At 52.1% G+C, this 57,383-nt stretch carries 58 protein-coding genes, 1 tRNA gene and 1 pseudogene (1 of these 60 running past the window's edge); 15 read left to right on the top strand and 45 right to left on the bottom strand.

The features are described from left to right. On the top strand, positions 1 to 282 hold the 3' portion of the coding sequence (locus tag KNP78_RS11080; RefSeq protein WP_034776562.1) for a hypothetical protein. 75 nt of this gene lie to the left of the window's left edge; 282 of the gene's 357 nt are visible here — the last part of the coding sequence; the start codon falls outside the window, past its left edge; its stop codon occupies positions 280 to 282. Positions 283 to 306: 24 nt separating this feature from the next. Here KNP78_RS11080 and KNP78_RS11075 read toward each other — a convergent pair whose 3' ends face one another. The 16 genes from KNP78_RS11075 to KNP78_RS11000 form a co-directional block, all read right to left on the bottom strand. After that, the gene (locus KNP78_RS11075; protein ID WP_034776560.1) at positions 307 to 723 is read right to left on the bottom strand and encodes a hypothetical protein; all 417 of its coding nucleotides are present in this window, start codon (positions 721 to 723) and stop codon (positions 307 to 309) included. Positions 724 to 858: 135 nt separating this feature from the next. After that, positions 859 to 3,927: an efflux RND transporter permease subunit gene (locus tag KNP78_RS11070; RefSeq protein ID WP_214824255.1), complete on the bottom strand. Its 3,069-nt coding sequence runs from the start codon at positions 3,925 to 3,927 to the stop codon at positions 859 to 861. A gap of 108 nt (positions 3,928 to 4,035) precedes the next feature. Next, on the bottom strand, positions 4,036 to 4,485 hold the full coding sequence (locus tag KNP78_RS11065) for a competence protein ComK (RefSeq protein ID WP_034776556.1): 450 nt from the start codon (positions 4,483 to 4,485) through the stop codon (positions 4,036 to 4,038). Positions 4,486 to 4,613: 128 nt separating this feature from the next. Then, on the bottom strand, positions 4,614 to 5,987 hold the full coding sequence (locus tag KNP78_RS11060; RefSeq protein WP_214752389.1) for a sensor histidine kinase: 1,374 nt from the start codon (positions 5,985 to 5,987) through the stop codon (positions 4,614 to 4,616). After that, positions 5,984 to 6,646: a response regulator transcription factor gene (locus KNP78_RS11055; RefSeq protein WP_034776554.1), complete on the bottom strand. Its 663-nt coding sequence runs from the start codon at positions 6,644 to 6,646 to the stop codon at positions 5,984 to 5,986. The genes KNP78_RS11060 and KNP78_RS11055 overlap by 4 nt, the downstream gene beginning before the upstream one ends. Positions 6,647 to 6,991: 345 nt before the next feature. Continuing rightward, a complete protein-coding gene (copZ, locus tag KNP78_RS11050) occupies positions 6,992 to 7,198 on the bottom strand; it encodes a copper chaperone CopZ (RefSeq protein ID WP_029595964.1) in 207 nt (68 codons plus the stop codon). Next, the gene (locus tag KNP78_RS11045; RefSeq protein ID WP_034776553.1) at positions 7,195 to 9,306 is read right to left on the bottom strand and encodes a heavy metal translocating P-type ATPase; all 2,112 of its coding nucleotides are present in this window, start codon (positions 9,304 to 9,306) and stop codon (positions 7,195 to 7,197) included. The genes copZ and KNP78_RS11045 overlap by 4 nt, the downstream gene beginning before the upstream one ends. Before the next feature lie 12 nt (positions 9,307 to 9,318). Continuing rightward, on the bottom strand, positions 9,319 to 9,621 hold the full coding sequence (locus KNP78_RS11040; protein WP_034776552.1) for a metal-sensitive transcriptional regulator: 303 nt from the start codon (positions 9,619 to 9,621) through the stop codon (positions 9,319 to 9,321). A 94-nt stretch (positions 9,622 to 9,715) separates the two neighbouring features. Further along, on the bottom strand, positions 9,716 to 11,263 hold the full coding sequence (locus KNP78_RS11035) for a fatty acid--CoA ligase family protein (RefSeq protein WP_034776550.1): 1,548 nt from the start codon (positions 11,261 to 11,263) through the stop codon (positions 9,716 to 9,718). A 103-nt stretch (positions 11,264 to 11,366) separates the two neighbouring features. Beyond that, the gene (locus KNP78_RS11030; protein WP_034776548.1) at positions 11,367 to 11,840 is read right to left on the bottom strand and encodes a PTS sugar transporter subunit IIA; all 474 of its coding nucleotides are present in this window, start codon (positions 11,838 to 11,840) and stop codon (positions 11,367 to 11,369) included. Positions 11,841 to 11,997: 157 nt separating this feature from the next. After that, positions 11,998 to 12,987: a lipoate--protein ligase gene (gene lplA, locus KNP78_RS11025; protein WP_034776545.1), complete on the bottom strand. Its 990-nt coding sequence runs from the start codon at positions 12,985 to 12,987 to the stop codon at positions 11,998 to 12,000. Between the two features lie 68 nt (positions 12,988 to 13,055). After that, the gene (locus KNP78_RS11020) at positions 13,056 to 13,943 is read right to left on the bottom strand and encodes a Cof-type HAD-IIB family hydrolase (RefSeq protein ID WP_232939005.1); all 888 of its coding nucleotides are present in this window, start codon (positions 13,941 to 13,943) and stop codon (positions 13,056 to 13,058) included. An 89-nt stretch (positions 13,944 to 14,032) separates the two neighbouring features. After that, complete coding sequence (gene hemG, locus KNP78_RS11015) at positions 14,033 to 15,418, bottom strand: protoporphyrinogen oxidase (protein ID WP_034776541.1); 1,386 nt, start codon at positions 15,416 to 15,418, stop codon at positions 14,033 to 14,035. Continuing rightward, positions 15,411 to 16,340 (bottom strand): ferrochelatase, encoded by a 930-nt coding sequence (gene hemH, locus KNP78_RS11010; RefSeq protein ID WP_034776539.1) that lies wholly within the window; start codon positions 16,338 to 16,340, stop codon positions 15,411 to 15,413. Before hemH ends, hemG begins: the two co-directional genes overlap by 8 nt. Next, entirely contained in the window at positions 16,337 to 17,386 is a 1,050-nt protein-coding gene (gene hemE / locus KNP78_RS11005) for a uroporphyrinogen decarboxylase (RefSeq protein WP_034776536.1), read from the bottom strand. Before hemE ends, hemH begins: the two co-directional genes overlap by 4 nt. 116 nt (positions 17,387 to 17,502) lie before the next feature. After that, positions 17,503 to 17,808, bottom strand: coding sequence for a MerR family transcriptional regulator (locus KNP78_RS11000; protein WP_034776533.1), 306 nt, complete (start codon positions 17,806 to 17,808; stop codon positions 17,503 to 17,505). A 128-nt stretch (positions 17,809 to 17,936) separates the two neighbouring features. Between KNP78_RS11000 and KNP78_RS10995 the strand changes: the two genes are divergently transcribed. After that, positions 17,937 to 19,235: an ammonium transporter gene (locus KNP78_RS10995; protein ID WP_214752379.1), complete on the top strand. Its 1,299-nt coding sequence runs from the start codon at positions 17,937 to 17,939 to the stop codon at positions 19,233 to 19,235. Positions 19,236 to 19,274: 39 nt separating this feature from the next. Here the strand turns inward: KNP78_RS10995 and KNP78_RS10990 are convergent, their stop codons facing one another. Continuing rightward, the gene (locus KNP78_RS10990; RefSeq protein ID WP_214752377.1) at positions 19,275 to 20,405 is read right to left on the bottom strand and encodes an ABC transporter permease; all 1,131 of its coding nucleotides are present in this window, start codon (positions 20,403 to 20,405) and stop codon (positions 19,275 to 19,277) included. Further along, a complete protein-coding gene (locus KNP78_RS10985; RefSeq protein WP_034776525.1) occupies positions 20,402 to 21,139 on the bottom strand; it encodes an ABC transporter ATP-binding protein in 738 nt (245 codons plus the stop codon). Before KNP78_RS10985 ends, KNP78_RS10990 begins: the two co-directional genes overlap by 4 nt. Before the next feature lie 167 nt (positions 21,140 to 21,306). Between KNP78_RS10985 and KNP78_RS10980 the strand changes: the two genes are divergently transcribed. Then, the gene (locus KNP78_RS10980) at positions 21,307 to 21,561 is read left to right on the top strand and encodes a GlsB/YeaQ/YmgE family stress response membrane protein (RefSeq protein WP_034776523.1); all 255 of its coding nucleotides are present in this window, start codon (positions 21,307 to 21,309) and stop codon (positions 21,559 to 21,561) included. 46 nt (positions 21,562 to 21,607) lie between these two features. Here the strand turns inward: KNP78_RS10980 and KNP78_RS10975 are convergent, their stop codons facing one another. Next, positions 21,608 to 22,657: a hypothetical protein gene (locus KNP78_RS10975; RefSeq protein ID WP_034776522.1), complete on the bottom strand. Its 1,050-nt coding sequence runs from the start codon at positions 22,655 to 22,657 to the stop codon at positions 21,608 to 21,610. A gap of 131 nt (positions 22,658 to 22,788) precedes the next feature. On the opposite strand from KNP78_RS10975, the gene KNP78_RS10970 reads away from it, so the two are divergent. Continuing rightward, positions 22,789 to 23,217: an HIT family protein gene (locus tag KNP78_RS10970; protein ID WP_034776521.1), complete on the top strand. Its 429-nt coding sequence runs from the start codon at positions 22,789 to 22,791 to the stop codon at positions 23,215 to 23,217. A gap of 50 nt (positions 23,218 to 23,267) precedes the next feature. Here the strand turns inward: KNP78_RS10970 and KNP78_RS10965 are convergent, their stop codons facing one another. After that, positions 23,268 to 23,597, bottom strand: coding sequence for a hypothetical protein (locus KNP78_RS10965; protein ID WP_232938993.1), 330 nt, complete (start codon positions 23,595 to 23,597; stop codon positions 23,268 to 23,270). 174 nt (positions 23,598 to 23,771) lie between these two features. Here KNP78_RS10965 and KNP78_RS10960 point away from each other — a divergent pair, with 174 nt between their 5' ends. After that, the gene (locus tag KNP78_RS10960; protein WP_235420126.1) at positions 23,772 to 24,128 is read left to right on the top strand and encodes a hypothetical protein; all 357 of its coding nucleotides are present in this window, start codon (positions 23,772 to 23,774) and stop codon (positions 24,126 to 24,128) included. A 60-nt stretch (positions 24,129 to 24,188) separates the two neighbouring features. Further along, positions 24,189 to 24,752 carry an HTH-type transcriptional regulator Hpr gene (locus KNP78_RS10955; protein ID WP_021066715.1) on the top strand — a complete coding sequence of 188 codons (564 nt, stop codon included), beginning with the start codon at positions 24,189 to 24,191 and terminating at the stop codon, positions 24,750 to 24,752. Here KNP78_RS10955 and KNP78_RS10950 read toward each other — a convergent pair. Further along, a complete protein-coding gene (locus KNP78_RS10950; RefSeq protein ID WP_235420124.1) occupies positions 24,736 to 25,074 on the bottom strand; it encodes a DUF1878 family protein in 339 nt (112 codons plus the stop codon). The genes KNP78_RS10955 and KNP78_RS10950 overlap by 17 nt on opposite strands. A gap of 151 nt (positions 25,075 to 25,225) precedes the next feature. On the opposite strand from KNP78_RS10950, the gene KNP78_RS10945 reads away from it, so the two are divergent. Then, positions 25,226 to 26,224: a peptidylprolyl isomerase gene (locus tag KNP78_RS10945; protein WP_034776518.1), complete on the top strand. Its 999-nt coding sequence runs from the start codon at positions 25,226 to 25,228 to the stop codon at positions 26,222 to 26,224. A gap of 38 nt (positions 26,225 to 26,262) precedes the next feature. On the opposite strand, the gene KNP78_RS10940 is transcribed toward KNP78_RS10945, so the two are convergent. Beyond that, positions 26,263 to 27,135 carry an HD domain-containing protein gene (locus KNP78_RS10940; RefSeq protein ID WP_233004917.1) on the bottom strand — a complete coding sequence of 291 codons (873 nt, stop codon included), beginning with the start codon at positions 27,133 to 27,135 and terminating at the stop codon, positions 26,263 to 26,265. 172 nt (positions 27,136 to 27,307) lie between these two features. Here KNP78_RS10940 and KNP78_RS10935 point away from each other — a divergent pair, with 172 nt between their 5' ends. From KNP78_RS10935 to KNP78_RS10925, 3 genes are all read left to right on the top strand, one after another. After that, entirely contained in the window at positions 27,308 to 28,225 is a 918-nt protein-coding gene (locus tag KNP78_RS10935) for a magnesium transporter CorA family protein (RefSeq protein ID WP_052090080.1), read from the top strand. 61 nt (positions 28,226 to 28,286) lie between these two features. Continuing rightward, entirely contained in the window at positions 28,287 to 29,378 is a 1,092-nt protein-coding gene (gene dinB / locus KNP78_RS10930) for a DNA polymerase IV (protein WP_235420122.1), read from the top strand. 39 nt (positions 29,379 to 29,417) lie between these two features. Continuing rightward, entirely contained in the window at positions 29,418 to 29,636 is a 219-nt protein-coding gene (locus tag KNP78_RS10925) for a YhzD family protein (RefSeq protein ID WP_034776515.1), read from the top strand. A gap of 32 nt (positions 29,637 to 29,668) precedes the next feature. Here KNP78_RS10925 and KNP78_RS10920 read toward each other — a convergent pair whose 3' ends face one another. The 4 genes from KNP78_RS10920 to KNP78_RS10905 form a co-directional block, all read right to left on the bottom strand. Then, the gene (locus KNP78_RS10920; RefSeq protein WP_214824252.1) at positions 29,669 to 30,163 is read right to left on the bottom strand and encodes a hypothetical protein; all 495 of its coding nucleotides are present in this window, start codon (positions 30,161 to 30,163) and stop codon (positions 29,669 to 29,671) included. A gap of 58 nt (positions 30,164 to 30,221) precedes the next feature. Then, positions 30,222 to 31,994 carry an SLC13 family permease gene (locus KNP78_RS10915; protein WP_034776514.1) on the bottom strand — a complete coding sequence of 591 codons (1,773 nt, stop codon included), beginning with the start codon at positions 31,992 to 31,994 and terminating at the stop codon, positions 30,222 to 30,224. A gap of 129 nt (positions 31,995 to 32,123) precedes the next feature. Beyond that, entirely contained in the window at positions 32,124 to 32,495 is a 372-nt protein-coding gene (locus KNP78_RS10910) for a YlbF/YmcA family competence regulator (RefSeq protein WP_034776512.1), read from the bottom strand. 35 nt (positions 32,496 to 32,530) lie between these two features. Then, on the bottom strand, positions 32,531 to 33,622 hold the full coding sequence (locus KNP78_RS10905; RefSeq protein WP_214797209.1) for a DUF445 domain-containing protein: 1,092 nt from the start codon (positions 33,620 to 33,622) through the stop codon (positions 32,531 to 32,533). A gap of 70 nt (positions 33,623 to 33,692) precedes the next feature. On the opposite strand from KNP78_RS10905, the gene KNP78_RS10900 reads away from it, so the two are divergent. Next, entirely contained in the window at positions 33,693 to 34,550 is an 858-nt protein-coding gene (locus tag KNP78_RS10900; RefSeq protein ID WP_353048135.1) for a PucR family transcriptional regulator, read from the top strand. Positions 34,551 to 34,653: 103 nt separating this feature from the next. Continuing rightward, complete coding sequence (locus tag KNP78_RS10895) at positions 34,654 to 35,754, top strand: ABC transporter ATP-binding protein (protein WP_034776508.1); 1,101 nt, start codon at positions 34,654 to 34,656, stop codon at positions 35,752 to 35,754. Between the two features lie 345 nt (positions 35,755 to 36,099). Here KNP78_RS10895 and KNP78_RS10890 read toward each other — a convergent pair whose 3' ends face one another. The 3 genes from KNP78_RS10890 to KNP78_RS10880 all read right to left on the bottom strand — a co-directional run bounded on the left by KNP78_RS10890 (position 36,100) and on the right by KNP78_RS10880 (position 39,358). Then, positions 36,100 to 36,750, bottom strand: coding sequence for an amino acid ABC transporter permease (locus tag KNP78_RS10890; protein WP_214797191.1), 651 nt, complete (start codon positions 36,748 to 36,750; stop codon positions 36,100 to 36,102). Next, a complete protein-coding gene (locus KNP78_RS10885) occupies positions 36,747 to 37,505 on the bottom strand; it encodes a transporter substrate-binding domain-containing protein (RefSeq protein WP_214824249.1) in 759 nt (252 codons plus the stop codon). Before KNP78_RS10885 ends, KNP78_RS10890 begins: the two co-directional genes overlap by 4 nt. 125 nt (positions 37,506 to 37,630) lie before the next feature. Further along, complete coding sequence (locus KNP78_RS10880) at positions 37,631 to 39,358, bottom strand: phospho-sugar mutase (protein WP_214797192.1); 1,728 nt, start codon at positions 39,356 to 39,358, stop codon at positions 37,631 to 37,633. Between the two features lie 99 nt (positions 39,359 to 39,457). Here KNP78_RS10880 and KNP78_RS10875 point away from each other — a divergent pair, with 99 nt between their 5' ends. Continuing rightward, positions 39,458 to 40,276 carry a sulfurtransferase gene (locus tag KNP78_RS10875; RefSeq protein ID WP_251128239.1) on the top strand — a complete coding sequence of 273 codons (819 nt, stop codon included), beginning with the start codon at positions 39,458 to 39,460 and terminating at the stop codon, positions 40,274 to 40,276. Positions 40,277 to 40,293: 17 nt separating this feature from the next. On the opposite strand, the gene KNP78_RS10870 is transcribed toward KNP78_RS10875, so the two are convergent. From KNP78_RS10870 to KNP78_RS10855, 4 genes are read right to left on the bottom strand one after another with little or no spacing between them, the layout of a single operon-like run. Then, entirely contained in the window at positions 40,294 to 42,726 is a 2,433-nt protein-coding gene (locus KNP78_RS10870) for a glycogen/starch/alpha-glucan phosphorylase (protein ID WP_034776498.1), read from the bottom strand. Positions 42,727 to 42,748: 22 nt separating this feature from the next. Further along, positions 42,749 to 44,188, bottom strand: coding sequence for a glycogen synthase GlgA (glgA, locus tag KNP78_RS10865; protein ID WP_214752365.1), 1,440 nt, complete (start codon positions 44,186 to 44,188; stop codon positions 42,749 to 42,751). A gap of 11 nt (positions 44,189 to 44,199) precedes the next feature. Next, a complete protein-coding gene (gene glgD / locus KNP78_RS10860; protein ID WP_214752363.1) occupies positions 44,200 to 45,300 on the bottom strand; it encodes a glucose-1-phosphate adenylyltransferase subunit GlgD in 1,101 nt (366 codons plus the stop codon). A 34-nt stretch (positions 45,301 to 45,334) separates the two neighbouring features. After that, the gene (locus KNP78_RS10855; protein WP_131438225.1) at positions 45,335 to 46,489 is read right to left on the bottom strand and encodes a glucose-1-phosphate adenylyltransferase; all 1,155 of its coding nucleotides are present in this window, start codon (positions 46,487 to 46,489) and stop codon (positions 45,335 to 45,337) included. A gap of 152 nt (positions 46,490 to 46,641) precedes the next feature. Between KNP78_RS10855 and KNP78_RS10850 the strand changes: the two genes are divergently transcribed. Continuing rightward, positions 46,642 to 48,429: a transglycosylase domain-containing protein gene (locus KNP78_RS10850; protein WP_251128534.1), complete on the top strand. Its 1,788-nt coding sequence runs from the start codon at positions 46,642 to 46,644 to the stop codon at positions 48,427 to 48,429. Positions 48,430 to 48,458: 29 nt separating this feature from the next. On the opposite strand, the gene KNP78_RS10845 is transcribed toward KNP78_RS10850, so the two are convergent. From KNP78_RS10845 to desA, 10 genes are all read right to left on the bottom strand, one after another. Next, a complete protein-coding gene (locus KNP78_RS10845; protein WP_214797194.1) occupies positions 48,459 to 48,674 on the bottom strand; it encodes a hypothetical protein in 216 nt (71 codons plus the stop codon). 150 nt (positions 48,675 to 48,824) lie between these two features. After that, positions 48,825 to 49,901, bottom strand: coding sequence for an RNA-guided endonuclease InsQ/TnpB family protein (locus KNP78_RS10840; RefSeq protein WP_214797195.1), 1,077 nt, complete (start codon positions 49,899 to 49,901; stop codon positions 48,825 to 48,827). A gap of 4 nt (positions 49,902 to 49,905) precedes the next feature. Then, the gene (tnpA, locus tag KNP78_RS10835; protein WP_138858715.1) at positions 49,906 to 50,304 is read right to left on the bottom strand and encodes an IS200/IS605 family transposase; all 399 of its coding nucleotides are present in this window, start codon (positions 50,302 to 50,304) and stop codon (positions 49,906 to 49,908) included. A 110-nt stretch (positions 50,305 to 50,414) separates the two neighbouring features. After that, positions 50,415 to 50,873, bottom strand: coding sequence for a hypothetical protein (locus KNP78_RS10830; protein ID WP_214797196.1), 459 nt, complete (start codon positions 50,871 to 50,873; stop codon positions 50,415 to 50,417). Then, positions 50,870 to 51,427, bottom strand: a complete 558-nt coding sequence (locus tag KNP78_RS10825) for a DUF5366 family protein (RefSeq protein ID WP_021066738.1) — start codon at positions 51,425 to 51,427, stop codon at positions 50,870 to 50,872. The genes KNP78_RS10830 and KNP78_RS10825 overlap by 4 nt, the downstream gene beginning before the upstream one ends. Positions 51,428 to 51,653: 226 nt before the next feature. Further along, positions 51,654 to 52,127 (bottom strand): tRNA (uridine(34)/cytosine(34)/5-carboxymethylaminomethyluridine(34)-2'-O)-methyltransferase TrmL, encoded by a 474-nt coding sequence (trmL, locus tag KNP78_RS10820; RefSeq protein ID WP_034776487.1) that lies wholly within the window; start codon positions 52,125 to 52,127, stop codon positions 51,654 to 51,656. A gap of 10 nt (positions 52,128 to 52,137) precedes the next feature. After that, positions 52,138 to 52,572, bottom strand: coding sequence for a methylated-DNA--[protein]-cysteine S-methyltransferase (locus tag KNP78_RS10815; RefSeq protein ID WP_214797212.1), 435 nt, complete (start codon positions 52,570 to 52,572; stop codon positions 52,138 to 52,140). After that, positions 52,562 to 53,710, bottom strand: coding sequence for a tRNA epoxyqueuosine(34) reductase QueG (queG, locus tag KNP78_RS10810; RefSeq protein WP_138860337.1), 1,149 nt, complete (start codon positions 53,708 to 53,710; stop codon positions 52,562 to 52,564). The genes KNP78_RS10815 and queG overlap by 11 nt, the downstream gene beginning before the upstream one ends. Positions 53,711 to 53,788: 78 nt before the next feature. Then, positions 53,789 to 53,859, bottom strand: a tRNA-Gly gene (locus KNP78_RS10805). Positions 53,860 to 54,085: 226 nt separating this feature from the next. Next, complete coding sequence (desA, locus tag KNP78_RS10800) at positions 54,086 to 55,105, bottom strand: Delta(5) desaturase DesA (protein WP_214824235.1); 1,020 nt, start codon at positions 55,103 to 55,105, stop codon at positions 54,086 to 54,088. 294 nt (positions 55,106 to 55,399) lie between these two features. Here desA and KNP78_RS10795 point away from each other — a divergent pair, with 294 nt between their 5' ends. Beyond that, positions 55,400 to 56,059: a DUF6241 domain-containing protein gene (locus tag KNP78_RS10795; protein WP_214824232.1), complete on the top strand. Its 660-nt coding sequence runs from the start codon at positions 55,400 to 55,402 to the stop codon at positions 56,057 to 56,059. A 392-nt stretch (positions 56,060 to 56,451) separates the two neighbouring features. On the opposite strand, the gene KNP78_RS10790 is transcribed toward KNP78_RS10795, so the two are convergent. Both KNP78_RS10790 and KNP78_RS10785 read right to left on the bottom strand, forming a co-directional pair. Next, complete coding sequence (locus tag KNP78_RS10790; RefSeq protein WP_214824229.1) at positions 56,452 to 57,009, bottom strand: hypothetical protein; 558 nt, start codon at positions 57,007 to 57,009, stop codon at positions 56,452 to 56,454. Positions 57,010 to 57,122: 113 nt separating this feature from the next. Continuing rightward, positions 57,123 to 57,383, bottom strand: a pseudogene (locus KNP78_RS10785) (hypothetical protein); the annotation flags it as partial.

Raw genomic sequence — 57,383 nt, 5'->3', positions numbered from 1 at the left:
GCCGACGCCCTCGCAGAGGATGAAGAGGAAGAAGACCAACCCGAAGAAAAGAACATGGACCATATTAAAGGCGTGTTCAACTATCCACATGAGAATGGACGAGAGTACCGCGTCGTCTTCTATAACGATCGCAAAAACCTCGTGTTCCGTGAACTCGGGAACGGGAAAGTCGAATTCGTCGGCCGTTTCACAGACGAGTCGTATGACCAAGAGAACGAAGCAGAGATGCGTGAACTCGGCGAGCAACAGCTCGAACGGATTCTCGCGGATCGCCTCAAATAAAAAAATCGCCCGCGGGCGATTTTTTTATTTGTGCTTGTTTTTGTTTTGTTTTTTCTTACGAAGCGCGTAAATCGCACCCGCAAGTCCTCCGGCGACAGCAATCCCGGCCATGACCGGCACGAGCACTTTTTTCGTCGGAATCATCTCTTTCACCCGTTCATACGGTGTCGGCACCGACAGCTCGAGTTGAACCGCCGACTCGCCGTGACCGTGCGCACGCGCCTGACGAGCCGCATCGGTAATGACGACACGTCCCGTCGTATAACGACGAACACCGTGTTCATCGGTGTACGGGCGACGGACACGTTTGACGCCACGCACGGTGCGCCCACGAGCCGCATCGGGTCGGACTATCCGTTCACTCGTCCACGAGCGACCCCCTGTCGCGCTATAAGCAGGACGCATCTTGCGCCGATTGATCCATGTGTACGAATCATTCATGTCTATTCCCTCCAATATACTGAAGTACCTTTTCTTATTATACCCATACAACATCTAGGGAAAACATGAGTTGTCGTGAACGTTCGTTCACAAAACAGAGGATGGCCCGGTTCGGACCACCCTCTGTTTGCCACATTACTCCGTGAACGGCTTATCTCGATGGCGACGTTTCGCCAAAATCAAGTAGTAAGCTGGAACGAGCACGAGCGTCAATACGGTCGAGAAGAGAATTCCTGACACGATTCCGATAGCAAGCGGTCGGAACAGTGGGTCTTCTCCAAGTGCGACCGGCAAGAGTGCCACGACAGCGGTCAACGCCGTCAACAGAATCGGACGAATCCGGGCGCGTCCCGCCTCATAGACGGCGGTCGTGACGGCCATGCCGTCGCGAATTCCTTGCTCGATGAACTCGAACAAGACGACTGCGTTCCGAACGACGATCCCGGCTAGTGAGACGATCCCCATCGAGGCCATGAAACTAAATGGTGTCTGGGTGACGAACAGTCCGACCACAGCACCGGCAATCGCCAAGTAAATCGTGAACAAGACGAGGAGCGGAAGTGACAGTGAATTGAACTGGAACGCGATAATCAAGAAGATCAAGAACAAGACGACGACAAACAACGTAGCAAGTTCAAGGAAGAACTCGTTTTGTGTGTCGCTCGCGCCGGATTGGTCGAACGCGATTCCTTCATCGGTCAATGACGCCTCGGCGTCAGCAAGCACGCGGTCGACGTCTTGTTTGAACGCCTCTTCGTCCATGCCTTCGCTCGCATAAATTTGGAGCGTCACGATCCGTTCCCCGTTCTCACGCGGAATCTGTTGAATCTGTTCTGTCGTCGTCTCAGTGACGAACGTACTGAGCGGTGCGACCGGAGGACCTGCCTCCGTCTGAACTGGGACGAGGATATCGTCTAAGGCGAGCGCCTCACGGTTCGCTTCCGCATCGACGACGATTTTCACATCGCGTTGTTCGACTCCGTCATCAAACGTGCCGATCGGGATGCCGTCCGTGACGAGGCGAATCTGGTCACTGATTGATTTCGCGGTCACACCAGCGGCCGCCATCGCGTCACGATCAAGTTCATACGTGAGCGTCTGGAACGGCTCTTTAATGTTGTCGAGCACGAGTGCACCGTCGATGGCTTCAAGGTCCGCTTTCACGGTATCCCGGGCCGTGACGAGTTGCTCGATCGTTTCACCGCGCATCGTAAACTCGACTGGTGCCGAAGTCGGCGGCCCTTGTTGCTGCGTATCCAAGAAGATTTCAGCATCCGGGTTGTTTTCCCGGATTTGTGTCGTATATTCGTCGATCAATTGAATCGCATCAATCGTCTCGTTGTCGACACGAACGACGATTTGACCCGTGTTTTCACCGGTCTGATCGAGCCCTCCCGTGAAGAGGCTCGGTAGGCCGCCACCCGCAAAGACAGATGTCTCGACGACACCATCAATACTTTGGAACTCTTCCTCAATCGCTCGAAGTCTCTGTTCCGTCTCCTCAAGGTCGGTTTGGACCGGCAAGGTGACACTCGTCACGACTTCTGGCCGGTTCGCAGCCGGGAAGAATTCGAACGGCGTCAACAAGATCAAGCCGTACAATGCGGTCGTGATGACGAAACCGACGAGACCGAACGTCCATGGACGCTTCGCGACTTTGGGTAATAACGTATCTGCATAGAAATTACTGAGCCGGTTCAGTGGCCCACCTAACCAACCCGGCTCGCGTTTCGATACTTTTACTTGCTTCCGATTCAACCAGTACTGGGCGATCGGCACGAGCGTCAAACTGATGAGCATCGAAGCGAGCACCGACAAGGCCAAGACGGTCGGCAAGGCACGGATAAAGTTCCCGTTCGCTCCCGAGAGGAGTGTCAATGGCAAGAAGGCGAAGACGACGGCGAGCGTCGATGTGACGATCGAGCCCCACACTTCTTTCGTCCCGCGTACGGCACCGCCCATCGCCGTGTCTCCTTTTCGGTAACGGCGCAGGATGTTGTCATTGACGACGATGGCGTCATCGACGAGAATCCCGAGCGCAATGATAGCCCCGATGATTGAGATTTGGTTCAAGTCGACTCCGGTGAAACGAAGTGGAATCAACGCGAGCAAGAACGACAATGGAATCGCTAAGCTGACAATCAGCGAGCCTGAGAACGTGAGCCCGATCGTCGTGACGACGATGACCGCAATCATGGCAATGATGAATTCACGAGTGAGGGATGAGAAAATATCATCGACCGCTTTGGCCTGCTCGTAATATGGAACAAGTTCAACACCATTCACGTTCCCGACTTCATCCGCAACGACTTCGTCGACGCGTTCTTGAAGAGTCGGAATATCTTGACCCGATTCAATCGTGACCGTCAAGGAAACGGCAGGTTGTCCGTCGAGTGAAACGAGGTCCGTGACCGCTTTCTCCGTCTCTTCGACCGTGCCGACGTCTTCAAGGAGGACAGGCGTTCCATCCACTGAGCCGACGACGACTTGGCCCATGTCATTGACGTTCGTCAAACTATCAATCGCCAATTGGTAAATCCCATCTTCAGTCGACTGGCGACCGAGCGGGGTCGTCTTATATTCTTCATTGATTGCCGTCAAGACGTCCGGAAAAGCAAGTTGACGCTCCCCGAGTTCCGCCGAGTCGAGCGAGACGACGAATTCCGTTTCCGGTAGTCCTTTGATCGTCACACCGGTAACTCCGTCTGTCCGCAACAGACGTTCCTCCAACCGCTCGATATCTTCACGCACTGTCTGGAGTGTCTGGCGATCATCTGCCGTCAACAAGTAAGAAGCGACCGGCAACTGCCCGATCGAGTCATTGACGGTCGGAGCCAGCGCATTTTCTGGCAAGCGAGGCGCAGCGTCTGAGATCGCTTGGCGTACATTCGACTGTAGCTCACTTCGATCGAAGCCGTCTTCATACTCGACGGTGATATTCGAGAACTCGGATGCGGATAATGATGACACATTCTCGATACCATCGAGTCCTCTCAATTCAGTCTCCAAAATATTCGTAACGTTCCGCTCGACCGTCTCTGCGGTCGCGCCCGGATATGGCGTTTGAATCAAGATGATATTGACACTCGTCTCTGGAATTTCACGCTTCGGAAGTTGGAAGAACGTGAGCACTCCGACGACGACTGCGACGAGCAAAAACACGATGACCAGTTTTCCTCGTTCAATCATTTTTTGAAAAAACATGTTGACCCCTCACTTTCAGATAATGTGCAAATACACATATGAACTATTCTTCTTTATCATAGAGGGGTTCACCATTCATTTCAATCTTTAAACACAGTTGAATGTGCTTCAGTGAAAGCGTTTTTGAAACGAATACGATAACTCGATGGACCGTTGTTTTTGCTTATAGACGGTATGATTCGAGACCGGGACCTCGACCGATTCACCCGAATGAAAGATAATCCGACTTCCTTTACCACTCTTCTTAGCATCGAGGACTTGAGAAAAATTGATCCAGGCACAGTCCGGACTTTCTTTTGCAATCGTCGGGAAAAAGATCGCATCTGCATGCCAATCCATGATGACAGGTGTCTTCCGGTGCGGGCCGAGTACGTTACGAGCCGCCTCGATCCGTCCTTGAATGCTTGAACCGTAATACAGACAGGCCGATTCGAGTAAATACAGGGGCGATCCCTTCATTCGCGATACACCGTCGGATTGATAGACGAGCGTCTCCGCCTCCCCATACTCATTGAAAACTGGAATCAAAGCTCTTGTTTCATTCGTCAACTGAGTCATCTGATTTGCCTCCATCATGGATATAGTGACTTACATGTCATTCATACCAAGAAATGAAGACTTAAACAAATCGCGTTCATATATTTCCCACTAAAAAAACCAACCGATTATCGGCTGGTTTTTTAATTTCAGTGATCTAATTTCTTATTCTGTAACGATTTCGATTGAGGAAAGTGAAAATGTACACGTACTCCGTCTTTTGTATTTCCCAAGGCGACCGTCCCCTCATGGAGTGTCACGATTCGTTGAACGATGAACAGGCCAAGACCGAACTTCCCTTGCTTCCCTCGCGAAAACTGATGGAACAAGTCGAGGTTCGCGTCGACCGGGGGACCGTCATTCTCAATGGTGATGTCGACACCCGCCCCGGAGCGTGTCAGTTCGATTCGAATCGTCGACTCGGCATAGCGCAAGGCATTATCGAGCACGTTCTCGAAGGCGACACGGATTTGTTCTCCGTCCCCGAGCATCTCGCCGGCATGTCCTGTCACCGACCAGTCCAAGTTGCCGCGCAGTTTGAATCGGCTAACGAGCAGTTCCATCAACTTATCGAGATTGATCGGTTCAAGCCGCATCTCCTGGCCTTTAAAGTATTCGAGCTTCGTGACATATAACAAATCGACGACTTTCTTCTCGAGCCGGGACGCCTCTTCATCGATGACTTCGGCCGACCCTTTCAAATCCCCGGTCGGATAAATCCCGTCCCCGATGGATTGGGCGTAACCGCGAATTACCATGATCGGCGTCTTCAAGTCGTGCGAGATGTTTTGGAGCAGCGCCTGTTGGGCCACGTCTTGCTCTTGCAACTCTTGCCGCATCGCGTCAATCGAGCGGGCCAACTGCCCGAGCTCATCTTGACGAGCGAGCGGGAGCACCGTCTCCCATTGTCGGTTCGAGATTTTCTCGACCGCCCGCTCCATCTCGACGATCGGCTTCGTCAACTCTCGCGACATCCATAAAGCCGGGATTAACGACAACAGGCTGATGACGCCGATTAAAATCGAGATGCGCCAGTAGAGCGTCGAGACAAGTTCACGCCGGTAAGCGTCCCAGGCGTAGGAAGCTTGGTAAATCAGAGCCCCATCGTACTCGTTCTGGCGGATGATATAGTAGACGTCCTCTCCATCAATCGTCGTCTGGTATTTGGCGACCTCGCTCGTCTGTGTGAGCGCCTCTTGATACATTCGGTTCGTCAATTCGAGCGGGGCCGAACCATAAATGATGCGTCCGTTCGGCAAAAAGATGAGCTGGTTGACCGATCGGGATTCTTGTTGGCGACGGTCATACTCAATCGGATTTTGCGGAATGTTTTCTAGCTCATTCGTATTCCCCAGGTAATAATCCACATCTTGCAACGTCTCGTACACTTGTTCATCGATAAACTGCGTGATCGAGGAACGAATCGTCAACAAAATCATCAAGGCGAGCGTCACGATGATCAGAAGGATCAATACCCAAATCTTCCACATGAGCCGTTTCGGCTGGAGACGATCGAGCTTCATGGCTTAACGAGTCGGTAACCGACGCCATAGAGCGTTTCGAGCTCAAGGCGATGCAGTTTCTTCCGGAGACGGCGTACCAAGTCATCGACGACGCGGTCCGAGCCGAAATAGTCATGGCCCCATACCCCTTCTAAAATCTGTTCGCGTGATAAGGCAGAGCCCGGATGTTCGAGGAAGAGCAGCAGCAAGTCGAATTCTTTTGATGTCAAATCGATCTCATCTTGTTCATGCTTGATGAGACGTTTCTCAGGATAAATCGTATATTCCCCATATTCGATATGCTCATTCGATTTCGAACCGTAGACACGGTCGATCAATTTTTTGACGCGGATGACCAGTTCCCGTGGCAAGAACGGTTTCGCGATGTAATCGTCCGATCCCATCTCGAGTCCGATAATTTTATCGATATCCTCATCTCGCGCCGAAATGAAAATCGTCGGCGTGAACGCGTTTTTCGCTTTGATTTGTTTCAGTAATTGGAACCCATCGAGGTCCGGGAGCATGATATCGAGCACCCATAAGTCTGGTTCGTCTTTGATTGCGGCCTGGGCCGAGGTCCCGTCGGTGAACGAACGGACCTGATACCCTTCTTGCTCTAAATACGTGACGAGCATCTTATTTAAATTGATTTCATCATCGACTAAATAGATTGTGTACATTCCAGTCACCTCTGCAACGTTTTTTATTTATCATATCAAACAATTGTGGATGAATGATGGGAATGCAGCCGTTTCCTCCGCGCTCAATGTGTTCACGACACGCAAACAAGCCCACAAAAAAAGAAGGGTTCCCCCTTCCTTACCGCGTCGGCCGAGTGCGCATCTGTTGTGCGAGGAATACCGTGCCACCACTAAGGAGGGCCAGTACACCGCTGATCATCATGAGTTCCATCATGTTCCACCTTCCTACTGATAGCGATTCTCATTATCACCTATAATATAGCATACTTTTCTTAGCATGAACATGACAAAAAAACTCCCGCCATGCTAGGCGGGAGCTCTCGATTATGCGTTGACGTCGTAACCCTGTTCTTCGATGGCTTCGATCATCGTTTTCACTGAAATTTTATCGTTGTGGATGACATCGACCCGATGGTCCTGTAACGAGACGATCGCTGACTCGACGCCTTCAAGTTCTGTCAAGGCGCCTTCGACCGCCGCCTTGCAGTGATTACATGTCATACCTTCTACTTTTAATGTCGTTTCATTCATTTGGATGTTCCTCCTTGTGTTTTCAATCGTAACGCGTTCAAGACGACCGAGACCGAACTGAACGCCATGGCCGCCCCGGCAATCCATGGGGCAAGCAAACCGGCCGCTGCGACCGGGATACCGAGACTGTTATAGGCAAGCGCCCAGAACAAATTTTGACGAATGTTACGCATCGTCAACGCACTCATCTCGATGGCACGGTTCACCCCATCGATATCTTGCCCCATCACGGTGACATCGGCCGCCTCAAGAGCGATATCCGTCCCGCTTCCGAAGGCGATGCCGACGTCAGCGACAGCAAGTGCCGGCGCGTCATTCATCCCGTCCCCGACCATGGCCACACGGCCCTGGCGTTTCAGCGCCTCGACATGATCCGCCTTCTCGACGGGCAATACCTCGGCGATGACGTTCGTTTCCGGAATCCCGAGTTGACGGGCGACGTCGAATGCGACTTCTTTCCGATCACCGGTCAAGACGTAGACTTGTCTCGTCTTGGCAAGTTGTTGGACGACGGCACGGCTTTGGTCTTTCAACCGATCTTGCAGACCGAACGCCGCAACGACCCCAGACTCGTCGGCCACATAGACCGGCGTCATCGCCTGCATGTCCCACTCCGGTAATGCAAATCCGGCTTCTTGCATCATACGGACCGAGCCGATAAGAAGAGGTTTCCCATCTACGACCGCTTTCAATCCTCGACCGGCCAACTCTTCAACGCGTTCGACCTGACCGTCCCCTTCGCCCCGACCGATTGCCTCGGCGAGCGGGTGCGTCGACTGACGTTCGGCCATGACGGCTTGTTTCAAGAACGACGTCTCTCCGAACGTCGCCACGACTTCCGGCGTACCTTTCGTGAGCGTCCCCGTCTTATCGAAGACGACGATATCGACCCCATTCAATGATTCGAGCTGACCGCCACCTTTGAACAAGACACCACGTTCGGCGGCACGGCCCGTCCCGACCATGATCGATGTCGGTGTCGCGAGACCGAGCGCACACGGACAAGCGATAACGAGAACGGCGATCGAGGCCCGGATCGCCATGTCCAAATCATTGAAGCCAAGCGTCCAGACGGCGAACGTCAAGGCGCTGATGGCGACGACGATTGGAACGAACACACCGGAAATCCGGTCCGCTTGCCGTTGAATCGGGGCTTTGTCCGTCTGCGCCTGTTCAACAACACGAACAATTTGAGCGAGCATCGTCTCGCTGCCAACACGTTCGGCGACCATCAAGACCCGGTGCGAGCGGTTAATCGTTCCGCCGACAACATCGGCGCCGACACTTTTCTCAGATGGGATTGATTCCCCGGTCAACATCGACTCATCGATGACCGTCTCACCTTCGACGATTTTTCCATCGACCGGCACTTTTTCGCCAGGGCGGACGACGATGACGTCACCGGCTTTGACCAAGTCGATCGCGACTGGCCGTTCCACACCGTCAACAAGTAAAATCGCTTCTTTCGCCTGTAACGATAAAAGTGACTTGAGCGCGTCCGTCGTTTTTTCTTTCGCTCGGGCCTCTAACCATTTCCCGAGCAATACGAGCGTAATCAAAACGGCACTCGTCTCAAAATAGAGCGACGGATGCATCGGATGCACGAGCATCTCGAAGACGGAATAAAAGTAAGCCGCCGATGTCCCTGTCGCCACGAGCACGTCCATGTTGGCCGCGCCGCTCTTCAAGCTCTTATACGCCCCTTTATAAAACTGGGCCCCGATCCAGAACTGGACCGGTGTGGCGAGCGCGAATTGCCACCACGGATTCATGAGCCAATCGGCATGGAACGTCACACCCGGGATGTGCGTAATCATGACGAGCAGAAGCGGTGCTGACAATAGCGCCGAGATGAGCACTTTTCGTTCGAGCGGGCGGAGGTCGTGTTTCGGGGTCAATTCCGCTTTCCGTTCTGCGCCGTAGCCGATCTTCTCGATTCGGGCGATCAACTCTTCTTCAGTGATACCTTCCTCGACGCGAATCGTCGCCGTTTCAAGCGGCAAATTAACGGTCGCTTCGACGCCGTCCATTTTATTCAACACTTTTTCGATTCGGGCCGAACATGCGGCGCATGTCATCCCTTGAATCGACAGTTCGACGGTTTTCATCGGTCCACCTCCTTACTTTTTGATGCGGCTGACGATTGTCATCAATTCGTCAATGTATGGGTCCATGTCTTCCGTTTCGCTGGCATGGACTAGACATTTGCGCATGTGACGTTCGAGCAGTTGCATCTCAACTTGTTTGAGCGCAGCTTGAATGGCTGACGTCTGAGTCAAAATATCGACACAATAACGGTCGCTCTCGACCATCTTTTGAATCCCTCGTACTTGTCCTTCAATCCGGCGTAGCCGTTTGCTGAGCGCTTCACGCTCCGCGTCTTCGCGCGGAACGATCGGTTCGTCATGCATGAATTCTTCCATGGTTATCACCTCACCTTCAATATACCCCTACCCCGTAATGGTGTCAAATCATTTAATCAAAAAAAGAGCGACTGATTTGTCGCTCTTGCCCTAATCAATTGCGTTGGAACGCCTCGCTCTTCAAGACGGTCCGTAAAATTTTTCCGGTCGTGTTCCGAGGCAGTTCATCAATGATTTCAATCTGTGTCGGCTGTTTATACTTCGCCAGTTTCGTCGCCGCGAACGACCGAATCTCGTCGAGCGTCACATGCTCGTCACGAGTGACGATGAACGCTTTGACCGCTTCCCCTTGTTCTGCGTCTGGCACCCCGATGACGGCCGCCTCGACGATGCCCGGATGCTGATACAACACTTCTTCGACTTCACGCGGATAGACGTTATATCCCCCGACGATGACCATATCTTTCTTCCGATCGACGATATAGAAGTATCCGTCCTTGTCCCGCTTCGCCAAGTCGCCGGTGTAGAGCCATCCGTCCCGAAGTGTCATCGATGTCTCTTCTGGGAGCTTGTAATACCCTTTCATCACGTTCGGCCCACGGACGATCAGTTCACCGACCTCGTCGATCCCGACTTCTTCCCCGAGCTCGTCGACGACTTTGTTCTCGACGTGGACGATCGACGGACCAATCGAACCTGCCTTCCGCTCCCCATGGAGCGGGTTGAAGCAGGTGACCGGTGACGCTTCCGAGAGGCCATACCCTTCAAGGATCTTACATTCGAACTTCTGCTCGAACGATTCGAGCAGTTGCACCGGCAGGCTCGCCCCACCGGAGACGAAGACGCGGACATGCTTGAGTGCCGAGGCGTAGGCCGGGACTTTCATCGCCGTCTGCAACAAGAAGTTGTACATCGTCGGCACCCCGGCGAAAATGCTGACGCGGTGTCTCGGGATGAGGTCGAACACGTCCTGCGGCGAGAATTTCGGCAAGATGACAATCGTCGCCCCGCGAAGGAGTGGGGCATTGACGATGACGGTCAGACAGAAGACGTGGAACATCGGCAGCGCCGCGAGCGCTTTATCTTCCGGCGTGATCTCCAAATATTCGCCGATCGAATGGGCGTTCGAGAACAAGTTGAGATGCGTCAACAACGCTCCCTTCGGTTTCCCGGTCGTCCCACTCGTATAGAGGATGACGGCGACGTCTTCCTCATCGACCGTGACGAGTTCCCCTTTCGTCGTCGCGAACGCCTCCTCGAACGGCAAGAACTCGATGTCCCCGTCCCGTTTCAACGCCGGTACGTCCGCGTACGGGACCGAGATGACGAGGCGGAGTTGCGGTAACTTCGTGAGCGCGGCTTCTGCTTGCGCGACGAGCGGTGACAAGGCGACGATTGCCTTCACATCCCCATCGACTAAAATATAGGCCATCTCATCTGGCGTGTATGTAGGGTTGATCGGAATGACGACCCCACCTCGTGCGAGCACCGCAAAATAGGAAATCAAGAATGCCGGGCTATTCCCGAGGACGATTGCGACGTGGTCGCCTTGTCCGATCCCTTTTTGCTCAAGTGTCGCCGCCATCGCCTCGATTTGACCGAAAAACTGTCCGTAGCTGACCGTGTCTTCCCCAAACACGTAGGCCGCCTTATTCGGATGCGCGGCCACAACGCCCTGTAGTGCCGTGACTAAGTTTGCCATGGTAATCCCCCTTTGAAAATGAATGACTATTCACTTTTGAGCCGTAAAAAAGAGCACGGCATCCGCGCTCTTTTTCAGTTATCTTCATTGTACATGAAACGGCTCAATAAGAAAACGCTTTCAAGTCCATCGTCTTCAAATGATACAAACCGGTCCGGCTCTGTACGTGGACGAGCGCCTGCAGTGTCTCGTCATCCATGAGCAAATCGTCCATCAATTTGTGGAGCGCCGACTTCTTCGCTTCGGTCGTTGCCGTGATGAAGAAAATCGCCTCGGCCCGAATGGTTTCAGCAGCAATCGTCTGCATCGCAAACGGGTGATTAAGATGTAACAACGTGATTCCATCTTGTTTCGAAACGTGGAGCGGTACATCGACGACAGCGACCGGTACGGCGACATCTGTCACGCCAGACGGGATCGTCCGCTCTTGTTCGATGACGACGCGCGCGAATGACTCATCGACAATCCCTCTTCCTTCTAACTCAAGACCGATCGCGCGGACAGCGAGGTCAAACGTCGGTTGCTCCGTCACCCACATCCAATTCGCGTCCATCCACTCTGTGATAAATCGGTACATATTGTTTCCTCCTATTGGTTGAACCCAATTTACGAAAGCGCTTGCATTGATTATGATACGCCTCGTCGAAACGACGCGCAACGGTCCACACAAGATGTCACGAAAACGCCAAAAAGAAGGGACCCTGTTCAGAGCCCCTTCTTCCCTCAAACCCGCTTCAGCTAATGAGATCGACGAGTTCTTCGAGCTCGACGTTGCCAAAGTAATGTTTGACGTCAAGCTGTGACAATTGTTCCCGAATCGCGCCGCGTTCGAATCGCGTCCCGACGAGTACTTGTTCGACATCATGGATATCCCCGACGCCGAAGAAGTCGCCGTAGATTTTTGCTTCCGTGATCGTCCCTTTGTTGACGTTCAAGCGGACATCAATCGTGCCGATCGGGAAACGACGTTTCGACTCGACATCAAACTTCGGCGATTTCCCAAAGTTCCAATCCCAGTTCGCGTAGCGTTCTTTCGAGATGTCCTGAACGATCTCCCAGTCCTCATCGCGAAGCACGTAACGCTCGGGTTCTTGTCCGTCATAGATTGAGTGAAGGAGTGCCTCGACGAAGTGCTCCATCGCCATCTCTTCTTCTAAAAACTCGGTGATGTTGGCGACACGGCTCCGGACCGACTTGATTCCTTTCGAGCGCATCTTCTCTTCTGAGACGTTGAGCGAGTTGACGACTTCCTCGATGTTCGAGTTGAACATGAGCGTCCCGTGGCTGAACATGCGGCCGCGCGTCGTGAACTGGGCGTTACCGCTGATTTTGCGTTCGCCGACTTGGATATCGTTACGTCCCGTCAACTCCGCCTCGACGCCGAGCTGTTTCAAGGCATCCACGATCGGTTGCGTGAACTTCTTATAGTTATTGAACGAGTTGCCGTCATCTTTTGTGATGAAGCTGAAGTTCAAGTTCCCTTCGTCGTGATAGACGGCCCCGCCGCCCGAGAGGCGACGGACGACGTCGATTCCGTTCTCTTCGATATACTTCAAGTTGACTTCTTCTGACGTGTTTTGGTTCTTACCGATGATGATCGACGGGCCGTTAATATAGAACAAGAAATAGTCCTCATGCTCGACGTTCAAATGTTTGAGGATGTACTCCTCGACCGCCAAGTTGAGTTTTGGGTCCCGGATGTCCGGGTTGAAAATAAATTTCACAGTAAGTTCCTCCTAAGGATGTTCGTTAGTTGTATTATACGAGACGTCGGCCCGGCGCTACAACTCGTTTACTTCCATTCCCCTGTCATGACGCGTTTCAATGCGTTCGCGACACCATATTCGTCGTGACGCTCGGTGACGTGATGGCTGATGGCGATCAAGTCTTCATGACTATTGCCCATCGCGATTGCTTTGCCGGCGACCTCAAACATCGGAATGTCGTTCAAGTTGTCGCCGATGACGACGACTTCTGACAAATCGACACCGAAATGCTCGGCCAGTTTTTTGATGCCGTGCCCTTTGTCGGCCCCGTTCGCCATGACCTCGATGTTATCGTTGCCTGAAGACGTAACGTAAACGCCTTCGACGCGCTCATCGATTTCCGTCCACAGCGATGACATTTTCTCAAAGTGGCTCGAGAAAGCGATGAATTTATAGACGCGTCCGGCCTCGTTCTTAATGAAGTCTTCGATATCCTCGACGAGACGGACATCTTCGTTGACATAATAACGTTTGCGGAAGAACTCATACATCTCGAGCGACCGCTCGTCCCCGTTCTGTTTCAAGTTTTCCATCGTCGCATCGATCAAGTCGAGTCGGCTCGCGACGAGTCCCGCCTCCGAATACATTTCATAGAAGACGTCCGAATATTTATGGTCTTGATGCAACACCGATACGACCTCGAGCGCTTCTTCCGTCGTCAAATCGATTTCATGTAGCACGTCGCCGGTTTCTGTCAACACTCGTCCGCCGTTTGATGAGACGATCGGGCACGTGAGGCCGACCTCATCGAGGATTTCTTTCGCGTTGAAGTAATTGCGTCCCGTCGCAATCGCAAAGCGAATCCCTTGTTCTTCTGCCGCGCGAACGATTTCTGCCGTCTCGGGCGCGATTTTCGTGTGGTTGTGCAGGATCGTGCCATCCATATCGGATACGAACAATTTGTACGTTGTCATCAACATCCACTCCTCTTTTTCTGTTTCGCTTATAACTATAACAAAAAGAGAGGCCATCGGAATAATCCGACACCTCCCTTCATGAATCTTTAACGTTCTTCCGCGAGCGCTTTGATCTGTTCATGGACGCTCTTGATGCAGTCCGGCATGCCGATCCCGTCGTAGGCGATGCCCGCGAGCAGGATGCCCGGATAGACGCGGCCCATCTCGGCGCGTAGCGCGCGGACCCGGTCGGAATGGAAGACGGCGTATGGCGGCAGCCCGTCCCGGAGCCGGCTGACGACCGTCTCGAGCGGGGCTGCTTTAATCGTCATCAAGCCGCCAAGGTCCCGAAGTGCGGTCGTCACAATCTCGTCATCAGACGCATCGACGATGTCATCGGCGCCCGGTCGTCCGAGAAAGACTCGTAGCACGTGATACCCTTCCGGCACGGCGTGCGGCCATTTTTGGTCGATGAACGTGCACGCGGTGATCGTCACGTCCGCCTCCTGGCTCGTGACGAAACCTGTCCCGACGAACGGCAGCTCGATATCGTCTTGTTTAAACACGAGCGAGCACGTCGCCGTCGCGTGCGGCTTCATGTCCGCGAGAAAATCGCTGTCGACTTTCGGCAAGAACTGACGGATGAGCCGAGGCGGGACCGTCAAGATGAGATGATCGGACTCGATATCGCCACGGTTCGTCAATAATCGATAGCCGCCCTCAATCTCCTCAACTTGTTCGACCGAACAGTTCAAGACGATTTCAGTGCGCTCTAGCCGTTCGGCCAGACGGTCGGTGAGCGACTTCAACCCTCGTTTGAGTGAAGCGAACTGTCCGACTTTCTTCGCCCCGACTTCAGCGACCCGCTGCTCGGGACGAAGGTGACGCATCCCTTCATACAAGTTGCCGTATTTCTTCTCGCCTTCGATAAATTGCGGGAACGTCGACAACGCACTCATCTGATCGATATCTCCCGCATAAATCCCGGAAAGAAGCGGCTCGATCAACCGGTCGACGATTGGGTCCCCGACGCGCTCGCGTAAATAAAGCCCGAGCGAGACGTCCGTCTTCGGCGCTTCGACGTCCGGGGGCGACAACAGCATCTTCCGAAGCGTGGCGTGTTCTTCGTCGGACAAGAGTGTCGTATCCTTGAACGCATCGACGTCGAGCGGAATGCCCATGACCGTCTGCTTCGGAATCGGATGTAATCCGTCATGATGGAGCACGTACGCTTGGCCGACGCCGTTCCGGACGATCTCATCGCCGAGCCCGACCTCATGAATCAAGTCGGTCATCGCCGTTTTCCGGAACACATACGAATCCGGCCCTCGTTCGACCGCAAATTCCCCGGTCTCGAACGTATCGATTTTTCCACCTAAACGGCCGCTCGCTTCGACGAGCTTGATGGTGACGTCTTCCGGCAAATAACGCTCGGCATAAAAAGCGGCGGTGAGACCTGTGATCCCACCACCGACAATCGTTACATTACGCATGATGCACAATCACGCTTTCCATTCGATCGGCGATGGCTTCAATGAAGCTACGCTCCGCGTTTGGCATGTTTGGACGTGCATAGTGGACGCCTAGGCGGTCACAAACGACTTTACATTCCACGTCGTTATCGAAGAGCACCTCGAGATGATCCGCGACGAATCCGACCGGCGTGTAGACGAACGCCTCATAACCATGCTTTTCATAAAGTTCAGCCGTCAAATCTTGGACGTCCGGTCCAATCCACGGGTCAGGCGTGTTGCCCTCTGACTGCCAACCGACCTCATAGTTCGGTACGCCCGCCGCTTGGGCGATTTTATCCGCCGTCTCTTTCAATTGATCCGGATACGGGTCGCCTCCTGCCAAAATCTTCTCTGGGAGACTGTGTGCCGAGACGATCAAGCATGCCTTCTCGGCCGGCACCGGCAAGTTCGCAAACGTCGCCTTGATTGCTTCCGCCCACCAGTTGATGAATTTCGGCTCATCGTACCACGATTCGACCGAACGGATCTCGATGCCGTATTTCGCGGCTTCTTCATGCGCCCGCCCGTTGTACGACTTGACGCTGTATGACGAGTAGTGCGGAGCCAATACGACCGACACCGCTTCTTTGATACCGTCGTTGGCCATTTGCGCGACCGCATCTTCTACGAACGGTTCGATGTGCTTGAGCCCGATGTAGAGCTTGAAGTCGATCTCACCGGCGTGACGCTCGTTCAAGATGTCACGGAGCGTCTCCGCTTGGTCGATGGTAATCTTCGCGAGCGGTGACACGCCTCCGATGGCCTCATAGCGCTCCGTCAAGTCTTGGAGTGCTTCCGGTGATGGTTTACGGCCATAGCGGATGTGTGTGTAGTAACGCTCGATATCTTCAGGTTTGTATGGTGTCCCATAAGCCATTACGAGTAATCCGACGGTTTTCATAATGATTTGCCTCCCATTTTTTCACGTGAGTAGTCATGGATAAATGCTGTCAATTTGACGAGAACGGACGGATCGACTTCCGGGAATACCCCATGTCCCAAGTTGAAGACGTATCCAGGTTGTTTCATCCCCTCGTCGAGGATTTCTTTCACTTTCGCTTCGATGACCGGCCACGGGGCCAGCAAGAATGACGGGTCAAGGTTACCTTGGACCGCTTTCGTGATGCCGCGGTCGCGCGCCTCTTGAATCGATAGGCGCCAGTCGAGTCCGACGACGTCGAGCGGCTGGTCTTGCCACTCTTCGACGAGATGGCTCGCTCCGACACCGTGCATGATGAGCGGGATGTCGAGCTTGCGCAACTCGGTGAAGATTCGTTCTGTCGTCGGTTTGATATAACGGACATAATCCTTACGGCTGAGCGTCCCGACCCATGAGTCGAACAATTGGAACGCCTGGATCCCGGCTTCTGCTTGTGCCGTCGCATATGTGATGACCATGTCGCCCAGTTTCTCCATAAGCGCGTTCCACACGTCCGGCTCGGCGTACATGAGTGCTTTCGTTCGGTGGTAGCTCTTCGAAGGACCACCTTCAATCATGTAGCTCGCGAGCGTGAACGGTGCGCCTGAGAATCCGATGAGCGGGACTTCCAAACGTTCCCGAAGCAAACGGATCGTCTCGAACACGTACGAGATGTCTTCCGGATTGAGCGGTTTCAAACGTTCCACATCTTCCATCGTCCGGTATGGGTTATCAATGACCGGACCGATGCCGCTCTTGATTTCTACATCGACGCCCATCGACGGGAGTGGCGTCATGATGTCTTTATACAGAATGGCCGCGTCGACTCCAAGTTGTTTCACCGGGAGCTCTGTCACGTAGGCACACAGCTCGGCATCATGCGTGATCTCGAATAGTGTCCTCGTTTTTTTGATCTCACGATATTCTGGTTGGTAGCGTCCGGCTTGGCGCATGTACCAGACGGGCACATAGTCTGTCGCCTCTCCTCGAAACGCCTTCAAAATAGTATCGTTCATACGTCGCGTCATTCCCCTCTATAATTCTCCTACACTCTTCTTCTATAGGTATGTGAACTCAAAAACATTATACAGAAATTAATTAGAATAATGCTAATGTGAAGCATTTTCATTGTGTTTTCTTTGTGTCATTTCTTTGTCGGATACGTGCGGAAGGCTGAATTGAGCTGACCTCGAATCAAATCGTCACGCTGTTTCGACGACAGACGCTTCTCGCGCTCTTTGATGTCTTGAATTCGCCAGCCATCCTCAAGTTTCGACGCTACATCGACCAATCGCTCGACGTCATGGAAGGAATATTTACGTGACCCACCTTTTGTCCGATCCGGAAAGACAAGCCCTTTCGCTTCATAATAACGGACTTGTCGCTCCGAAAGTCCTGTCAGCTCAGTGATGACGCCCATCCCGATTACTTTCTTCGACTTATAGTCCATCGCTCGTCCTCCTCCTTCATAAAAAAACTATGTCAGATAATCTGACAAATTGCAATCCAAGTCGAATTTTTCGTCTTACACTGAAAACAACTTTTGAATCATCAATCGCAAAAAGGAGGAATCGCAACATGGAAGACATCTTATATTATATGGACACGCTGTTCGTACTCATCGCTGCACTGCTCGTCTTAACGATGCAACTTGGTTTTGGCTTGCTCGAGACGGGGACGCTCCGGGCTAAAAACGCCGGGCACGTCGCAGTCAAACAAATCATCAGCCTCTCTGTGGCGGCACTCGCCTTTTGGGCTGTCGGCTTCGGCCTCTCCTTCGGGGACGGGACCCGCTGGTTCGGGACGGAAGGATTCTTCATGAACGGATCGTTCACGAGCCTTGATTGGGCCAACGTCTCGATCGACATCAAATTCTTGTTCCAGTTGTCGTTCGTCGCTGTCGCACTCGCCATCGCCTGGGGCGGTTTCGCAGAGCGGGCCAAACTTTCCGCGTACGTCTTGTTCGGTATCTTCTTCGTCGCCATCCTGTATCCGATCGTCGCCCGCTCCGTATGGGCCGGTGGACTCCTCGGATCGATGGGCATGCAAGACTTCGCCGGTTCGGCCGTCGTCCACCTTCAAGGCGGAATGGCCGCCCTCATGGCCACGATCATCTTGAAACCACGTCGTAAAACCGAATCACTCGCCGGTCACAACCACGTCTTGACGGTCGTCGGTGGACTCGTGCTCTGGCTCTGCTGGTTCGGATTCAATGCCGGATCGACGATGTCGGTCGCAGATGGATTCTTCGGTTACGTCGCTCTTACGACGATGCTCGCCACGGCTGCCGGTGCCCTCGGCGCCCTCGCCATCGTCATGATGCATAAGAAGACAGCGGACATCCCGACAATCGTCAACGGTGTGCTCGGGGCGCTCGTCGCGATCACTGCTGCCTGTGCCTTCGTCGAACCATGGGCCGCCGTCGTCATCGGTGCCGTCGCTTCAATCGCCACATACGGCACGAGCATCCTCATGGCAAAATATGTCGATGACCCGCTCTGTGCTTTCTCGGTACACGGGATCGCCGGAATCATCGGGACGCTCGCACTCGGATTCTTCGCCTCGCCTCGTTTGGTCGAAATCACGGGCATCGGTTCGGCCGGCCTCTTCTACGGCGGCGGCTTGGGTCAACTCGGTGTTCAAGCACTCGGCGTCTTGATTGCAATGGTCATCGCTGGTGGCGGTAGCTACGCCTTCTTGAAATTGCTCGACGTCACGATCGGTCTTCGTGTCACGGAAGAACAAGAAGATATCGGCCTCGACATCGCCGAGCACGGTGTATCCGCATACGGTGAAGTCGAGACAGAACCTGAAACTCCGGCACGCCTCCCGAAAATTCTCGGGTCGAGTGTATCGGTCATGTCACCGAAGAAATAACGACAACAGTCAGGGACACCCAAAGCGGGTGTCCCTGTTTCATGTCAGTCGGCTCAAATAGTACCGGACGACCATATGTGCGAGCACGAGACCGACGAGCGCGTCCCACGTCGCCCCGAACATGAGCGAAGCCGCGCCAAGGGCGAGCATTTGCGCGAACAACAGCCGTGTCGCCCACCATTTATAGGCGACGAGCCGCTCGGCACGCGTGATCGGCAACCACGACGCCATCGACACCGTGTCGAGTCGTTTAAACAATGGGACGAGTTGCAAGGCAGTCAACCCGACGAAAAGCGGGACGACCAACCCGACGTACCACCCGCCCGAGAGCCACATGACGACGAGCGCGACGGCGGAAAGACGCAACACGAGATCGAGCGAGTCGTTCGAGCGCATGACCCGGAGGCCATAGACGTACCGTGCCGCATCGGCCCGTTTCAAGACCGAGCGCTCGAGCAGGCTGACGATGAGCGATCGTTCCCGCACATCTTCCCGCATCGCCGGGACATCGACGAACCAACTGACGACCCGGTTGAACTGGGCTTTGCTCTTCTCTTCAAGCAAGAGCCAATCGAACAGCGGGATGCGTCGATTTCGTCGCACGTGGAGCAAGATGAATGGGATGAGCGCCGGCACCGGTGTCAACATCGGCACACCAAACAGGATGAGAAAGCCGCTGGCGAGCGCGCTCGGCAAGACGACATATTTGACCCCCTCCAACTTGGCGAGCCGCCCCGCCACCGAGATCAGGACACTCGTCGCGATGATGGCCCCGACTTCGACCGAGGTGAGCGCTTGCGTCCGGACGAGCAACGGCAACACGACGAGCATGATGAGGACGGCACGGACGGCAGCGAAGACGACGTTGAATAGTCGAACGCCGTTCATGAACGTTTGCATCTCACCGAGTCGCGGCAATAAGAAGACTTGGTCCGCTTCTTGAATCAATGTGCGGGGGCGATGCCCGAGCGGCAGAAGCAACCAGAGGAGCGCCACAATCCATTCACTCGGGAATGCCGGGTCCAAGTCCGTCAAGAACTGGTTATAAACGAACGCTCCGTAAATGAGCGTGAAATAAAGTGTGAACAACAAACCGCCGTTCGCCACGTACCGGCTGTATTTCACGACGTCCTCCACCCAGACGCCAAATCGTTGTTTGAACACGTTCATTGCTTCCGCTCCTCGGCCTCAATCGCCTCGACATAAATGTCATCGAGCGTGGCGTCCGGACGAAGACCATATGTCTCGCGCAACTGCGCCGCCGTACCGGTCGCGATGACCGACCCCTGGTGCAAGAAAACGAAGCGGTCGCAGTGACGTTCCGCCGTCTCCAAGATGTGGGTCGACATCAAGATGGCGCAATCTTCCTTATACTCATCAAACAATCTCAATAGTTGACGAATCGCGAGTGGATCGAGTCCGACGAACGGCTCATCGACGATGAGGAGCGGCGTCTTTGTCACGAGTGCACAGAGGATCATCGCTTTTTGCCGCATTCCTTTTGAAAAAACGGACGGAAACCAGTCCAATTGCTTCTCCATCCGCATATCTCGGGACAATCTTTCGGTCCGGATTTTCAGGTCGGCCTCGTCGATGTCATACGCTTTCCCGATTAGCGTCAAATGTTCACGCAACGTCAACGTGTCGTATAAAATAGGGGTCTCGGGTATATAACTTATTTTCTTACGATAGTTATTTTCCGAAGAAGCGAGTGTCTCACTATCGACTTCGACCGATCCCGAAATCGGATCAAGCAATCCTAAAATATGTTTGATCGTCGTCGATTTCCCGGCGCCGTTTAGCCCTATGAGCCCCACGAGCTCACCTTTTTTCACTTCAAACGAAACATCGTGTAACACTTGTTTACCTATATAACCGCCGTTCAACTGGTCGACGTGCAACATGAAAACTCCACCCCTCATTTTCAACTTTTTTTTGTGATATATGTTTTAAAAGCTGTCACATGGGAATAATCTGAACTGTAAGGCATTTTAAAACTTATTCATTACTTCCATTGTTCCATAAAATTGTTAGGAAGAACAATGGACAAAACAGAAAGGAGAATGTTTTTATGGGTTGGATTATCACTTTAATCGTCGGGGGTATTATCGGTTGGTTAGCAGGTCTTATTTTAGGTAAGGATGTACCAGGTGGCGTCATCGGGAACATCATTGCCGGTATCATCGGTGCTTGGCTCGGTGGCCTCATCTTCGGAGACTTCGGTCCTGCAGTTGGCGGCATCGCGATTATCCCAGCACTTCTCGGTGCGATTATCTTGATCTTGATCGTATCGTTCGTTATGAAGTCAATGAACAAAAAGCGCTAATCCAGTGCTAGAAAAACGGGACCCTCGGCGAGGGTCCCGTTTTTTGTCATGTGAGGATGAGATAGAGGGCCTCATCCCGCTCGATGAATCGTTTCTCGCTCTCCAAACGCAAAAACGTGAAAATCGACTCGAGCAACGTCCGGTCGTAGCGCCATTCGACACCGAGGTCCGTTTCGACTCGCTCGTTCGGTTCACCTAAAAGCGCAATAAGGTCATCCGGCCGCTTCTGTAAATTGATGTCGATGCGTCCGACGCGCCCGTCAACAAACCGCAGCTCCATCCCGTCATAGCGCCAGACGTCCCCTCGCTCCATCGGTTCACCAATCTCGTCGAGGACGGTTTGTTCACGTTTGTTCATCAGCCCTTCGATCGTCTCAATCGAGTGACCTGTCTGAGCTTCGACTTCGATTTCAATCAACTCGGCCCGATCAAGATCGAACTGCCCGGCGACGGTCTCAGCTTGTTCCGGCAACAAGGCAAACGCCAAGTCATCGTCTTCTGTCAGCGTCACGACCTCAGTCTCGGTCACCGTCGACCCATCGATGACAGCGACGGCTTTCACGTCATAACGACCCGGCATACGCTCGAGCTCCACCTCACCGCCCCCCTCATCAATTCGACCGACTTGTGCACCGTCCACCCACACGTTCGTCAACGGTACGGCCGATGTCACAACGAGCGTCTTCGGCAACAATTCAATCCGATAGTCCGAGAAACCAAACCGTCCTGCCCCCGTATCGACGAGCCGGAACAACCCATCCGTCTCCATACCTTGCTCCCGGTCGGCGCGGTCCTGCGCTACTTCCGAGATGGCCTCGCCCCGAATCGTCTTCTCTTCATTCAACCAGCCCATGAAGCGGAGCGCCTCGGCTCGTGTCAGCGGTTCTGATTCATACTCGACGTTCTCCTGGAAGAAGCTGACGTCCTCGTTCAACAGCGCCTCTTTGAACCGGACATGAATCTTGTCATTGGCTGCCGCCGGTTGATATCCCCAGCGATAGACGGCCCCGGCAATCAGCCCGAGCACGATTGTCGCAAGGAGGACATAATAGATTCGCCTCCGCCGTACCGTTTTTTTCGATCGTACATACGCCATCCGTTTACTTCCTCTCTTGATTGCTGTTGTTTCTAGTCTAAGACGATTCATCCTCCCGGACAATCATTCTTCCGCCTGAATTTCCATGTTATGATGAAGTGGAATAGTCATTTACGAATGGAGGAACCCACATGCACACTGAAGCCAACTGTATTTTTTGTAAAATCGTCCAGAACGAGATTCCTTCTTATAAGGTATACGAGGACGACGCCGTCGTCGCGTTCCTCGATATCTCGCAGGTCACGAAAGGCCATACGCTCGTCATCCCAAAACATCACGCCCGAAACATTTATGAACTGCCAGCCGATGTCGCCCGGGACGTCTTCCAAGCCGTGCCTTCTATCGCAAACGCCATCCAGCGCGAGACGGGCGCGATCGGCATGAACATCCTATCGAACGCCGAAGCAATCGCCGGACAAACGGTTTACCATTTCCATATGCATCTGTTGCCACGCTATGGCGAGACAGATGGATTTGACGCAAAATGGGAGACGCACCAAGACGATTACTCCACTGAAGACATGCAAGCCATCGCTGCCGGCATCAAAGCGAAGCTATGAAAAAATGGACCGCCGCTCCTGGAGCGACCGGTCCATTGTCTTATGTGCCCTTATGACGAATTGATCGAATCGAGATGACGTTTCCGCTCTTCCTCGATTTGGGCCCGTTCGACTTGTAATTTAATCGCTTGCTCGTACAACTGTTGCCGCGATTTGACAGATTCCGCTTGTTCGAATTCTTTTCTTAACAAATTTAGACGGGCGTCTATTTCAACGAGTCGCTTTTCAAGCAAAGTTTGTTTACGCGTCTGTTCATTCTGTTCCGACGCTTCATATCCCGCCTCTAGTGCTTCCATTATTGTCTGTGCCCAAGGGTCATCTCCCAGTCGCTTGGCCGCGTTATACAGGTCTAGCATGTCATCAACCCAACGCTTTTGCATGTTCACTGGAGGTCACCTTCCTTTACCCATAGTTTAAAATAAAATGATTTTTCGGTCAAAATTGAATGTTCTGAAAAATTTTATTTAAGATATAGGTTTTTAATCACTCTTTTTTGGTAAAATAATATGAAAAGAATGTATTGTAGCATCAGTGTGCTTGAGGAGGGGAATGTATTGTCGAGTCACAATCGTCGAGAGTGGGTTGCATTTGGCTTCGTCGTAGCGTTTTTAGGGGTTGCGACCGTGAAGAAAATCGCCCGTGGAACGGCAAATGACGCCGCGGCCAATCAACACCGGGCGTCCACAATCACTACGTTGAAAGAACAATTCCAAAAAGTTGCCAAGGACGCGTCGCAAGTGGCCGCGGCCGGTAAATTGCAAGGGAAAGAATTGACGGATCAAGTGAAAGCCGAAGTCGAACGTTATCAACAAGACATTCAGCCTTCAATCGAGCGGATCCAAGGAAACCTAGACGAGCTTTCGAACGTACAGTCAGACATGACCGAAGCGAAAGCGGAAAAGACCAACTGACCGGTCTGTTGTCATCGCCCGTCGTTTTAGTCACATTGTATCCGGAAAGGATGGATCGACATGGAACATGAAAAAGAATTCACTGGCCCTGAGGCCATGCTCTATAGTCATAAAATCATTCAACTTAGTAAGGCATTGTGGAAGACGGTCGAGAAAGACTGGCAGAATTGGATCAAGCCGTTCGATTTGAACATTAACGAACACCATATTTTATGGATCGCTCACGCCCTCGGCGGCGCCTCGATCTCAGAGATCGCCAAATATGGGGTCATGCACGTATCGACGGCGTTCAACTTCTCGAAGAAACTCGAAGACCGCGGTTTGCTCACGTTCTCGAAAAAGGAGACGGACAAACGAAATACGTACGTCCAATTGACGCCTGAAGGTGAAGCGCTCTTGCTCGAGACGATTCATGCGTTCGATCCGGAAGAGAACGGCGTCTTCCGCGCCTCCCTCCCGCTCCAAGAATTGTACGGGAAATTCCCGGACTTGACGGACATCACAGCGATCGTTCGCCGCTTGTATGGCGACAACTTCATGGACATCTTCGCTGAAACATCGAAGATGATCACAGAAGAAGCCGGACGTCGCCCTGAGGACGACGAGATCAGTAAAGAAGCTTGACCTGCCGATACAGCGGTTCCGTGACGTCTAGCGCCATTCCTTGGCGCACGCACGCCTCGAGAATCGTCTCGGCCTCTAAATGAGGATGAAGCATGCCGACGAAATGAACGAGCAAAGGCTCTACGGACGACAGACCGTAGCGCGCTTGCTCGTTTTGTCGTTCTCGGATATCATCAAGCAGCGCGAAAAACGCGACGACTTCTTGCCGTGTCAGATTCGCCTTGAGCACCTCATGTTCAAAGGGCCGCTCCGACCAATCGACCGCCCCGAGCAACAGTTCCATTTGAAACGATAATTGATTGATTTTCTCTTCTAACGACACGTTCTCCACCCCATCATTTCACATTCTATTTCATCATTATACGACACGTTTCTGTGCTATGATACTACACAGGCAAGAGAACAGCTGTTATCATTAACAAAATGTGGTATAGTCGGATTTAGAAACTTATAGATTTTTAGGGGTGGAATATATGTCAAACGGAATGACGAACGAACCGAACAAACAAAACAAGAAGTTTTCAACAGGCGCCCTCGTCGGCGCATCAGCGATTGCACTTCTCATCGGTGTCGGCGGCACATATGCGGCGACAAACGGCGGATCTTCGGACAACTCAGCAGTTGTTTCCTTTGAAGGCGGCGAAGTGACACGCGGCGAGATCGCGGACATGAGCTACGACCGTATGGTCCCACAACTAGCTTTCCAAGAAACGATGAACGAGTTGCTTGAAAAAGAATACGGCGACAAAGTCGAACAAGACAAAGTTGACGAAGAGTTCAGCAAGACTGAAGAGCAGTTCAACTCGAAAGAAGAGTTCGAGCAAGCGATTCAACAAGCTGGCATGACTGACACGGACGAGTTCAAAGAAGCGCTCCGCGGACAAATGCTCGTCGATGCAGCGAAGTCAGAACTCGTCGAAGTGACGGACGAAGACATCGAGGCACAATTCGCGAAAGAGAACGTCGAAGTCAAAGCGAGCCACATCCTCGTTGAGACAGAAGAAGAAGCCCAAGCGATCATCAAAGAATTGAACGATGGCGCTGACTTCGCAGACGTCGCGAAAGAGAAATCGACAGACACAGGTTCTGGTGAAAAAGGTGGCGACCTCGGTTACTTCTCAGCCGGCGCCATGGTCCCAGAGTTTGAAGAATACGCGTTCCAAGAAGACGTGGTCGGCAAAGTATCTGAGCCGGTCCAATCACAATTCGGTTTCCACGTCATCAAAGTCATGGATCGTAAAGAAAAAGATCTTAAACTCGAAGACGAGAAAGATCGCATCCGTGAAGAATTGGCAACTGAAAAAGCAGCCTCTGTCGACGCGAACAAGATCTACGCCGAGTTGATCGAGAAATATAACGTCGACGTGAAAGATGCGAAAGCTTCAACACAGTTCGACGCTGTGAAAGACGCCATCAAAGCGTCAGAAGAAGGTACAGAAGAAGCACCGGCCGAAGAATCGACCGAGCAATAAGCAAAAGACGTCCCGCGGGACGTCTTTTTTGTATGCCTTCATAGCTTCGGTTTATAAAACGCACGGTTATCGAGTGCCATGACCCGCTCAGTGAACGCTCCGGGTTCGATCCCCTCGAACGCCTTCTCGAACATGTTCATCCGGGCATCGATGTTGTCGATGAAGAACAACATCTCAGCTTCCGGGAGCTGTGGCGCGTTCGCCGATCCCCACTCCGGTTTCCCGTGATGACTGAGGACGAGATGTTGGAGCAACGTCACGACTTCGCGTTCGGTCCCGAGTTCTCGGGCCACGACCTCGATTTCAGACGCCATGAGCGACAAGTGGCCGAGCAGTTTGCCTTCAAGCGTATACTCCGGCGTGATCGCATCCGACAACTCGATTACTTTCGCCAAGTCGTGGAGCACGACACCTGAGACGAGCAAATCACGATTCAATTGCGGGTACAGGTCACACATCGTTTCAGCGAGTTTCAGCATCGACAAGACATGGAACGCAAGGCCCGAATAGACCGCATGGTGGTGTCGCACCGCAGCCGGATACGTGAAGTAAGCCTCTTCGTTCCGGTCGACGAGCGCAGTCACGAGCTCACGCATGCCCGCGTGTCCGATCGCATCGATATAGCCGCGGATCCCCGTCTCGAGTTCCGACTTCGGTACAGGTGCCGAACGGACGTATGGCGCGATGTCCGTCTCCCCTTCGATGATGGAGATTTGTTTGAGCTTCAGTTGGGTCCGCCCGCGGTAATCCATCACTTCTCCGGAAGCGTGGACGATTTTCTTCGTCGCATATTTATCCGTGTCGGCGCTATCCCATACTTTCGTCTCAATCTCTCCGCTCTCATCGCAAAGAATGAGCGTCAAATATGGTTTGCCATTTCCGGCGAGTCCTCGATAGGATTGTTTGATCATGACATATTGGTTTAACGTGTCGCCCACTTTGAGCTGACCGATTTTAGTAGTCGTCAAAAAAAGCACCTCTCTTCTTGTCAGTACCTTCATCTTAACGAAAGTTCACGTGAGATGCCAACTTTCTTAGGAAAGCGGGAATACTTGAGGGAGAAGGAAATTGGGGGAATGGAAGATGAGTTGGAAATGGTATACACGACCCGAAGAAATCGTACAGGTCGACAATCATTATGAAGAAGCGTACACGTATTGGCTCGAGCAGTTGACGACGGCGAAAGTCACAAAAATCATTGTCGAGCAAGACTATATGTATGGCTCGCTCACGCTCGACTATGAACAGCTCGAGCGTGAACCGCAAAAGATCGGGCACTACTTCGTGACCCGGGATTTCTTATGGACGATCGGGTTTGATGACGTCTATTGCCAGTCAGTGGCGGCCAAGCAATACGATACCCCGATCGAGGCGTTCTATGATTTGCTCGCTGAAAAGATGGACTATTACTTTCATGGCATCGATGAATATGAAGAACGGTTGATGGTCGCCCAGCGCGAGATGAGCGGGCAAGTGCCGCCCCAGTTCATGAATGAGATTTTCGGGCTCCGTAGCGAAATCGAACGATGGTCCGATACCGTCGTCCCGTACCGCGAACTGCTCATGGCCGGGCGCGAGGCGTTTCTCGACATGGACTTAAACGAATTGAAAGCGTATCGTCTCGCCAAATATCGCGTCAATCGGCTCCTGACGTTGATCGAACATTACCAAGAAGACGTCATCGCGATGACCGATTTGGCCGCGACGTTGTCAAACTTCCGTGGCAACGAGATCATGAAGGCGCTCACCGTTTTCACGGCCTTGACGACGCCCGTCGTCGCGTTCGGTGCGGTCTGGGGCATGAACTTCAAACAAATGCCCGAGCTCGAGTGGCCGCTCGGCTATTTGTTCGCCTGGCTTATGATCATCGGCTTCACGGTTTTGATTTATTTCTGGTTGAAGCAAAAAAATTGGATTGGGTCGCTCCTGCAATTCCCGAATCAAATCCGTAGCCAAGAGAAGTTAGATAAACAGCGCAGCAAACGAAATAAGCAAAACTAGCAAAAAACGAACAAAAGTTCGGTATACTGAAAGGAGCAGATGATACAGAAAGGTGATGTTCATGGAACGATTGATCATCCATGTCGATATGGACGCGTTTTACGCCTCGGTCGAACAACGCGACCGCCCTGACTTACGCGATAAACCGGTCATCGTCGGTGGCGCCCCTCACAGCCGTGGGGTGGTCGCCACTTGTTCGTATGAGGCGCGAAAATACGGCGTGCACAGCGCCATGTCGTCACGGCGGGCGTTCGCGCTCTGTCCTCAGGCGACGTTTGTCAAACCGCGCTTTCACGTCTATCGGCACGTCAGCCAACAGGTGATGGCCATTTTCAAATCGATTACGCCGCTCGTCGAACCGCTCTCGCTCGACGAGGCGTACTTGGACGTGACAGAAAACACGCTCATGAGCACGTCGGGCCCTTATATCGCGCGCTACATCCTCGGGGAAATCAAACGGCGGACCGGACTGACCGCTTCGGCCGGGGTCGCCCCGTCGAAGTTCGTCGCCAAGATCGCCTCAGGATTCAACAAACCGAACGGACTGACGGTCGTCGAGGCGGCTGACGTCGAGACGTTCCTCGCCCCGCTCCCGATCACGACGATGCACGGGGTCGGCAAAGTGACCGCCCAGACGTTGTTCAAGCACGACTACCATACGATCGCCGATTTGCAGGGCACCCGCCCCGAGCAGTTGAAGGCCATCTTCGGCCACGACCGGGGAAATCAGTTATATGAGCTTGCCCACGGCCGGGACAGCCGCCCCGTCGTGCCGACGCGGGAACGAAAATCGATCGGCTCCGAGACGACGTTCGCGTTTGACCTCGATGACCCGGAAGAAGTGTATGAACGTGTCGTCCCGGAAATCGAAGACGTACTCCATCAGCTCGACCGCCGCGAGCTCAGCTGTCAGACGGTGACGATCAAAATTAAGACGAGCGAGTTCCAAGCCCGGAGCCATCAAATCAAACTGAACCACCCGACGCACGACCATGATGAGATTAAACGGCTCGCCCGCCGTCTGTTTGACGAGATGGCGATCACCGAACCGGTCCGCTTGATCGGGATGACGGTCTCAGAGTTGATTCCGCGTACCGAAACGGCCCGTCAGCTCACGTTCGAGGAGCTGACGAAACCTTCGCTTGAAGAATGAATGACCATTCAGTACAATGGAAGCAAAGGGGGCGAACGGATGGAACAGTATACGATCACAGCGTTCGAGAACGACGGCACGGTCGTCTTGAACGATTCATTTACCGCGGCAAGCGATGACGAGGCGAAAACGAAAGGCCTCGCGATGCTCGAGGAAGCCGGGCATCTCCATAAAGGGGCCCGCATCGCACGTCGCGGCCAACTCATCTACTTCGAGCGCTGTAAACTGCCAGGAAAACTGAAAGGCACGGCCTCATAACAGAAGCGCCTCGGGAATCCCGAGGCGCTTGTTCATTCGCTATATTTGGCTTCCCACTCGCTGCGCCACTCCATGTAATCGGGATGCAGCTCTTCCGCCGTCTTCCCATCGAGTGAATAGCTCGCTCCGGTAAGCGGCTCGGCCGAATCCGGATACGACGTCCCGCCGATGACCTCGCCGTCCACCATCATGACCGAGACGTTCGTCTGGCCGAGTTCTGCGACTTCATCGAGCGGATGGTTGCGGACGATGAAGTTCTCATGTCGAATGTCACGTCCAATATAGTCATCCGGCGGCGTCATCTGGACTTGCCACGTACTTTGCGTTGGCAACTCAAGCAGATCTGCCTTTTCAAAGCTCGACATTCTATTCCCTTTATAAGAGACGACGTCATAGCCTTGCTCCTCTAAGTACGCCTTGGCCACTTTGGCGTCCGCCCCGAGCGTCGGTGCCGGCTGTTCGCTCTCATTCGAGCAGGCCGCAAGCAAGAACACAGCCAAAATCATCCCAACTCGTTTCCACATCATCTCTCACCTCACCGTTTAGCATTTTTTTACACATTCGGCAGAGCAAACAACATTTCCTTCAAAACGGGAAGATGAACAAAATCGTGAAGATGGCGATGACCGCCGTCACGACCTGAAGCGGCAAGCCGACTTTGACAAAATCGAAGAAGCGATAGCCGCCGATGCCGAACACCATCGCGTTCGTCGGTGACCCGAATGGTGTCATGAACGCGAGCGAGGCCGCGATGGCGACGGCGACGACGAGCGGGACGGGACTGACTTGGAGTGCCGAGGCGAGCGACAGTGCGAGCGGAGCGAATAAGACGGCCGTCGCCGTGTTCGAGATGATTTGACTCAGCACCATCGTCGCGACGAAGAGCGCAACGAGCACCCAGACCGGACCAGCCTGCCCGAACGACTCACTGATCCATGTGACGAGCCACGCCATGATCCCAGCATTGTCGAGCGCTTGGCCGACCGGGATCATCGCTGCGATCAAAAGAAGCGAGGACCATTGAATCGATTGATACGCGACGTCCATTTGGCGGACGGCTCCGGTGAGCACCATGGCAAGCGCCGCGAGCCATACCGCTACCGTCGGGTCGACCCACTCGAACACGAGGAGCGTGACCATTCCGAGCATGATCAATCCCGCTGCTAGTTGATGACGTTCGGATACGGCCCGATTAGCCACGTCGGTCACGTGCTCATTGGCAAGCAAGAGGTGCGTCTCGTTTCCGACCCGCTCTAAGTCGGCCCACTCCCCTTGGGCGACAAGCATGTCGCCTCGTTCGAGCGGCACATCTTTCAATCGGGTGATGGCGATTTCCTCGTTCGGGCGTACGACTTGAAGCACGTTCAATCGATACTCATTGCGCAACCGGCTTTCGGACAAACAGCGGCCGACGAGCGGGCTGTCGGTCGGAATCGTGAAAACGGCGACGCCCGACTCTTTGCCGTACACATCTTTGACGTTAACCGGCTCGACGACCAATCCTTCTTGTCGGGCGATGCGGTGGACATCCGTCTCATCGCCACTGACGAGGACACGCCCTTCCGTAAGCACTGTGTCGGCTCGGGCCGTGATAAACCGATGGACCACTCCTTTTCGGTGTTCGCCGACGACGACCAGGCCGTCTCGTGACCACTTGACGTCACTAAGCGTCTGACCGACGAGGCGGTGTCCTTTCGTGATGGACAGCGCGTAGACGGCTACTTGCGGTATCATCAACGGATGGGCCGCCGACGAACGAACATCCCCCGCCCCGAGCAGACGGTTCCCAATGACATAGAAATATAACAGTCCGACCACAGCCACGACGAGACCAATCGGCAAGAGCGCAAAAAATCCAAGCGCTCCCCCCGCGCCTCGGAGCGTCTCCGCGGCGACTAGGTTCGGTGGCGTTCCGATAAGTGTCATCGTCCCACCGATGCTTGAGAAAAAGGCGAGCGGCATGAGCAATTTCGCCGGGCTCGTCCCCATCTGCCTTGACATGGCGAGCACGACCGGAATCAACAAAGCGACCGTTCCCGTGTTCGACATTAGGCTCGACAAAAACGTCACGGTGACCATGAGGACGAGAAAGAGACGTACTTCACTCCCTTTCGCGTACGGGATGAGAGCGGCCCCTAACCGTTCGGCGAGGCCGGTGTGAAACAACCCGGCACCGACAATGAACAGTCCGGCGATCATGAGCACGACCGAATTCGAAAAACCGGCCATCGCTTCGACCGGTGTCAGTTGATTTGTCAAAACGAGCAAGAGGAGACCAATCAGCGCGACCAAGTCGGCCCGGAGCCAACCTCCGATAAAACCGATGATCATGACGGCTAAAATCACCAAGGTGACCATGACGTCCACCCTTTCTTGTGAAATGACCTACAAATAGAGTATACCACGCTTCATGTAAGCGCTATCATGAATTGGGTGACAATCTAGGCAACAAAAAAGCGGATGGCTCGATTGCCATCCGCTTCACTGTTATTGAACTTCGTTATCATTCACCATCGGAGCGTAGAGCTCTTCAAGTGGCTTCATGATAATTTTCGTCACTTCTGTGACCAGTTGATGCATGCGTTGCTCTTCTTGCATGAGCTCCATGATCAATTCGTTTTGTTGAACGCCCATCATTTTTGTCTGCGCATCCATCATCTCTTGTTCAGAGATTTCTTCGCCTTGCATTTGCTTCTGTTGAAGCGTCATTTGGATATCACGGAAGTCAGCGAATAACTGGTTCGCTTCTGCATCCGCATTGACACGGTCGTATAGTGAAGAGAGATTTGTGAACTCCTCAGAATCGCGAAGTGCTTTTTCCAATTGGTAAGCATGATCGTACAAGTTTGATTGTGACATGTGACGTCCTCCTAAAAACTATTAGGGCGTGCCGATCAAACGATGGCAATCAACCCTTGAATCAATCCAATCATACCACCTAATAAGGCGCCAAGCCATGTTATTGCCCGGAACTCTCGTTTTGAGATCGAAAGGACGATCTCTTCGAGGTACGAGGTATCGAGCGAGCTCACTTGCTCTTGAACGATTTGATCGATTTTCAGGCGATCCATGACCGTCTCCATTTGATCCGTGAAGCGCGTGATGACGAGCCTCACGCCGTTCGGCACGAGTTCTTCGACGACACGGTCTTCGACGTCCCGCGTATAGGAGTGGACGGTCCGATCGAGCAGTTCCCCAACCGGGAGACGCGAGACGACTTCCGTCGTCACACCGTCAATCAACCGTTCCTCTAATCGGTCGTCGAGCAGTGTATCGACCGAGCGTTCACTGAACCGCTCGAATTCGCGCGTGATCATCGTCGCCATGCCAGACCGAGTCGAGCCACCTCGCAAGATATTGATAATCTCCGGACGAATCATTTCGACGAAATTCAAGTTTTGAACGAACCCGGCGATGAAACCGAGCCGACGTTGGACGAACGAGTCGACCATGTGCCGAAGTTGCGCCTCGCCTTCAGCCGAATAAAAGTATTCTTCTGACTTGACGAGCAGGGCGTCCACGATTTCGGGGATGATGCCGCGGACACGGTCCATCCCGTCTTCACCGAGAAGCTCATATAGTTGACGCGACTTCACATCCGCAAGGACGAGTCGGAGCTCTTGCCGGAGCTTCGTATCCGCTTCTCCCAACACACGTGTCTCCGCATCGGGATAGAGCGGTTCGATGAGCGAACGAATCGTCTTGTCTGAACGAAGCATCGTCCGAACCTCACCTTGCACGAAGTGGGTAATATGACTACCGACTTGTTCATCGAGCAGGCGCTTACGCATCCCTTCAGGCGTCAACAAGTGCTTGACGACCGTCTTCCCGAGGCTCGTTGCCAATTCGTCGCGACGTTTCGGGATCAACCCCGGGGTGAACGGAACTCTCATCTTCCCGATGTATTTAGGATGATGGGGCCGAAACAACATTTTGATAGCGAGAAAGTTCGTGACTCCCCCGATTGTCGCCCCGATGGCGATCATGATGAATATTTTTAGTAGACTGTCCAAACTGCCTGCCTCCGTTCTGAAATATGATACATTGTTTGAAGAGGTGATTGTATTGACTACGTATGATCGTATTAAATCGATTTTCCCGACCGTTGTCCATCGGTCGGAAGATGCATCCGGAGACTACATCTGGTACCAAGCACACGATGGGACCGTGTTTGGACTACCCAAAATGGAATTGAGCGAGCGTGAACGACAGCTGCTTGAATGGTCGGCGACACCGTTTGTAACGACGCGTGATCCGCGTCAAGAGAAATGGCAAGACCGCTTGCTCACAGATTCGTATCGAATCGCCCAACCATTTCGGTTGTTGTCGCTGTCGCTCCATTATCAAGAGCCGGAATCGCTCGAGCAATTTTTAGAGATATTGCACGATTTCATGCCTGAAGCGGAAATCGTCGTCATGACGCGACATCACGTGGAAATCATCGAGATGAATCAACTCGTCGATTTGTCCGAGTTCGAGGACGTGTTACGAGCCGTGGCGAGCGATTGCTACGTTGAGGCCCATGTCATCTATAGCGAGCGACCGCTCGGTGTGTTAGGGACACTGTATCAACAACATCAAACGCTGCGCCCGTTCGCGAGACTCTCTACTAAAGCTTACCCTGCTAGTCAACTATTATACCATTACTTGCTAGAAGACCATGAGACTTTTGCCGAACGTCTCCAATTGATCGAGGCCGTATATACGACGCTCGACAAGACGAACATCGAGCTGTTAGAGGCATTATTCGCCCACTCTTTAAACGTATCCCATACGGCTAAAGCACTGTTCATGCATCGAAATACGCTCAATTATCGGCTCGATCGGCTGTACGAACTGACGGGATACGATGCCCGCCAATTCTATGATGCGAGTTTGCTTCAACTCATTGTCACGTTGCACAAATCTGAGTAATCGTTTTTGTGCAACGTGTACATATCCAATGCAAGCGGTTTCACCGTATAATCAATCTTGTAAGCGCTATTATACAAGAACAGATTCCCAGGAGGCTAACGACATGGCAGAAATTCAATTGAACCACATTGATAAAATATACGAAGGTGGCGACTCAAAGGCAGTCAGCGATTTTAACTTGCACATCAAGGACCGCGAGTTCATCGTCTTCGTCGGACCTTCAGGTTGCGGTAAATCGACGACACTCCGTATGATCGCCGGACTCGAAGAAATCTCGAGCGGGGACTTCATCATCGATGGCAAGCGCATGAACGACGTCGCACCGAAAGACCGCGACATCGCGATGGTCTTCCAAAACTATGCCCTTTACCCGCACATGAGTGTGTATGACAACATGGCGTTCGGTTTGAAACTTCGCAAGTTCCCGAAAGATGAAATCGATCGTCGCGTCCAAGATGCGGCCCGTATCCTCGGACTTGAAGAATACCTTCAACGTAAGCCGAAAGCACTCTCTGGTGGTCAGCGTCAACGTGTCGCCATCGGCCGTGCCATCGTCCGTGATGCCAAAGTGTTCTTGATGGATGAGCCGCTCTCAAACTTGGATGCCAAGCTTCGCGTTCAGATGCGTAAAGAAATCATCCAATTGCACAACCGTCTCGACACGACGACGATTTACGTTACCCATGACCAAACGGAAGCGATGACACTCGCGACTCGCATCGTTATCATGAAAGACGGAATCATCCAACAAGTCGGTTCGCCGAAAGAAGTATATGAAAACCCGGACAACATCTTCGTAGCCGGCTTCATCGGATCACCTTCAATGAACTTCTTCCGCGGTAAATTGGCTGATGGGAAGTTCCTCGTCGGTGGTGAAGAAATCAACGTCCCTGAAGGCAAAATGAAAGGTCTTCGTGACCGCGGTTACGTCGGTAAAGAGCTCGTCCTCGGAATCCGTCCAGAATCGATTCACGATGAGCCGATCTACATCGACTCACCAACGACGCACACGTTCCGCACACATATCGACGTCGCCGAGCTCATGGGCGCTGAGTCATACTTGTACGCCGAACTTGGTGGCCACCAGTTCACGGCTCGCATCGATGGACGTTCGAACATCCACATGGGTGATGACGTCACACTCGCACTCGATATGACGAAAGCTCACTTCTTCGACACGGAAACAGAACAAGTCATCCGTTAATACAAAAATCCCTTCGATTGGTTGCAATCGAAGGGATTTTTCAGGCTATTGACGAATCAAATCGTATATTGCGATTTGATTCGTCTTTTTTTTGTGCGCGAAGAGCTCAAAGACTCGAAAAAACACAAACGGCAACCAGATGGTGACCGTTTGTGTTGCTCGTCCGATGGCGCCCCGACTCCTGCAGGAAAGCAATCCAACGGAGACCCAGCAGCGACGCGCGTCGCGATGCGGCTCCGGGATTGCCTGCGGAAAGCGTGGGCGCCGGAAGGACGAGCGATTTAATTAATGCTGGTTAGGAAGCTGAAATCCCTTCGATTTTAGAATCAAAGGGATTTCTTTGTGTCAACGAATCGCATATCGACGTTCGAGACGATGCTGCCCTGCCTGGATGAGCGTCGACAAGATCCAATAGATCGATGCCGAGAACAAGAGGAGCGGCATGACGAGATACGTCGTCGCGGCAATTTGGTCCGACACGTACGTCAACTCTTGGACGGCGATGACCGAACCGAGCGACGTCGATTTGATAATATCGATGACCGAGTTGGACACCGGTGGGATCGCACGCGATAGCGCCTGGGGGAAGATGATATCCTTGAAGCGCTTCGCACGCGGGATGCCGAGGGCGACACTCGCCTCGACTTGTCCTTGGTCGACCGAATTGATCGCCGCCCGGAACGCTTCCGAGATATAGGCCGCGAAGTGAAGGCCTAGACCAAAGATGAGCGCCTGCATCCCGCTCAACTGCACGAATCCGGTCAAACCGACGTACAAGATGAGAAGTTGCAACAAGAGCGGTGTCCCGCGGAAGAACGAGATATACGTGCGCGTGAACAAACGGACGATTTTGATTGGACTGCTATGAAGTAATGCGATGATCAGACCGAGCACCAAGGCGAGGAGAATCGACAGGATACTGGCGATCAACGTCAATTGTACGGCTTCTACATAGGCCGAACGGTTCTCGATGACGGTCGTGATCAGTTCATTCATTGACTGATATCCTCACCGAAGTACTGCTCACCGATTTCAGCCATCGTACCGTCTTCTTGCATCTCAGCGAGCGCGTCGTTCAACTTATCGAGCACGTCCGAGTCTTGGCGTGTCATGTAGCCCGCTTCGCTCTTGTTGAAGACGTCACCGACCGCTTTCACGTCGTAACCCGTCTTCTCAAGCTCCGTCAAGATGAAGAGACGGTCGTTGAGCGCTGCGTCAAGACGTCCGACTTGAAGATCTTGTAACACTTGGTTCGCGCCTTTGTAGAACTTGACTTCAGCTCCAGCTTCTTCAGCGAGCTTGGCGTAGACCGATCCTTGTGTCGAGCCGACGACTTTGCCGTCGAGGTCGTCGATGCCTTGGATGTCCTCATTGTCTGATGCGACGATGACTTGTGCGCCTGAGACGGCGTATGGGTCTGAGAACGCGTATTTCTCTTCACGTTCTGGCGTGATGCTCATCTGGTTGGCGATCATGTCGATGCGTTCCGCGTCGAGTGCTGGAACGAGTCCTTTGAAGTCCATCGGCTCGTATTCGACCGTGTAACCGGCACGCTCGGCCGCTTCATTCAACACATCGATGTCATACCCTGTGATTTCACCTTTATCTTTATACGTGAATGGCGGGTATGTCGCTTCTGTTCCGACTGTGATGACGGCTTCTTCTGAACCGCTGTCTTTCTCTGTGCCGCATGCTGCGAGCACCCCGAACGATGCGCCGATAGCGAGTACTGCTGTTAACGATTTTTTCATATGAATTCCGCCTTCCTGATAATCCTTATATGATTACATGGTTTTGAACAATAACCTCATCATACTGACGGGGGCATTCAATGTCAAACAAAAACCACTGCCCTCGTCAGGGCAGTGGTCCTCGCTTAATCGATTGCTTTCGCTTGTTTCATAACATCTCGTTCAATCGCCTCTCGTTTGACCGTCGTCTTCTCAGCGCTATCGGCGTGGACGCTGAAGTAGAACTTGATTTTTGGCTCCGTTCCAGACGGACGCAGGCAGAACCATGAGCCATCCTCGAAGATGAACTTGAGTACGTTCGACGACGGCAACTCGATTGCTTCCGTCTCTCCTTGACGCAAGTTCGTCGCGACTTGTTGCTTATAGTCTTCAAAGCGGACGACTTCGTACCCTCCGACTTCCTGCGGCGGATTGGCGCGGAACGCCTCCATCATCCGGCCGATCTGTTCGAGACCGGCTTTCCCTTTCAATGTCATCGATTGGAGCGACTCTTCATAGAAGCCATACTTCTCATACACAGCTTGGAGCGCATCGTATAACGTGCGTCCTTGTTGTTTATGGAAGGCTGCCATCTCAGCGCCGAGCAAGCACGCCTGGACGGCATCCTTGTCACGGCAGAAGTCGCCAATCAAATACCCGTAGCTCTCTTCGTAGCCGAACAAGAACGTATATTCACCAGATTCTTCATATTGTTTGATCTTCTCACCGATGAACTTGAAGCCGGTGAGCGTATTCTCGAGGTGAACCCCATACGCCTTAGCGATGGCCGCCCCAAGTTCAGACGTGACAATCGTCTTCGCGACGAAACCGTTCGTCGGAAGCGTCCCCGTCTCGACTTTTTGAGACAGAATGTAATCCATGAGGAGCGCCCCGGTCTGGTTCCCCGTCAAGACGAACCATTCGCCGTTGCGGTCACGGACCGTGAAACCGACACGGTCGGCGTCCGGATCCGTCGCCATGAGCAAGTCGGCCCCGACACGATCGCCGTATTGCATCGCGAGCTCAAAGGCGGCCCGTTCTTCCGGGTTCGGATAACTGACCGTCGGGAACGCCCCGTCTGGCTCGGCCTGCTCCTCGACGATGGTGACATGTTCAAATCCATACGCCTTCAACCCTTCCATGACCGGGCGACGTCCCGTCCCGTGGAGTGGCGAGTAGACGATTTTAAGCGGGTCTCCTTGCACATCCGTATGAATGCGAATCGATTGAAGGGCCTCCATATAAGCCGCATCGACCGACGCATCGACGGTGACGAGCGTGCCGTCGGCGCGGAGTGGGGCTTCATCTTGGACTTCGATCTTTAATTCGTCTTCGATTGCGTTGACGTACGAGACGAGCTCATCGGCCTCAGCCGGTGGCAACTGTCCGCCATCGGCACCGTATACTTTAAAACCGTTATATTCTGGCGGGTTGTGGCTCGCCGTGATGACGATGCCTCCAAATGCGTTTAAATGTCTGACGGCGAACGACAACTCTGGTGTGGCCCGCAGGCTTGGGAACAAGTATGTCTTAATCCCGTTCGAGGCGAGCGTACGCGCCGCTTCGAGCGCGAACTCCGGCGAGAAGTGACGTGAGTCGTGGGCGATGACAACGCCGTGACGTTTCGCTTCTTCGCCCGAGGCAGCGATAAAGTCCGCGAATCCTTGCGATGCCTTACGAATCGTATACATGTTCATCCGGTTCGCACCTGGTCCGATTTCCCCGCGCATACCGCCCGTCCCGAATTCGAGCGTCTTATAAAAGGCGTCCTCGAGCGACGTCTCGTCTTGCTCCATTTCCTCAAGCTCGGCGCGCAAGTGCGGTTCGAGCGCCTCGTGTTGTTTCCATCGGTCATATGTCTGTTGCCATGTCATGGTCAGTTCCCCTTTCGACATTCAAAAATTCAATCGAAGTACTCGCCAATTTGTTCCATCTTGTATACGATGGGAGTAACGAAACTTCGAGGTGATACTATGTTTCCAACTATGCGTGCCCAAGAATTGAAACACATCGTCCATACGGACTCGATTCGCTTTATTGATTGTCGTTATTCATTAAACGACGCCTCATACGGAAAGTATGTGTATCGACAGGGGCATCTCCCGAACGCCGTCTTCCTCGATTTGATGGAAGATTTATCCGGTCCCGTGTCCATTCACGGCGGACGCCATCCACTGCCGTCAAAAGAAGCATGGACCGAGACGCTTCGCCGGATCGGGATTCAAAAAGATGACTTGATCATCATTTACGATGACGGATTCCCTTATGCCGCCCGTGCTTGGTGGTTATTCAAATGGGCCGGCCATGAGCGTGTCATCGTGCTCGAGGGCGGGATTCAGTCCGGAATCACTTACTGCGGCGAGACGACGACGGACGTTCCGTCCTACCCCGCCTCAGATTACGTCCCAGCGTTCCAAGACGAGATGATTGCGACGATTGAAGACGTCCGTGCCGCCACGGTCACGGGCGGGCTCTATGATTCACGGACGGCCGACCGGTACGACGGCAGTCATGAACCGATTGATCGCAAACCGGGCCATATCCCGAACGCCGTCCTTTGTCCGTATACCGAAGCCGTCACCGACCTCGGCACGCTTCAAGATTTTCATGATTTGAGAGAGCTGTACGCCAACGTCCTCGACGTCCCCAACCCCATCTTCTATTGCGGGAGCGGAGTCACCGCCTGCGTGAACATTTTGGCGTTACACGCCCTCGGTAAAGATGACGTCCGGCTGTACCCAGGGTCTTACTCTGATTGGATCAGTTATCCAGAAAACACGGTCCACCCGTAACGGGTGGATCGCTTTTTTTATTTCACGCTCGTCGGTTTGATGTTCCAGACGGCGTTCGCGTATTCCGTGATCGTCCGGTCACTCGAGAAGATTCCCGATTTGGCCGTGTTGACGATTGAACTCTCGGCCCAGCGTGCCTTGTCCGAGAACACCTCGTCGACGCGTCGTTGCGCCTGCATGTAAGACGCGAAATCTTTCAACACGAGGAAATCGTCATTATAGACGAGAAGCGAGTCGAAAATGGCTTGGAATTGGTATTCTCCGACTTTGTCGAACGTTCCGTTGACGAGGGCATCGACGACGTTACGCACTTCCGTGTTCGCATGATAGATGTCGGCCGCGTGATAGCCACCGAACTTCTTGTAGTTCATGACTTCTTGTGGTGTCAATCCGAAGATGAAGATATGATCGTCCCCGACCGCATCGCGAATCTCGATATTGGCCCCGTCGAGCGTCCCGATTGTGAGCGCACCGTTCATCATGAACTTCATGTTGCCGGTACCTGACGCCTCGTAGCTCGCCGTCGAAATCTGTTCACTCAAATCCGAACCTGGGAAGATTCGCTCCGCCATCGAGACGCGGTAGTTCTCGAGGAAGACGATCTTGATGAAGCGGCTCGCCCGCTTATCGTTGTTGATCATGGCCGCGAGCGCGTTGATATAGCGAATGACTTCTTTCGCGTAATAGTAGCCCGGCGCCGCCTTCGCACCGAAGATGAACGTCCGTGGCACCATCGTGAACGTCGGGTCCGCTTGAATCTTCTGATAGAGCGCGTGGATATGCATCGCGTCCATCAATTGACGTTTATAAGCGTGGAGCCGCTTGACTTGAACGTCAAAAATCGACTCCGGGTCGACGGCGATGCCCGTCTCTGCTTGAATGTAGCCGGCGAGGTCAAGTTTGTTCTGTTGCTTCACGTTCATGACCTGTTCTTGGAAGCTCGCATCTTTTGACACGCCCATCAACTTCTCAAGATCGTTCGGGTGTTCGATCCATGACGAACCGATCGCATCGGTGATCAAGTTCGAGAGTCGCGGATTTGACTTGAGGAGCCAGCGGCGATGCGTAATCCCGTTCGTCTTGTTGTTGAAGCGCAACGGGAACATCTCATACAAATGACGCATCTCACGTTGTTTCAAGATATCGGTATGGATGCGGGCGACTCCGTTCGTCGAGTGCGAGCCGACGACGGCAAGGTTCGCCATGTTGATGTGTTGGTTCGACACGATCGCGATCTCGCCCATGTGCGGCTCGAGATGTGGATAGTTGACGAGCACATCTTTACAGAAGCGGCGATTGATTTCGGTGATGATTTGATAAATGCGCGGCAATAACCGTTCATACATCTCGACCGGCCACTTTTCGAGCGCCTCGGCGAGAAGCGTATGGTTCGTGAACGACATGACGCTCTTCGTCACACGCCACGCCTCATCCCACCCGTAACCGTGGTCGTCCATTAAAATCCGCATGAGTTCGGGAATGGCCACGACCGGATGCGTGTCATTGATGTGGACGGCGTAATGGTCGCCCAAGTGCTTCAACGATTTATTATGACGTAAGTAAGACGCGATCATTGACTGAACGCCCGCCGAAACGAAGAAGTACTGTTGCTTCAAGCGCAACACTTTTCCTTCATATGTCGTGTCGTCCGGGTAGAGGAACTCAGAGATGGTCGCAATCGACTGCTTGTATTTGAGCAAGTCTTTGTACGAACCTTTCGTCCGTTCCATGTACTCCTCGTCATCAAACGGTGACTCGGCGTTCCAAAGACGGAGCGTGTTGACGACATCGTTTTTGTAGCCGATGATCGGCATGTCGTAAGGCACGGCTCGGACGACTTCATCCGGATGGTGGACGACGCGAAGCCGGTCCCCAATTTGTCGCATCTCGATCCAACCGCCGAAATTGACGTCGACAGCCCGGTCAGCCCGGCGTGTCTCCCACATGTTGCCATCACGGAGCCAGTTGTCCGGCAACTCGACTTGATAGCCGTCGACGATCTTTTGTTTGAACAAGCCGTAACGGTAACGAATCCCGTTCCCGTGCCCAGGCAGGCTGAGCGCGGCGAGGGAATCGAGGAAACATGCCGCCAAACGACCGAGTCCGCCATTCCCAAGCCCCGGTTCCGGTTCATATTCCGTGATGTCGGTGAAGTTGAAACCAAGTTCGTCTAACCCCTCTTGCACGACTTCTAAGACGTCCATGCTGAGCAGGTTGTTATACAGAAAACGGCCGAGTAAAAATTCAAGTGAGAAATAAATGACTTGTTTACTCTGTTTTTCTTCGTGCTTGTCGCGGGTGTTGATCCATTTCGGGATCGCCTGTTCGCGCACCATCGTTGCCAACGTTTGATACACTTCCTGCTCGGTCCCTTCATCAAACGACTTTCCGTTTAATGCGACGAATCTCTCTTGAAATGAAGTGACGAAGCTCTGTTTATCTGTAAACATATGTGTGTAAAACTCCTTCCGGTCATGCGAATAGGTGATACAACTCACGGTATTGCTTCGCGGATTGTTTCCAGCTGAAGTCCGCAGTCATCGCTTGATGGACGAGGGCGTTCCAATTGTTGTCGTCGTAGAAGACACGAATCGATTTCTCAATCGTCGCGAGCATCTCGTGGGCGTTGTAATTCAAGAAACCAAATCCCGTACCCTCTTGTGTGTACTCATTATACGGCTTGACCGTGTCGCGTAACCCACCCGTCTCGCGGACGATCGGGAGCGTCCCATAGCGCATCGAGATAAGTTGGCTCAGACCGCACGGCTCAAAGCGCGACGGCATGAGGAATGCATCCGATCCCGCGTAAATCAAGTGTGCGAGTTCAATGTCGAAGCCGATATACGACCCGACCTTGCCTGGATGCGTCGCCGTCATCTCGTGAACGATGCCCTCGTATTCGGGTTGACCCGATCCGAGGAAGACGAACTGACAGTCCAAGTTTCCGAGCTCTTCACTCACGGCTTCGATCAAATCGAGCCCTTTTTGCTCGACGAGTCGACTGACAAAGCCAATCAACATGATGTCGTCACGTACTTCGAGACCAAACCGCTCTTGCAGGACGCGCTTGTTGACGAGCTTCCCTTCCTTCACCGTATCGAGGTCATACGTTTGCGCGATGCGCTTGTCCGTGCTCGGGTCGTTCGTCGCCAAATCAAGGCCGTTCAAGATGCCCCGGACGTCAACTGACCGGTACCGAAGCGCCGCGTCGAGTCCTTCCCCGTAGTACGGTTCCATAATCTCGTCGCGATACGACGGACTGACCGTCGTGATTTGATCGGAATGAACGATTCCGGCCTTCATGTAGTTGACGAGACCGTTATGTTGAATCCCTTCTGCTGTGAAGTGTTCCGGACCGAACTGTAACAGCTCGCCGAGGACCGCTTCCGGGAAGATGCCTTGATATTGCAGGTTATGGATGGTGAACACCGTACGGATGCGTTGATACGCCTCGAGGTGTTGATAATGAATCCGTAAAAAGGCCGGGACGACGCCCGTTTGCCAGTCGTGACAATGGAGCACGTCCGGGATCTCCTCTGCTTCGAGTTTCCCGATCATCTCAAGGACGGCCCGAGAGAAGAATGCGAACCGCTCGGCATCATCGTAATGGCCGTAGAGCACGCCTTCCCGTTTGAAATAGTACTCGTTATCGATAAAGTAGAACGTGACCCCATCGCGCACAAGTTTCAGGACGGCACCAAACTGCTTGCGCCATCCGACCGGTACGATCAAGTCGAATAGATACTCCATCTCGTCCACATATTCCTGAGCAATCGAGCCATACTTCGGCATAACGACACTCACATCTTCACCGAGGCCAGACACCGCTTGAGGGAGCGAGCCGATGACATCGGCAAGCCCCCCCGTTTTCATGAACGGTGCCGCTTCTGAAGCGACATACCATATTTTCATAATATCCCCCTTTAAACCGTTGTCCGTTTTCCGATGACGATCGGTTCGTCGACCGTACCTCGAATGACTTGTCCTCGTTTGACGACCACTTCTTTATCTAAAATGGCGTTCTCGACGACAGCGCCTTCTTCGATGATCGACTTGGATAAAATGATTGAGTTTTTGACACGGGCGTGCTCACTGACGACGACACCGCGGAAGAGAATACTGTTTTGAACTTCTCCGCTGATTTTACAGCCGTTTGCAACGAGCGCTTCATTCACTTTCGACCCTTTCAAATAACGGGTCGGCGGCTCATGTTTAATCTTCGTATAGATATGCGGGAAGTCATAGATAATCCCTTCCTGACGAAGTAAGCGCATACTTTCATTATAGTATGAAAGGACAGAATGAATCACCTGCATTTTTCCAGTATAGTGATAGCCGTGTACGTGCAGACGATGAAGCTGCGGACGGATGACACCGTCGAGCAAATCGTACTCGCCTCTTGACGTCGCTTCGTCGACGAGACGAAGGAACAAGTTTTTCGACATGATGATCGTCTCGGTATACGTATACTCATCGTCCGGGGTGTATCCGCGCTCACCGATGCCGACGACACGGTCGTTTTCGCCGAGACGAATCGGGCGGCAATAGCCGCATTTTTGTTCGTGTCCGGTATAAGCGAGTGTAATGTCCGCGCCCATTGATTTATGATGCTCGAGCATGTCTTGGAAGTCGATCGTCGTCAACACGTTCGATCCGGTGATCACGACGTACGGCTGTTTGCTGCGTACGAAGTGTTCGCGGTGCATCGAGAAGTTGGCCAAGTCGCCGAGGTACGCTTCCCCGTCAGGCTTGAGCGCCGGCGGGAAAATGTGTAGCCCGCCTTGCGAACGGTCCAAATCCCATTCTTTCCCTGAACCCAAGTGGTCCATGAGCGAGCGATATTTATCGAGCGTGAAAATACCCACTTGGTTGATGCCTTGGGTAATCATATTCGTCAATGTAAAATCAATCAGGCGATAACGCCCAGAGAACGGGACAGCCGCTAAATTGCGATGCCCCGTAAATTCTGGAAACAAGCCCTCTTCGGTCCCTAGGTTGATGACCCCTAACAAATCATTCGTCAACAGTAACGCCTCCTTGCGTCGGTCTTTTTTTAAATTAAGCACGTTGTTTGAAGACTGTGCCGCTCTCGATATTTTCATGTGGTTCAATGACAACGATCTCACCACCCGGCTCACCGACCGTCGCACCGTCCTCAATGACGGCACAGCTCGCGACGATGGCTCTATGAATCGTTACATCTTTTCCGATTCGTGCTCCAGGCATGATAACCGAGTCTTTGACGAGCGAGCCTTCACCGACGCGCACATCATAGAACAAAACTGAATGTTGGACTTCGCCCTCAATCCGGCAACCTTCATTGATGACCGACTGTTCGACACAGGCATCTTTGCCGATGAACTGTGGCGTCTGGTTCGGGTTGACCGAGTAGATTTTAAAGTCCGGATCATATAGATCAAACGGTGGATCTTCTTCGAGTAAGTCCATGTTGGCTTCCCAAAGCGATTGAATCGTCCCGACGTCTTTCCAGTAACCTTTGAATTTATACGCGAACACGTCTAAACCGTCGAGGAGCGTGTTCGGAATGATGTTTTTACCGAAGTCGAAGCTTGATGTCTCGTCTTCTGCATCTTGAATCAAGTGCTCCCGTAGCACTTTCCAGTTGAAGATATAAATCCCCATCGAAGCCAAGTTGCTCTTCGGTTTCTCCGGCTTCTCATCGAACTCATTGATGCGAAGATCATCGCTCGTGTTCAAGATCCCGAAACGCGGTGCTTCGTCCCAAGGGACTTCCATAACTGAAATCGTGACGTCTGCTTGCTTCTCTTTATGGAAATCGAGCATCTTCTCATAATCCATCTTGTAAATGTGGTCCCCCGATAGGATCAACACGTACTCCGGATCGTAATCGTCGATATAGCTCAAGTTCCGATAAATCGCATTGGCCGTACCTTCGTACCAGTTTTTTCCCGACTGCGCTTGGTATGGCGGTAAGATGGCCAAGCCTCCATTGCGGCGGTCCAAGTCCCAGGCCGACCCGATGCCTAGGTAACGGTTCAACTCAAGCGGTTCATATTGTGTTAACACGCCCACCGTCGTGATTCCCGAATTGGTACAGTTCGATAATGGAAAATCGATGATCCGGTACTTCCCTCCAAAGTTGACAGCAGGCTTCGCTGTCTTCCGTGTGAGAGGCCCGAGTCGTTTCCCTTCTCCTCCTGCGAGGAGCATCGCAACCATTTCTTGCTTCATAGTACAGCCTCCTAAATTCATAATATAAACATCTATTACCCTCTTTCTCTATTTCCTAATGTATTCCTGCTCAAATTATTATATGATAACGTTTACATTTTGAATTTTATCTAAAGATTGACGATATAATGAATAAAGAGAGAGGTGAGACGATGCGAGCGTGGATTGGGACACTATTTTTTGCCGGTTTGCTAGCCACCGGTCTGACAATCAGCGGGGCGTTGAAAGAGGAGATTGAACAGACGAAGCAGATTTTGACGTGGGGCGAAAAGACAGTCGATGCGGCCCCGCTCGCTTCGAAGCATGCCGTCACATTGACGTATAAAGGCGGGACAGAACAGCTCTATTTGAGCGGCCGACGTGATGACGTCTCCGTCGCCCGCTTGCCGGCCCATATCCGTGAGGCGATCATGGTCATTGAAGATCGTAAGTTCAACGCCCACCCCGGGTACGACCTCGGCGGGATTGCCCGGGCGTTCATTCACAACGCCAATGAATCGTCGTTACAGGGCGGAAGTACGATTACGCAGCAGTTGGCTCGTAACGTGTATTTGACGCACGAGCGGACATATGAACGTAAAGTGAAAGAACTTTTACTCGCTCGAGCCTTGGAAAAACAATATAGTAAGAAAGAAATTATGACCGCCTACAGTAACGTCATCTTCTTTGGATATAACGTTTATGGCATCCAAGCAGCTGCCGATACGTACTTTGCTCGTCCGCTCGAAGATTTAAATTGGAATCAAATCGCTTTCCTGTTGACCGTACCAAACAATCCTTCCCTCTATGATCCGCTCCAACCTTCATCCGGATTTTATGAGCGTAAGGACCGCATCCTCACTCAACTGCGGGATGCCGGCGTGCTATCGAAGCAAGCTTACGAGACGCACCACGGTGTGAAGCTGAAGGCGACCTATCGCCAGCACGTCGTCCGCTATCCCGATTATATGGATACGGTCATGAAAGAAGCGATCCGACTCGTCCGCTCACGTTACGATCTCGATGAAGACGCGGCCAGAGACTACTTGGCGACGAATCAAGCGACGATTGACACGTATCTGTCTGTCGCCCGACAGCAACAAGCAAAACAAGTGATGACGAAACTGCCGAACGGTTTAAACGGTGGCTATGCTGAATTGACGCCGAAAGGCCGGATCGTCGCCCTCGTTGATTCAGAAATGACTCAGAGCGGTGAATTCAACCGGGCCACGCAAGCGTTCCGTCAACCCGGGTCGGCCATCAAGCCGGTCCTCGTCTTCGCGCCTTTCATCGAAGAGACCGGTGCGAAACTCGATACGATCCTTGATGGCCGGCCGGTCTGTTACGGAACATATTGTCCGACAAACAGCGGCAATCGCGTCCTCGGGGATGTATCGTTCCGCGATATGGTCGCATACTCTTACAACACGCCGGCGCTCGCTGCCTTCACCGCGATTGACCAGGAAACGGCGTTCGTCACGGCCGACCTAATGTTCAGCCAATGGGACGCTAAAACGGATAACAGCCTGGCCAGTGCGCTCGGCGGATTGACTCAGGGCGTGTCACCGAAAGAACTCGCCGCCGCCTATACCCCTTTCTTAAATCAAGGGGTGTACGTGTCAGGTCAAACCATCAAACAGATTCGTTTCGAGTCGGGAGCCCCAACGCTCACGCCAAGCGTGACGCAACAAGCCGTCTGGTCGAAATCGACCGTCGCGACGATGCGCGAGGCGTTGTCTTCCGTCACGACGTACGGGACCGGACGGTATGCCGGTCAAATCAAACGCCCTTATGTCGGCGGCAAGACCGGTACGACGAACTCGCATAAGGACATGTGGTACGTCGGCTTGACCGATGAGACAATCACGGCTATCTGGCTCGGTGCCGATACCCCTCGGCCGTTCCCGGAACTCGCCAATCGGGCCTATCCTGCCATCATTTGGACAGAAGCCCATCGCTAAAATAAGGTCAGGGACAGTTGTCCCTGACCTTATTGCTGTTTTCGATAAGTATGGTATCCGTAACTTCCCCATGACTCAAACAGTTCATCCTCATGAATCAGCTTCCACGGATTGAACAACGTCTGCCCGTTCTTGTTGAAGAAGAGTCCGTTGCCGAGCGAATATGTCGCGTGTTGAATTCGAACGGCATCATCAACGAACGTGAGCACGTCCCCTCGTTCGGTCAGTTCCGACTCGATTCTCATTTGACACTCCCACGGCTAAAGCCGCAAGCCCATCTCTTCAGGATGGGTGGGATTCTGAAGTGCCCGTGCGGACGCAGGCCATTTCTGTTTTGTCCGAGCCTTCAGATAAGGGTGTGCCATCACCCCTCCTGAGACAGACCCTATAGGTTCTCAGGCTGGTTGACTGTCACCATCAACCACAGGTGCGTATCGGATGTTCATCGCACCGACTAAATCTCTATGCTTGTTGAATCCGCATGAACACGAATAGGTTCGATCTTTCGCTTTATTTCGGCTTCCGCAAGAAGGACATGTCTGAGATGTGTATGCAGGGTTGACATATTCGACCTTGATTCCTTCTAACTTCGCCTTGTATTCGATGAATGTGGCTAAGCGATAGAACGACCAGGTGTGCAGGTTCTTGGCGTTTTTACGGCTTGTTCTTGCCGTCTGTCGGATGTTCGCCAGTCTTTCGAGGCGGATGACAGAGATGTGGTTCTCTTTCGCGAAGTCGACGATCCCACGGCTCACCTTGTGGTCCTTGTCTCGCATCCAACGCTGTTCTTTGTTGTCCAGTTTCTTGATCGCATTCAGTTTCTTCTTTTGACCGAGCTCTTTCCGCTTCGTCCGGAACTTGCGTTTCATGTACTTGTTCTCGCGCCCGTTCCCGAAGAACCGCGCCTTTTCGCAATCGGTCGATGCGACGGCAGGGACTTTCAGACCGAGGTCCACCCCGAGCACCTTCGTTTCTGTTTTTTCTGTCGTGCGAATCGTGACGGCGATCTGGGCGATCCACTTGGTCGACTTCTTCGTGATGCGGAGCGTCCCGAGCTTGTTGGCGAGGAGGGTCGCGTTCCGGTTGTCCGGGTCGACCATGTCGGCGCGGATGGCCGTCTTCTTCACCTTCCCGTCGATGATGATCGGGAGGGAGACCGACTCGAAGTCGAACGAGTAGTTCTGGTTGTTCCAGGTGCAGTATGGCTTCTTGAGGACCGGGACGACCTGGAAGTCCTTCTTCTTCGCCCTCTTGAACATGCTCTTCGCGTCCTGGATGGCCTGGTTCTTGACGGCGCTCGGCAGGTCCGCCGTGACATGTTTGCTCGTCAGATTCAAGCTCTCCCGGGCCTGCACCATGGCCGCGACGAGCTGGTTCGCCGTGCGGATGTAGGTATCCATCATCCGCTCCAAGATGGCCTGTTGCGCTTTCGTCGGATGGAGTTTGATGTTCACGGTCAATGTCTGCGACACGGTCTCATCCCCTTGTCTTTTGTTCCTCGACATAACGTTTGATGGTCTCGCTGGAGACGTTTCCCGCCGTCGACACGAAGAAGGATCTCGTCCAGAGGCTCGTGAGATGTGTGAGGTGCGGGAACTCCTCCCTGAGCCGCTTCGACGAGACGCCTTTGATGCGCGCCATGATGTCGGACGGGCTAATGGATGGCAATGCGGATAAGAATAGATGCGTGTGGTCCCGGTCGCACTCGATGGCGAGGAGGTGGATGTCGAGCCCTTCACAGACATCGTGGACGATCTCTTTGAACCGTCGCTCGAACAGGTCGTCATCGAACAGTTTTCGGCGATACCTCGGGCAGAACACGAAATGATAATGGAGCATCGACACGGTGGTGTTGGTTCTTCGATAGTTGTTCATACGTTTATCGTATCACTTTGTTTATTTAAGCGATACATTTTCTCGGGATAAGATCATACTTGTTGATTTCTGAAATTCCGACTAGCGGAACTCCGAAATCAAGCTCACGTTCATCCCATCACTGAAGCAGTGGGCTTTCTCGTTCGCAAATTCTGTAAGATGAGATACGGCACATCATCTACCGTGACCCTCGAAGTCGCCAACGAATCGATTTCCATGTCAGTCGCCGGGAAAACGAGCCCTCGTCCGACCGTGACTTGATAGGCAAGCAACTCGCGCCTCACTTCTGGCGGCAATGTCTCGATCCAACTAGGCGGCGCATGCAGGACGTACGGCACTTCCCAATCAATCGTCCAATACGTATAGGCGTTGGCAACTCGGACGTCCCGGTAAGACGGGTGTGTGTCAAATTCTGCTTTCGGGATGATCAACACTGACACCTGTGCGCCTAATTGCGTAACGAGATGCTCGTCCGCCATAAACAAGTCCATCGGTGGCACCATCGACGACATCCACTCCTGGACGACTTCTTCGGCCGGGATGAGGGAAATCGTCGTGTTCACCGTCATAGGATGATATCCCCGACCGAGTTAAACAAGCGGAGCATGGCCCAAGCGAGGCCGCTCAACAGGATGGCCCACATCATCGCTTGAATCAAGAGCAGACCGATTGCCCGAAACGTCGACATCAACTGACTGACTTGCCATATGTAATAGAACAAATAGAGGACGAATGTGCCGAGCAATACCGCGATGACGGCAAGGAGCGAGTTCAGGAACAAGAAGCTGATTCCCGACCCGACCAGAAAAATCGTCGCCCCTGGCTTGAGACGATGGAGCGAGCTGCCGTTCGTCTCACGCGCAAAGAATGCGAATCCGAGTTGATTGAACGTGTCGGCCACGAGCTTGAAGGCGCTGAACAGCATGAAGTAAATGGTAAAGAACACGACGAGCACGAGCACTTTTGACTCCTGTACGGACAACAGGGCGATAATCTCGCTGTAGACACCGACACGGGTCAGCCATTGAATCACATACTCGCTCGTGGCGATCGCAAGCGACATCGAGAACAGAATAATCCCAATCAACGGGGCATAGCTTAACAAGTACACGTTTGTTTTCATATCGGCTCCAATTTCACAAGAATTTCTCATATTCAGTGCAAATCTATTATCAAGTATATTATAATATTCGTAGTCACGGAGAACAAAAGGGGGATTTTCAGATGGGTTTGTTACTAATGGTCGGAATCAGCGTCGTCTTCCTCGCAGCTATCTTCACAGCTGGATACAACAGAAAACCTGAAGGTAATCAATAAGAGCCGAGATTCTCACGAATCCGGCTCTTTTTTTATTTCAATCCAGCATATCCTTGTTGACGGAGCGCCTCATAAACGATGATGGCCGCCGTGTTTGAGACGTTGAGCGACCGAACGAGGTTCGATTGGGGTAAACGGATGCAGCGATCGAGGTTGTCCTCGATCACTTCCATCGGCAACCCTTTCGTCTCGCGTCCGAAGACAAAGAAATAATCTTTATCAACCGCAGACACATCGAGGTCACTTGGGTACTGTTCCCCATACTTGGTAATGTAGAAGAACTCTCCGTCCGGGTGTTTGGCCCACAGTTCATCGAGCGAGTCGTGATAACGAACGTCGACGAATTGCCAATAGTCGAGCCCGGCCCGTTTGAGCATTTTGTCGTCCGTCGAGAAACCTAACGGACGAATCAAATGGAGCACGGAATTCGTCGCCGCACATGTGCGCGAGACGTTACCCGTATTTGCCGGGATTTCTGGTTGGAACATTACTACATGGATTGCCATAATCTACTCCTCACTTCACTTGTTCGAGATCAAGTAATCGTTGTTTTTGATGAAGGCCGCCTCCGAACCCGGTCAGTTGCCCTCCGCTGCCGACGACGCGATGGCATGGGAAAATGACGGGCAACGGATTGCGGTTCAACGCCTGGCCGACCGCCCGAACCGCTTTCGGGCGGCCGATCTGTTCAGCGATTTGTTTATACGAACGCGTTTCCCCGAATGGGATCGTCAATAACGCATCCCATACTTCTTGTTGGAAGACGGTCCCCTTCATCTCGATCCACTCGCAGTCAGACGGTTGAAGCCCATTTTGCTCCACGCGTTCAATCAGGTCGGTCAGCCAACTCGGCGCCGATCCGTCATCTGCTTCCGTCTCCGCAAAGTCTAACGCGCATAGCTTCCCTTGCGCGTTCAATTCATACGCCAATGTACCCCATTTAGATGACACGGTCTTCACGGTCCCACTCCTCTCGGAACAATCGAATCTCTTCATGTACGAGCTCCGACGTCTCCGTCGACTCGATTTGTCGATAAATCGTCTCGGCTTCGGCTCCGAGAATCGCACCAATCGCCCAGACGGCCGTCGCCCGCATGTCTTCGCGCTCATCTTGTCGAATAAAGTCTTCGAGCACCGGCACGGCCGATGGTTCCCGATAATGGGCCAACGCTAAAATCGCATTTCGCTGAATCGGCTTTTTGCCGCGCCATGCGCCAGACAGATGGCCAAACTTCGCTTTGAACTCCCGATTGCTCAAGTTCAGTAACGGGACGAGCAACGGTTTGACGATTTCAGCCTCAGGAAGCAGTTCCTCATGATGGCGCCAATCTTTTTTCCGATTATACGGACAGACTTGTTGGCACGTGTCGCAACCGTAAAGCCGCCCGCCGAGCTTCGAACGAAACTCGCGTGGCATAAGTGTCTTCATTTGCGTCAAATAGGCGATACAACGTTTGGCATCGAGGACACCTGGTTCGATGAGCGCCGTCGTCGGACAAGCCGTCATACATTTCGTACACTCGCCACAGCCGTCCTCAATCATCTCGTCCGGCGGTAAGTATGTGTCGAGGATCATCTCCCCTAAATAAAGGTACGACCCCTTCTCGGGCGAAATGATGGAACAGTTCTTGCCGCTGAAGCCGATTCCGGCCCGTTCGGCGACAGCACGGTCGACGAGTTCTCCCGTGTCGACCATCGAGCGTGTCCGGACGCCCGGGACGAGCTGTTCAATATACGCTTGCAGTTGCTCAAGCCTTGAGCCGACGGCGCGATGGTAGTCGAGCCCCCACGATGCCCGGGCGAACAAGCCCCGCCGTTCATCGGCAACACTTCGCGGCGCATCTTTCAATTTGCTCGGATACGCGATGGCGATGGCGATGATCGACTGCGCCTCGTCGAGCAACAGCGTCGGCGTCGTCCGTTTGTCCAAGTCAGGCTCCTCGAACCCCGAGGCGAAACCCTTCTCTTGCTGCTTCACGAGACGTTGCTTCATGACGATGAACGGGTCGGCGGTCGTCACTTTCAACTCGTCAATCCCGATTGTCGTCGCATATGCTACAATCTTCTGTTTGAGTGTCTCCGGGTCCATCCCGTTCATCGAATCACCTCTTTCGTGTCTATTTTCGCATACAAAAAATCTCCCCGCCAGTCGGCAGAGAGATGATGAAGCGGGTGAAGAGAATCGAACTCTCGTCATCAGCTTGGAAGGCTGAGGTTTTACCATTAAACTACACCCGCATGGTTCAAATGAGTCGTCTGTAAAAGCGACTACAATCAATATACATCTATACCTTTAGGAAGTCAATACTTTTGAAAAAATTTATTTGATAGCTTATGAAATCCATACTTAATGGTGTATGAATACATATAATTCCCTTATCTCTCTTCTTCAAACCATATCTCACTATAAGATAAACGTCGCGGTATAAAAATATCCTGCCGACTCTGTCGGCAGGAAGTTCTATTACAATGACGATGTCTTTGGTTCCCGAAGCAAATGTTTAATATCTCGGAACGTGACGAACGTCTTGTTTTTAGCATCATATAGCTTATAGCGCAGCGATTTCAAACTAGAGAACAGACCGATCGTCGTCGCTTTCTGGAGCGGCGGTGTCGCCGAATGGGCTTGTTCAAGGTTATAGTTCGGTACGCGTGGGCTCAAGTGATGCACGTGATGGAAACCAATATTTCCCGTCACCCACTGCAACACTTTAGGCAACTCGTAATACGAGCTCCCTTCAATTGCTGCTTTCACATAATCCCATTCGCTCTCGTCCTCAAAATACGAGTCTTCGAACGTATGTTGGACATAGAACAACCAAATCCCGAGGACGCCTGCCGTGAACATCGTCGTTCCTTGAACGATCAAGAATGCTTTCCATCCGACGAGCGCGATGACGAGTGCGTAGAGCACGACGAGAGACAAGTTGATGAGATACGTGTTGTTGCGCTCTTTCTTACGTGCGTCTTTCCGGTTGAAGCGGCTCGTGATAAGGATCAGGAACAAAGGTCCAAGGCCGAACATGACGAGCGGGTTACGATAGAGACGATATTGGAGACGAGTCCACTTCGAAGCTTCGACGTACTCTTCGATTGTCATGACCCAAATGTCACCAACTCCCCGCTTATCTAAATTCCCACTCGAGGCATGGTGAATCGAATGCTCTCGTTTCCACTTCTCATACGGGAATAACGTCAAGATACCCATGATCGTCCCGACGATGGCGTTCGCTTTCTTATTTTTGAAAAACGAACCGTGCGTGCAGTCGTGGAAAATGATGAACATCCGGACGACGAAGCCTGCTGCCACGATGGCGAGCGGGATGGTCAAGAAGACCGAAATTTGGAGCGCCTGATAGGCAAGGATCCAGGCGGCAAGAAACGGCAGGATCGTGTTGATCATCTGCCGGACGCTCTTCTTCACGTCGGCCTTTTCAAACGGCGAGACGTGTTTCCGGAGCTGGGCGATTTTTTCTTTACTCATGTACAACTTCCTCCTCAATTGCATACAGCGTTGACGACAACAAAAATGAAATATGAAACCAACTACACTATGATAGTGACGACGGCATCCATCGCCATAAGAATCAATTTGTCATAAAAATATTATTACCAGGTAATTATATCACATCATATAGAATAAATCGTTCATTCCATAACAGTAATTGAATCAATTATTATTTCAGTCTCAATAATTCCCATTAAAATTCCTTATATGGAATTATTAATATATAAAGTGTGTTAGACTCCAATTATGTAGAGATAGGAGGAAATGTTATTGTTTCAGAAAATAAAAAATTTGATCACACCTAAGCGATTGATCATTATGGCGAGCGTCTTTATCTTGCTTATCCCAGTCTTCTTTGTCAGCTATACGTTCTATAAAAATTTGAGTCAAGGCGTCGAAAATAAAGACCTTGATGACAAATATGCAAAGCGAGTCAAAGAGTTACAAATCGAAGTTTCTAAAGAAGACCCATTAGATCGGAGAGGCAACTCCACCGCAAAGACGCGTGTTGAATTGGAGGTCTCCTTCAATGAAGAGAAACCGAGCCGAACTGGATTGATTAAAAACATGCACTTGATGACACATCAAAAAATATCGGCCCGTTCCAAATGGGGAGCGATTCCGATGACCCCAGACAATATACAACAGTCCGCTGACTATTTGGAGCTCCTAAAAACTAAATTCAAAATTGGTGACAGTATGTACTCGGAATTGAAAACGATGCTCGATCACTGGTCGCAAGGTGACTTCTCTCAAGCGGACAAGGAACAAGATCGTTTGTTGTACTTCCTCCAAGCGAGTAGAGGTTTCTCGAACGGATTAGCTACCAAGAACGAAGAAGAACTCTTTATCTTAAACAACTTCGGACCTGAATATTTGAACACATTGGACGAAACGACGTACACGTCATATAAAGAATCATCTCAATGATGATTCTTTTTTGATTGATGCAAAAAACTCTAACACGAGTGTACCTTGCATAGTTCAGCTTCTTAACACTTCTGCCCTATTCTTTATGCGTCGCTTCCCTTTCTCCATTCTTCTTGGTTTTAGATATACAAAAAAAGACCCTAGCCTTAGCTAGGATCTACGGATACCGGTGGTCGGAGTCGAACCGACACTCCAGAGGAACACGATTTTGAGTCCCGAATCAAATTTAATTCTCTTACTTATGTTGTATATCAACGCTTCTGCATTTTCATTAAAATTCGTTCAACACGACTACTACAAACATACTTCTAAGGCTGCCATTTCGTCAACCTCTTACGCAATGTACTTATTAATTAGAGCGAAATCATTTGATCTTTGATGTAACTTTCTTTCTAGTTACTAGTAGATTGTAAAACACTAAGTTTACTCTTAATTACCTCTAGTCTTTCATTGATTTCTTTAATTCTCGCCTCATTATTCTTTTCTACATCTGCCTTGCAATCACTGCCATCAATCAAATCCCTTGTTGTCTTAAAGCTATTTAAGTCTTTATCATTTGTATAAAGTTGATATAAAATAGCTTGCAAATATTTTTCTGTTTTTTCATGATCATTTTTATAATTTACTTTATTTAAATGATTTTGAAGTAATGGCATCATAATAGCTACAAAAATAGCATAATACGCAAGGTTATTTGAAAATTCTTCTTCATTTATTGACAGAGGCTCGAATTGAAAAATTATCACAGGCAGGATAAGAGTAATTATCGGCATCATCGAAAACTTTTTAATTAACTTATCAATAGGTTTCGATTTCTTTTTCAGCAATAACTTATGTCTTAATTCTTTTAATAAAGGATGACCTAATTGTAATGTAGATTTTTCTTTCTCCAAATCAACTCTTTCATTTTTTAACTCTGTAATTTTAGCTTGCTTGCTCTGTTCTGTCATAACTATCTCCCTTTTATAATAAGATAAGAAAAGTTAGAAGGATTAATATAATTACCACATGTTAAACTTTTCGTTAGTAAAGATAACTAAAAGTACTCTTATTAATTATAAAATTAAACAATGTACTTATTAAATCGAGCGAAATTCTTATTTTTATAGTAATGAATCAATCGCTGCTCATGAATTAACGCATCTCGCCGTTCTGAATACTCTGCAACAATTTCATACTCCAAGTCACTAGACTGCATCATCTTGCGATGATCAACATTCCGACGATTCGTATATCTGTGTAATGCAAAATAGGAGTGCAGAAGTGTGCAACGGAAACGTACACAACTCTGCACTCCTATTTTAGAAAAGAAAAAGGACTTGCC

The sequence above is a fragment of the Exiguobacterium sp. s28 genome, assembly GCF_018618135.1.
Lineage (GTDB): Bacteria > Bacillota > Bacilli > Exiguobacteriales > Exiguobacteriaceae > Exiguobacterium > Exiguobacterium mexicanum_A.
This window is presented reverse-complemented; position numbering and strand designations above follow the sequence as displayed.

Coding starts and splice junctions, on each gene's coding strand:
- KNP78_RS11075 (WP_034776560.1), bottom strand. CDS start 723: ATGAATGATTCGTACACATGGATCAATCGGCGCAAGATGCGTCCTGCT.
- KNP78_RS11070 (WP_214824255.1), bottom strand. CDS start 3,927: ATGTTTTTTCAAAAAATGATTGAACGAGGAAAACTGGTCATCGTGTTT.
- KNP78_RS11065 (WP_034776556.1), bottom strand. CDS start 4,485: ATGACTCAGTTGACGAATGAAACAAGAGCTTTGATTCCAGTTTTCAAT.
- KNP78_RS11060 (WP_214752389.1), bottom strand. CDS start 5,987: ATGAAGCTCGATCGTCTCCAGCCGAAACGGCTCATGTGGAAGATTTGG.
- KNP78_RS11055 (WP_034776554.1), bottom strand. CDS start 6,646: ATGTACACAATCTATTTAGTCGATGATGAAATCAATTTAAATAAGATG.
- copZ (WP_029595964.1), bottom strand. CDS start 7,198: ATGAATGAAACGACATTAAAAGTAGAAGGTATGACATGTAATCACTGC.
- KNP78_RS11045 (WP_034776553.1), bottom strand. CDS start 9,306: ATGAAAACCGTCGAACTGTCGATTCAAGGGATGACATGCGCCGCATGT.
- KNP78_RS11040 (WP_034776552.1), bottom strand. CDS start 9,621: ATGGAAGAATTCATGCATGACGAACCGATCGTTCCGCGCGAAGACGCG.
- KNP78_RS11035 (WP_034776550.1), bottom strand. CDS start 11,263: ATGGCAAACTTAGTCACGGCACTACAGGGCGTTGTGGCCGCGCATCCG.
- KNP78_RS11030 (WP_034776548.1), bottom strand. CDS start 11,840: ATGTACCGATTTATCACAGAGTGGATGGACGCGAATTGGATGTGGGTG.
- KNP78_RS11020 (WP_232939005.1), bottom strand. CDS start 13,943: ATGACAACGTACAAATTGTTCGTATCCGATATGGATGGCACGATCCTG.
- hemG (WP_034776541.1), bottom strand. CDS start 15,418: ATGCGTAATGTAACGATTGTCGGTGGTGGGATCACAGGTCTCACCGCC.
- hemH (WP_034776539.1), bottom strand. CDS start 16,340: ATGAAAACCGTCGGATTACTCGTAATGGCTTATGGGACACCATACAAA.
- hemE (WP_034776536.1), bottom strand. CDS start 17,386: ATGACGCGACGTATGAACGATACTATTTTGAAGGCGTTTCGAGGAGAG.
- KNP78_RS11000 (WP_034776533.1), bottom strand. CDS start 17,808: ATGGACTATAAGTCGAAGAAAGTAATCGGGATGGGCGTCATCACTGAG.
- KNP78_RS10995 (WP_214752379.1), top strand. CDS start 17,937: ATGGAAGACATCTTATATTATATGGACACGCTGTTCGTACTCATCGCT.
- KNP78_RS10990 (WP_214752377.1), bottom strand. CDS start 20,405: ATGAACGTGTTCAAACAACGATTTGGCGTCTGGGTGGAGGACGTCGTG.
- KNP78_RS10985 (WP_034776525.1), bottom strand. CDS start 21,139: ATGTTGCACGTCGACCAGTTGAACGGCGGTTATATAGGTAAACAAGTG.
- KNP78_RS10980 (WP_034776523.1), top strand. CDS start 21,307: ATGGGTTGGATTATCACTTTAATCGTCGGGGGTATTATCGGTTGGTTA.
- KNP78_RS10975 (WP_034776522.1), bottom strand. CDS start 22,657: ATGGCGTATGTACGATCGAAAAAAACGGTACGGCGGAGGCGAATCTAT.
- KNP78_RS10970 (WP_034776521.1), top strand. CDS start 22,789: ATGCACACTGAAGCCAACTGTATTTTTTGTAAAATCGTCCAGAACGAG.
- KNP78_RS10965 (WP_232938993.1), bottom strand. CDS start 23,597: ATGCAAAAGCGTTGGGTTGATGACATGCTAGACCTGTATAACGCGGCC.
- KNP78_RS10955 (WP_021066715.1), top strand. CDS start 24,189: ATGGAACATGAAAAAGAATTCACTGGCCCTGAGGCCATGCTCTATAGT.
- KNP78_RS10945 (WP_034776518.1), top strand. CDS start 25,226: ATGTCAAACGGAATGACGAACGAACCGAACAAACAAAACAAGAAGTTT.
- KNP78_RS10940 (WP_233004917.1), bottom strand. CDS start 27,135: ATGATCAAACAATCCTATCGAGGACTCGCCGGAAATGGCAAACCATAT.
- KNP78_RS10935 (WP_052090080.1), top strand. CDS start 27,308: ATGAGTTGGAAATGGTATACACGACCCGAAGAAATCGTACAGGTCGAC.
- dinB (WP_235420122.1), top strand. CDS start 28,287: ATGGAACGATTGATCATCCATGTCGATATGGACGCGTTTTACGCCTCG.
- KNP78_RS10925 (WP_034776515.1), top strand. CDS start 29,418: ATGGAACAGTATACGATCACAGCGTTCGAGAACGACGGCACGGTCGTC.
- KNP78_RS10920 (WP_214824252.1), bottom strand. CDS start 30,163: ATGATGTGGAAACGAGTTGGGATGATTTTGGCTGTGTTCTTGCTTGCG.
- KNP78_RS10915 (WP_034776514.1), bottom strand. CDS start 31,994: ATGGTCACCTTGGTGATTTTAGCCGTCATGATCATCGGTTTTATCGGA.
- KNP78_RS10910 (WP_034776512.1), bottom strand. CDS start 32,495: ATGTCACAATCAAACTTGTACGATCATGCTTACCAATTGGAAAAAGCA.
- KNP78_RS10905 (WP_214797209.1), bottom strand. CDS start 33,622: ATGATCGCCATCGGGGCGACAATCGGGGGAGTCACGAACTTTCTCGCT.
- KNP78_RS10895 (WP_034776508.1), top strand. CDS start 34,654: ATGGCAGAAATTCAATTGAACCACATTGATAAAATATACGAAGGTGGC.
- KNP78_RS10890 (WP_214797191.1), bottom strand. CDS start 36,750: ATGAATGAACTGATCACGACCGTCATCGAGAACCGTTCGGCCTATGTA.
- KNP78_RS10885 (WP_214824249.1), bottom strand. CDS start 37,505: ATGAAAAAATCGTTAACAGCAGTACTCGCTATCGGCGCATCGTTCGGG.
- KNP78_RS10880 (WP_214797192.1), bottom strand. CDS start 39,358: ATGACATGGCAACAGACATATGACCGATGGAAACAACACGAGGCGCTC.
- KNP78_RS10875 (WP_251128239.1), top strand. CDS start 39,458: ATGTTTCCAACTATGCGTGCCCAAGAATTGAAACACATCGTCCATACG.
- KNP78_RS10870 (WP_034776498.1), bottom strand. CDS start 42,726: ATGTTTACAGATAAACAGAGCTTCGTCACTTCATTTCAAGAGAGATTC.
- glgA (WP_214752365.1), bottom strand. CDS start 44,188: ATGAAAATATGGTATGTCGCTTCAGAAGCGGCACCGTTCATGAAAACG.
- KNP78_RS10855 (WP_131438225.1), bottom strand. CDS start 46,489: ATGAAGCAAGAAATGGTTGCGATGCTCCTCGCAGGAGGAGAAGGGAAA.
- KNP78_RS10850 (WP_251128534.1), top strand. CDS start 46,642: ATGCGAGCGTGGATTGGGACACTATTTTTTGCCGGTTTGCTAGCCACC.
- KNP78_RS10845 (WP_214797194.1), bottom strand. CDS start 48,674: ATGAGAATCGAGTCGGAACTGACCGAACGAGGGGACGTGCTCACGTTC.
- tnpA (WP_138858715.1), bottom strand. CDS start 50,304: ATGAACAACTATCGAAGAACCAACACCACCGTGTCGATGCTCCATTAT.
- KNP78_RS10830 (WP_214797196.1), bottom strand. CDS start 50,873: ATGACGGTGAACACGACGATTTCCCTCATCCCGGCCGAAGAAGTCGTC.
- KNP78_RS10825 (WP_021066738.1), bottom strand. CDS start 51,427: ATGAAAACAAACGTGTACTTGTTAAGCTATGCCCCGTTGATTGGGATT.
- trmL (WP_034776487.1), bottom strand. CDS start 52,127: ATGGCAATCCATGTAGTAATGTTCCAACCAGAAATCCCGGCAAATACG.
- queG (WP_138860337.1), bottom strand. CDS start 53,710: ATGGACCCGGAGACACTCAAACAGAAGATTGTAGCATATGCGACGACA.
- desA (WP_214824235.1), bottom strand. CDS start 55,105: ATGAGTAAAGAAAAAATCGCCCAGCTCCGGAAACACGTCTCGCCGTTT.
- KNP78_RS10790 (WP_214824229.1), bottom strand. CDS start 57,009: ATGACAGAACAGAGCAAGCAAGCTAAAATTACAGAGTTAAAAAATGAA.